Origin of the sequence: Stenotrophomonas sp. VV52 (genome assembly GCF_002893095.1) — a bacterium.
In the GTDB taxonomy this organism is placed as follows: Bacteria; Pseudomonadota; Gammaproteobacteria; order Xanthomonadales; family Xanthomonadaceae; genus Stenotrophomonas; species Stenotrophomonas aracearum.
Genome location: NZ_PKQQ01000018.1, coordinates 1 through 53,668 on the forward strand (window position 1 = coordinate 1; position 53,668 = coordinate 53,668).

Genomic DNA, 53,668 nt, shown 5'->3' on the forward strand with positions numbered 1-53,668 from the left:
GCTGCCGGCGGTGCGCGGCGACGGCGGCGGCAATGCGCCGACCAGCCGGTCCATGTCGCTGGCCCGCTTTGCCGGCGCTGCGGGCGCCGGCACCGGCGCAGCGGCCGCGGCGGCAATCGCGCGGCGCTCGCGGCGCGAAGGCTTGTCGGCCAGCAGGTTGTCGTCGCCCGGCTGCAGCGCGCGCACCTCCACGTTGCCGGTGCCGCGCTGGGTGATGCCCAGCCGCACCGCGGCGGCATAACTGAGGTCGACCACCCGGCCGTCATGGAACGGCCCACGGTCGTTGACCCGCACGATCACCGACTCGCCGTTGTCCAGGTTGGTGACCCGCGCGAAACTCGGCAGCGGCAGGGTCTTGTGCGCGGCGGTGAAGGCGTACATGTCGTACACCTCGCGGTTGGAGGTGAGGCGGCCGTGGAACTTGGCGCCGTAATACGACGCGGTGCCCTTCTCCGCGTAGCCGCGGGTGCTGTCCATGACCTGGTACTGCTTGCCCAGTACCGCATACGGCGTCTTGTTGCCGACCGGCGAGCGCGGCAGGTCCACCACCTCCGGCTCGGGAATGCAGGCGACATTGGGAATGTAGCTGGGCGTGCTGTCGTTCACGCCGGGCTTGTACAGCCCGCCGGCGCGGTAGTTGCCGCGCGTGCTGGGGTCCTCGGTGGCCGCCTTGTAGGGCGAACCTTCCGGGCAATGCGCCGGACGGCTGCCCTTGCCTGCGCCCTGCACCAGCGTGCCGCTGGATTTGCCACCGCCGACGCTGGCGGCCGGCGGCTTCTTCGGTGCACTGCTGCAGGCGGCCAGGGCCAGGATCAGCAGGCTGGGGACCCCCCATCTGCAGCGTGCGAATGCGTTCATGCCGGCGGCAGCTCCTGTCCTGCGATGGCCTGGGACAACTGGTACACGGCCATCGCGTACATTTTGGAAAGGTTGTAGCGGGTGATCGCGTAGTAGTTCTGGAAGCCCAGCCAGTACTGCCTGCCGGTGCTGCCCTCCAACGTGATCGGCGTGGCGGTCAGCCCGGTGGCGACCGGCACGCTGGGCTGGTAGCCGCGCTGGCCCAGTTCGGACAGGGTCCAGCTCGGGGTCCAGTCGGTGGGGTCGAACGGTTCGCGGCCGGCGGCCAGCGTGGCCGGCACCGCGACCGGACCGCCGCGTACCCAGCCGCCCTTCTTGACGAAGTAGTTGGCGATCGAGGAGAACACGTCATCAAAGCTGTTGAACAGGTCGCGGCGGCCATCGCCGTTGCCGTCCACGGCGAAATCCAGGTAGCTGGAGGGCATGAACTGGCCCATGCCCATGGCGCCGGCATAACTGCCCTTGATCGCCAGGATGTCCAGCTTCTCATCGCGGGTGAGCGCGAACAGGCGCGCCAGTTCGTCGCGGAAATACAGTTCGCGGCGCACCTCGCGTTCCAGCTTGGCCGGGTCGCCGCTGCGCGGGTAATTGAAGGCCAGCGTGTACAGCGCATCGAGCACGCGGTAGCTGCCGGTGTTGCCGCCGTAGCTGGTTTCCACGCCGATGATCGCCACGATCACCTCGGCCGGCACGCCGGTGCGCTGCTGCACGCGCATCAGTTCGTCGCGGTGCTGGGCCAGGAATTTCTTCCCGCCGTCGATCCGCGCCTGGCTGATGAACATCGGCCGGTACTCGTTCCACGGCTTGACCCGCTCGGCCGGGCGCGACATCGCCGCGATGATCGGGTCGCGCACCTGCGCCTGGGCCAGGGTGGCTTCGATCTGGGCGGCGGGAATGCCGTAACGCGCAGCGGTGTCGCGCACGAAGTTGGCGCGGGCGGTTTCAAACGGAACCGGCGTCAGATCGACCGGCGGCGCGGTGGGCGCGGCACCTTCCGGCGCCGCTTCGGCAGGCCCCTTGTGGGCCACGCCGGGTTTGTTGGGCGCACCCGACGCCTGCGGCGGCGGTGACGGGGACTGCGGCTGGGTCGCGCAGGCGACCAGACCGAGCGTGAGCATGCAAGCCAAAGTGCGTCGAATCATCGCCGCAGGTTAGCAGGTCAAAGATGAAATAAAACCCCTAACACCATGAATCCCAACGATTTGCGTAGACAAGCGCGCATTCGTTAAGACGGCGTGTAAATGCAGCGATAAGGTCAAGCCGGTCGCGCCCCCATCCCCATGAGCGCGACCGGCCTTACCGACCTGGTCGATACCAGCGCGACGCGCTACTCCCCAGCGCAACGTCGCACCCCCTGTACCCGTTAGGTCAACTACGTCCCGCAGCGCCTGGCGCGTCGCTTGGCACGACGCGCAGCTGCTTGCGGGCCGCCATTGTGCAGGGCGTTTACGACATGTCCATTGATCGTGATCAAGCGCATTCATAACTGTGCGCGCCATCGCACTTTGCCGTCGGCTTGTTGACGCCTTCTACATCCCGGCTGCCGGATTCAGCATATTCGCAACGATCCAATGGCCGGATTGCGCAAAACCTTGCACTTAAGTGGCCACTGTTTTGACTAGACATAACGGCGCGACGGAAAGCCGCCGCCGCTCAGCTGTAGCCGCCGTGCACCGGGTTGTGGGCGCGCGCGGCCATCACCAGCCCGAATCCGGCCAGCAGCGAGACCGCCGAGGTACCGCCGTAGCTGATCAGCGGCATCGGCACGCCCACCACCGGCAGCAGGCCGGAGATCATGCCGCCGTTGACCAGCACGTAGACGAAGAACGCCAGGCCGGTGGCGCCGGCCAGCAGGCGCGAATAGGAGTCGCGCGACTGCGAGGCGATCCACAGGCAGCGCCCGATCACCACCAGGTACAGCGCCAGCACGGTGGCCACGCCGATCCAGCCGAACTCCTCGCTCAGCACGGAGAAGGCGAAGTCGGTGGTCTGCTCCGGAATGAAGTTCAGGTGCGACTGCGAGCCCTGCCCCCAGCCCTTGCCATCCAGCCCCCCGGAGCCGATCGCGATCTTGGACTGGATGATGTTCCAGCCGGCCCCGAGCGCGTCGCTCTCCGGGTCCAGGAACATCATGATGCGGTCCTTCTGGTACGGCCGCAGCAGCCAGATCCAGGCCACCGGCGCCGCCGCGGCCACGCCACCGACCGCCACGCCGACCCACCACCACGGCAGGCCGGCCAGCAGCAGCACGAAGGCGCCGCTGGCCGCGATCAGCACGCCGGTTCCGAAGTCCGGCTGCAGCATCACCAGGCCGGTCGGCACGCCGATGATCGCCGCGCTCACCAGCACGGTATTGAAGCGCGGCGGCAGCGGCATGCGGTGCAGGTACCAGGCCACCATCATCGGCAGGCTGACCTTGAGCAGCTCGGCCGGCTGCAGGTAGAACAGTTTCAGGTCCAGCCACTGGCGGCCGTATTTGCCGGTGCCGAGCACGAACACCGCCAGCAGCGGAATCATCGAGATCGCATAGATCAGCGGCGTGGCCGAACGGATGCGCAGGATCGGCACCCGCGAAATCATCCACAGCGCGGCCAGGCCCACCGCGAAACGCGCCGCCTGGGCGAACACCAGGCCGTCGCCGCCGGCACTCTTGAGCACCGACAGGCCGATCAGCATCAGCGCGCCCAGCGCCAGGCACAGCACCCAGTCCAGGGTGCTGCAGAAGCGGACGGCCATGTCGGTCGCCCAGCGCAGGAAGACCTTCATCGGGTGCGCTCCGGTGGCGTCGGGGGGGCGGCTGCGGGGGCCAGGGGCACGCCGGGGACCGGCGTTGGCGCGGGCACCGGCTCGGGCACGCCGACCACGACCGGCAGCAGTTCCAGCGCGGCAGCGGCGGCATCGCCGGCTTCGCGCGCGGCACTGTCGCCTTCGAAGCCGGTGACGCCGATGGCGGTAGTGCCACGGGCGCTGTCCAGCGGCTCCATGCCCTCGGGCATCTTGCCCAGCAGCCATGCGTCGAACAGCTTGCGTGCGATCGGTGCCGCCGCCGAGCCGCCGTAACCGCCGCCTTCGACCGCGATGGCCAGCGCGATCACCGGATTCTCGGCCGGGGCAAAGCCCACGAACAGCGAACGGTGGCGCAGGTGCATCGGCAGGCTCTTGGGATTCACCGCCGCCGTGCCGCGGCGGCTGATCACCTGCGCGGTGCCGGTCTTGCCGGCAATGGTGTACGGCGCGCCGGCCGCGGCGCGCGCACCGCTGCCGCCGGGGCGCATGGTGCCCATCATGCCTTCGCGCACCGCCTGCAGGTTGCCCGGGCTGGGGCTGACCGGCTTGCTGTCGCCGGGCGGGGTGGCCACCCAGTCGGCGTCGAATCCTTCGCGCTGCTGCATCACCAGGTGCGGGGTGCGCAGCTGGCCATCGGCGATGCCCCCCACGCCATGCACCAGCTGCAGCGGGGTGACCTTCCAGTCGCCCTGGCCGATGCTGACGTTGACGGTGTCGCCGGGATACCAGCGTTCCTTGCGCGACTTGGCCTTGTTCTGCGGCGACGGCAGGATGCCGCCGATTTCGCCGGTGAGATCGATCCCGGTGGGCTGGCCGAAGCCGTAGTAGCCCATGTAGTGGTCGAACTTCTCGATCCCCATGTCCAGGGCGAGCTTGTAGTAATAGGTGTTGACCGACTGGGTGATCGACTTGCGCAGGTCGGTCCAGCCGTGGCCGCCACGGTTGGCGTCGCCCCAGCCGCGCGAGGTGCCCGGCAGGTAGAACATGCCGGTGGACAGGATCTTGTCTTCGGGGCGGCGGGTGCCGCTGTCCAGGCCGGCCAGGCCGATCAGCGGCTTGATCGTCGAACCGGGGGCCACGCCACCGAGCACCAGGCGGTTGAACTGCGGCCGCGACGGGTTGTCGTTGAGCGCCTTGAAGTCGGCATGGGAAATGCCGTTGACGAACAGGTTGGGGTCGTACGACGGCAGGCTGACCATGGCCAGGATCTCGCCGGTGCGCGGGTCCATCGCCACGGCCGAGCCTTCGAACTCGCCGAAGGCAGCCACCATGGCGCGCTGCAGGTCGGCGTCGATGGACAGGCGCAGGTCGCTGCCGGACTGCGCGGCGACCCGGCCGATGGTGCGGATGGCGCGACCCTGCACGTTGGTTTCGACCTGCTCGTAGCCGACCTTGCCGCGCAGTTCCTGCTCGTAATAGCGCTCCAGCCCGGACTTGCCGATATGGGTCAGCGCGGCATTGCCCTCGCCCAGCATCTCCAGGTCCTTGTCGTCGACCCGGCCGACGTAGCCGATGATGTGCGCGAACAGGTCGCCGTACGGGTAGCGGCGGGTCAGATAAGGTTCCAGCTCCACGCCCGGGTAACGCCAGCGGTCGACCGCGAAGCGCGCCATTTCCTCGTCGGTGACGCGCAGCTTGAGGGTCACCGGCAGGAAGCTGCGGCGTGCCTTGCGCGACTTGTTGAAGGTCTCGATGTCTTCCGGGGTGAGGGTCAGGATCTTCGCCAGCCCGGCCAGGGTGGCGTCCATGTCCTTGACCTTGTCCGGGGTGATGTCCAACCGGAACGCGGGCACGTTTTCGGCCAGCAGGCGCCCGTTGCGGTCGTAGATCATGCCGCGCCCGGGCACGACCGGTCGCGGTTTGATCCGGTTGGCTTCCGAGCGCGTGGCGTAGATGTCGTGGTCCAGCACCTGCAGCTTGAAGTACCAGCCGCCCAGGCCGAGCAGGCAGACCAGCACGCCGAGGAAGCCCAGCGCGGCGCGGCGCCGGAACTGTTCGGCTTCGGCGTGGGGGTTCTTGGCCTGGCGGCGGACGTACATGTCAGCGCCCGCGACGTCCGAAGCGCACCGCGTCGAGCAGCACGAACACCAGCGGCCACAGGCCCATGCCGAGCAGCGGCGCCCACCAGTACGACCACGGCAGGGTCGGTTCGCCCACCGCGATGTGGACCACGGCGCTGACGATGCGGTCGTTGAACAGCAGGCCGCCGATCGCCAGCACCTGCTGCGACATCGGGAAGAAGCGGATCCGCGCGCGGAAGCGCTGCAGGATGAAGGTGAGCATCACCAGCCGCAGCGCCTGTTCGCCGAGCACGCCGCCGTACAGCAGGTCGGCGATCACGCCGCAGCTGAAGGCCACGCCGAGGCCGACCCGGTCGGGCGCTTCGATCACCCAGTAGGCCAGCACCAGCGCCAGCCAGTAGGGGCGCAGGGGTTGCAGCAGTTCGGGCAGCGGCAGCAGGCCGAGCAGCAGTGCGAGCACGATGCTGACCGGAAGCACCCAGGGTTTGTCGCGCAGGCGGCTCATGGGGTGGGCCCCGTTGCGGCGGGTTGGGGTGCGGGTTGGGCTGGCTGCGGTGCGGTTTCCGTGGGCCGGGCAGAGCCCGGCGCTACCGTCGGTGCCGCTGCTGCGGGGGGACCACCTGAGGCTTCGGAAAGTTGAAGGTTGGGTGGCACTCGGATTGCGGCGCCTGGCCTCAGCAAGAGCACGTCGCGGCCGCGGTCGAGCTGGGCTGCGGGCTTGAGTTCGCCTACCAGGAAGGCGTGGGTGTCGTCGGGGCGCAGGGCGGTGATCTTGCCGACCGGGAAGCCGGCCGGGAAGCGGCCGCCGAGGCCGGAGGTGACGATCTCGTCGCCGACTTCCACCCCGGCGCTGAGCGGGATGTCGCGCAGTTCGAGGGTGTCGCCGCGCCCGTACACGATCAGGCGCACGCCGTTGCGCGCCACGGTGACCGGTACCGCATGGTCCGGGTCGGTCAGCAGCAGCACGGTGGCGGAGCTGCCGGTGGTGGCGATCACCTGCCCCATCAGGCCGCCGGCGTCGATCACTGCCTGGCCCAGGTGCACGCCATCGCGGCTGCCGGCCGCCAGCACCAGGCGCTGTTTGACCGGGTCCAGGTCGATGTCCAGGATCGGCGCCAGCTGCACGTCCAGCCCGCTGCGTTCGGCCACGTTGAGCAGTTCGCGCAGCTGGGCGTTGTCCAGCGCGGCGGTCTGCAGGCGGGTCAGGCGCGCGTTGGCGATCAGCAGCTGGTTGCGCAGCTGCCGGTTTTCGTCGACCAGCTGGCCATGGCTGGCGGCGTTGTCCTTGACCTGGGTGCCGAGCCGGCCCGGCAGGCCGGCCAGCGCCCACACCGGCTGCACCAGCACGTTGGCCTGGGCGCGCGCACGCGCCAGCCAGCCGGCCTGGTCGTCGAGCACGATCAGGGTGATGGCCAGGGCCAGGTAGGCGAGCAGCCGCAGTGGGCTGCTGGCATCTCCCTGGCGGGAGGCTACGGGAGGACCGGCGTAGGGCGGCACGAGCGGTTTCGACTGATCAGGGTGGAAAGGGAGCGGATGCGACAACGCCCCGGCGCTGCGATGCCCGGCGTGCCAGGCACGCAGTGGGCATCACGCCGCAGGGGCGCGTCCACGACACAGGACCGGAACGGATTACTCCGGCGCAAAGAACTCGTTGCCGTGCATGTCCACCAGCTCCAGCGCACGACCGCCACCGCGGGCCACGCAGGTCAGCGGGTCGTCGGCCACCTGCACGTGCAGGCCGGTTTCCTCGGAGATCAGGCGGTCCAGGTCGCGCAGCAGCGCGCCACCACCGGTGAGCACGATGCCGCGCTCGGCGACGTCGGCGCACAGTTCCGGCGGGGTCTGCTCCAGCGCCAGCTTGACCGCGCTGACGATGCCCGACAGCGGCTCGTGCAGCGCTTCCAGCACTTCGTTGGAGTTGATCTTGATCATCTTCGGCACGCCCTCGGCGAGGTTGCGGCCGGAGATTTCCATCTCGATGACCTCGGCCTGCGGGTAGGCGCAGCCCAGCTCGACCTTGATCCGCTCGGCGGTGGCTTCACCGATCAGCATGCCGTGGTTGCGGCGCACGTAGTTGGTGATCGACTCGTCGAAACGGTCGCCACCGATGCGCACCGAGGCCGAATAGACGATGCCGTTCAGCGAGATCACCGCCACTTCGGTGGTGCCGCCGCCGATGTCGATGACCATCGAGCCACGGGCTTCGGTGACCGGCATGCCGGCGCCGATCGCGGCGGCCATCGGTTCTTCGATCAGGAACACGTCACGGGCACCGGCCTCCTCGGCCGATTCCTTGATCGCGCGGCGCTCGACCTGGGTCGAACCGGCCGGCACGCAGACCAGCACGCGCGGGCTCGGGCGCAGCACGCGCGACTTGTGCACCTTCTTGATGAAGTGCTTGAGCATCGCCTCGGTGTAGGTGAAATCGGCGATGACGCCGTCCTTCATCGGGCGGATGGTGGTGATGTGGCCCGGGGTACGGCCCAGCATCTGCTTGGCTTCGGCGCCGACCGCGGCGACCGAACGGGTACCACCGATGGCACGGTCCTGGCGCACGGCCACGACCGACGGTTCGTTCAGCACGATCCCCTGCCCGCGCACGTAGATGAGGGTGTTGGCCGTGCCCAGGTCGATGGACAGGTCATTGGAGAACATGCCACGCAGTTTCTTGAACATCTGGGAGTTGATCCTGAGGGGTGCCGCGCCCAATGCGGAATGGCGAAAAATTGGGCAGAATTCGAGGCCGACAAGCCTAGCAATCCCCCTGTGCGCGAGCAAGGAGAAATCTGCCCCAAAGCCAGCCTCGGCGGCCATTCAGGCGGATCCGGACAGCCGGGGTTCTGGCCCTGCGGCGCCGCACCCGTTAACCTTTGCGGCATTGGGCGCCTCTGGGCGCCGTTTCGTTGCCCGCCTGCCGGGCCTCAAACCCCATTCGCATAGGCCTTAATCGATGTCCGCTCTGATCTGTGGTTCTCTTGCCTTCGACACCATCATGGTGTTCCCGGACCAGTTCAAGAATCACATCCTGCCGGACAAGGTGCACATCCTGAACGTCTCGTTCCTGGTGCCGCGCATGCGCCGCGAGTTCGGCGGCTGCGCCGGCAACATCGCCTACAACCTGCACCTGCTGGGCGGCGAGCCGATCCCGATGGGCACGGTGGGGTCGGATTTCGGCCCGTACCGCGAGTATTTCCAGGGCCTGGGCATCGACCTGAGCCGGATCAAGGTGATCGACGAGCTGTTCACCCCGCAGGCGTTCATCACCACCGACCACGACAACAACCAGATCACCGCCTTCCACCCGGGCGCGATGATGCGGTCGTACGAGAACCACGTGAAGGACGTGCCGGGCGTGACCCTGGGCCTGGTCGGCCCGGACGGCCGTGAAGGCATGATCCAGAACTCGCAGGAGTTCTTCGACGCCGGCGTGCCGTTCATCTTCGACCCGGGCCAGGCGATGCCGCTGTTCAACGGCCCGGAGCTGCGCACCTTCATCGACCAGGCCGACTACGTGGTGGTCAACGACTACGAGTCGAACCTGCTGCAGGAGCGCACCGGCTGGGACGAAAAGGAGATCGTGAGCCGGGTCAAGGCCTACATCACCACCCGTGGCCCGAAGGGCGCGGTCATCCATACCCCGGAAAAGACCTATGACATTCCGCCGGCGCACGAGCGCCGCGTGGTCGACCCGACCGGTTGCGGCGACGCGTTCCGCGCCGGCCTGATCTACGGCATCGAGAAGGGCTACGACTGGCTGACCATCGGCCGCATGGGCAACCTGATGGGCGCGCTGAAGGTGGAGCACCCGGGCACGCAGAACCAGCGCTTTACCTTTGAAGAGTTCAACGAGCAATTCAAACAGCAGTTCGGTTACGCCCTTACGGCGTAACCGAGCCTGCTGTTTCAATTGCTCGCCCAACATTCGCCATGCGAAAGTTGGGCCCCGAGGCATGTCTCCTATCCCCGCGCCTGTCGGCGCGCCCCCTTAACAGAAGGGGGCTGTTTCACCAGAGGGGTGGTCGGGACCTTCGATCAATTCCACCAATTGGGCATCTTGCCCGCGTCCACGCCGCCGGTTTCGAAGACGGCGGTGCGGGTGCCGCCGGCCTTGACCGGGAATTCGATGCTGATGGATTTCGCCTTGCGGGCGAGCTTCCAGAGCGCTTTCTGGTCGGTGATGAACATGGCGATGGCCTCGTCGGTCTTCGGGCGCCAGGCGGCCATGCTGATCGGTTTGCCGTCATCCACCGTGACCTTGACCGTGCACTGCGGGCAGCGGAAATCGCCGGCCTGCAGCACCAGGTAGGCGTGGCGCTTCCACTCCGGGTGGTCGCGGAAGATCAGCTGCACCGGCTTGGGACCGCTGCCGTCCACGTCCACGCGCTCCTTGCTGTAGATCGACGCCGATACCTGGTTGCCCTTGTTGCCCACCGGCATCTGGTTGTACTGCCACAGGCCCTGCATGCGGCGTAGTTCGCGCGCGGTTTCGGCCTTGGCCTTCACTTCGGCGTAGCCCGGCTCGATCCGCGCGGCCACGTCGGTGTCCTTGTACTGGTCCAGCAACGAACCGCCGTGGATGCGCGCCTTTTCCCAGTCCTGCGCGGCCACGGCCATGTCGTACTGCTTGGCCACCCCTTCGGCCTTCTGCTCCTTCTGCGCCCGGGCGGCGGCATCGGCCGCTTCCTGCGCCCTGCGCTCTTCCTCGGGGTTGCTGCACGCGGCCAGGGCGAACGCGCAGGCGGCGGCGAGGATCAATCGTTTCATCGGCAGGTCCGGTTGCAGGGAGTGTTCCGAGTTTACAAAGAAAAACGGCGGGGTTTCCCCCGCCGTTCTCGTTCAACGCAGTGCCCGGCGGTTACTTGCCGGCGCTTGCCTTGTCCAGCATGTCCTGCACCGATGCGGTGGTGATCGGGTGGTAGCTGGGCTTGGCCTTTTCGAACGCCGCCTTGGCGAAGGCCAGGCCTTCCGGGGTCTTCACCAGTTCGGCGTAGATCGGCAGGATCAGCTTGCGACGGCCCACGCGCTCGATGAACGCACCGGCCGCCTCATTGGCTTCGGCATAGCCGCTGCGGATCGCCAGCGGGTACCAGCGCATGGCGATCTCGCCGTTGGCGGTGCCGGTGAAGTGGTAGGCACGGTCCAGCGCGGCCAGCTTCTCCACCGGCAGGGTCTTGCCCAGGCCGTCGATGAAGTGGACCCATTCCTGGGTACCCCATTCGCTGGTGATCTGCGCATTCGGCAGCTTGTCGCTGCCCTGCCAGGCGATGCGTGCGGTGTCGACGATGGAGAAGTTGCGCGAACGTGCCTTGGTGGCGAACGCCGGAATGCCCGGCTCGTCCAGCCACGCCTTCAGCTCGGCATCGGTGACCGCGCCGGGCTCCTTGGACAGCAGGTTCTTCTTCAGGTACTCGACGAACTGGTCGGTGTTGGCGCTCTGGAAGGCATGGTCATCGAACCAGCCCCGCAGGAACGGGTCGAACACTTCGCGGCCGAAACGCTGCTCCAGGAACTGCAGGAACCACGAGCCCTTGACGTAGGCCACGTTGCTCAGCGCTTCGTCCGGGTCGCGCTCGGTCAGCGGCGGCAGGGCCAGCGCCTGGTCGGCCGGGCTCATGTCCTTCACTTCGGCCAGCAGGTCGTTCTGGTCGATCTCGCGCTCCATCTCGGCCATTTCCTGGCCATACAGCGCTTCGGTGATGCGACCCTGGACGTAGGTGGTGAAGCCTTCGTTGAGCCAGATGTCCTTCCAGCTCGAGTTGGTCACCAGGTTGCCCGACCAGCTGTGCGCCAGCTCATGGGCCACCAGCGAGACCAGCGACTTGTCGCCCACGATCACGGTCGGGGTGGCGAAGGTCAGGCGCGGGTTTTCCATGCCGCCGAACGGGAACGACGGCGGCAGCACCAGCATGTCGTAGCGGCCCCAGCGGTATTCGCCGTACAGCTTCTCGGCCGCACCGATCATCTTCTCGGTGTCTTCAAATTCCTTGGCTGCCTTGCCGACCATGGTCGGTTCGGCCCAGACGCCCGAGCGACCGGAGATCGGCTCGAATACCAGGTCGCCGGCGGCGATCGCCAGCAGGTAGGACGGGATCGGCTGCGGCATCTTGAAGGTGTAATCACCGTCACGCGCGGCCTTGGGATCGTTGTCGGCGCTCATCAGCACCATCACGTCCGGGCGCGAGGTCACGTGCGCGCTGTAGGTGAAGCGCACGCTCGGCGTGTCCTGCAGCGGCACCCACGAACGCGCGTGGATGGCCTGGGACTGGCTGAACATGAAGGGCAGCTGCTTGCCCTCGGTCATCGACGGCTCCAGCCACTGCAGGCCCGAGGCGGTCGGCGCGGTGTGGTAGGTCACCAGCACCTTGCCCGGCTGTTCCGGGGCTTCGATGGTCAGCTTGCTGCCGAACACCTTGTCGGCCGGTGCCAGCACGAACTGCAGCGGCGCGGTCTTGCCATCGGCGCCGACGGCTTCGACCTTCTCGATGGTCAGCTCGCGAGTGTCCAGCACCAGCTGTTTGGCGGCCTTGTCCTTCCAGTCCAGCGTGTAGGTGGCGGTGCCACCAATCTGCCTGGCGTCGAAGTCCAGCTTCAGGTCCAGCGCCAGGTCCTGGATGACGACCTTGTCCGGCTCGGCGTAGGAACTTTCATCGTGGCTGCGGTTGGCGGCTTTCACGGCGTTGGCGGCGCTCGGCTGGGCGGCGGGGGCCGCGGTCGGGGCGGAGGGCTCTTTGGAGCAGCCGGCGGCAAGCGCGACGGCCAGGGGAATCAGCAGGAACGGAGATCGCATTGAATCAGGACCGATCAGGGGTTAAACCGCCAGTTTACCCCCTCCCGGATCCTGAATACGGACGCGCCGGGCAGAGCCCGGCGCTACGTTCAATCAGATCTTGTACCCGGAATGGATCGACACGATCCCGCCGGTCAGGTTCTTGTAATGGCAGCGCGCGAACCCGGCCTCGCCCATCATGGTCTTCAGCGCTTCCTGCGGCGGGTGCTTGCGGATGCTTTCGGCCAGGTACTGGTAGCTGTCGGCGTCGCGGGCGAACAGCTTGCCCAGCTTCGGCAGGATCTTGAACGAGTGGAAGTCGTAGATCGGCTTGAACCAGTCCGCGGTGACCTCGGAGAACTCCAGCACGCGCGCCTGCCCGCCCACCTTGAGCACGCGGTACATCTCGCGCAGCGCCGCGTCCTTGTCGGTGACGTTGCGCAGGCCGAAGGCAATGGTGACCAGGTCGAAGCTGGCGTCCGGGAACGGCAGCGCCTCGGCGTTGCACTGCACGAAATCCAGCCCGGCGACCAGCCCACGGTTGGTCAGGCGGTCGCGGCCCACGGTGAGCATGCCGGCATTGATGTCGCCGACCACCACCTCGCCCTCGTCGCCCACGCGCTCCTTGAGCAGCACCGCGATGTCGCCGGTACCGCCGGCCAGGTCGAGCACGCTGTCGCCCGGCTTCACCTGCGCGGTGGCCACGTAGTAGCGCTTCCACGCCCGGTGGATGCCCAGGCTCATCAGGTCGTTCATCAGGTCGTAGTTGCGCGCGACCGAGGTGAACACTTCGCCCACCAGCTTCTGCTTGTCCGAGGCGGCTACGTCACGGAAGCCGAAATGGGTGGTGCCAGTCTTGTAGGGGGATTCGCTCATGTCGCCGATTATCGCACCGCCGGCCGGCCTGCGGCACCTTATGATGCCCCCTTCACTTCAACGGACTGCCCATGATCAGCACCCCCGACTACGCCGCCCTGCTCGAAACCGCCATTGCCGAAGCCCGCCAGGGCCTGGCCGAGGGCGGCATCCCGATCGGCGCGGCGCTGTACCACAACGACGGGCGCCTGCTCGGCTGCGGCCACAACCGCCGCGTGCAGGAAGGCGACCCGTCCGTGCATGGCGAAACCGACGCCTTCCGCAAGGCCGGCCGCCAGCGCCGCTACCAGGACACCATCATGGTCACCACCCTGGCGCCGTGCTGGTACTGCAGCGGGCTGGTGCGCCAGTTCAACATCGGCACCGTGGTGGTGGGCGAGTCGGTCACCTTCCAGGGCGGCATCGACTGGCTGCGCGAGGCCGGCGTGCAGGTGATCGACATGCAGAACCAGGAATGCATCGACCTGCTCGGCGGATTCATCTCGGCCCACCCCGAGGTCTGGAACGAAGACATCGGCGAGTAACCGGCACCGCGCATCGTGCGCCGCGGCGCACGATGCAGGTCATTGGCGACACCCTTGGCGATGGTAGGCGTGCCGCGGTCATGAATACTTCAGCTGCGCAGGGGCGATCCGCACGCCCGCTGCACATCGCCGTGACACCCCATGCACTGCGCGTTACGCATCATCAGGGTGCCTTCTCTCCCTGTGAATCGCGCAACCATGTCCTCCGTGCCGCTGTCCATTCCAGACGTGATCAACGTCGAGGCCGAAATCGCCTATTGGCGCAAGCAACATGCGGACGGCAACATGAAATTGCCCTCGTTCGGGCATTACGTTCCGTGGATCAAGTTCGCCTGCGACTCGCTGATCTCGCACCCGCGCGCCGGCGACCGGGAACGCGACGAAGCCTTCCAGGCGCACTTTGCCTACCAGATCATGCCGCGGCTGACCGAGGCCGAAGCGCGCGAGTTCGTCGAACAGGTCTGGGAAAACGTGTACCTGCGCAGCCAGCACGACCAGAACGCCCGTCCGCGCCTCAGCGCCGGCGCCTGAGCGGGTACTGCACGGCGCCTACACGCCGCGCCGCTCCATCATGGCGCAACGCAGCTTCGATCCGGTGCCCATGAAACTTCGCAGCGTATTCAACCTGGTCGCCAAGAAGGCGTCCTATGCGGCGGGTACGCCGTGGACCTTCCTGGGTGCGGTGACCATCGTGGTGATCTGGGCCCTGAGCGGGCCCGTATTCAAGTTCAACGACACCTGGCAGCTGGTGATCAACACCGGCACCACCATCATCACCTTCCTGATGGTGTTCCTGATCCAGCACAGCCAGAACGCGGACACCGCCGCGATCCAGATCAAGCTGGATGAGCTGATCCGGGTGACGGCCGAGGCCAACAACGAGCTGCTGGACCTGGAAGAAATGGACGAGGAGCGGCTGGAGGAAATCCGCCGCACCTATGAAGAGATGGCGCGAAAGGCCAACCAGACCTTGCAGAGGCGGCGCGAGGGCGGTTGAAGTCAGCGCGCGGCTACATCCCCGCGCTCGTACCAACCGCCCCCCAGCACCTTGTACAACGCGACCTGGTTGGACAGCTGGTTCAACTGCGTACTGACCAGCGACTGCCGTGCACTGTAGGCGGTACGCCGCGCATCCAGCAGGGTCAGGAAGCTGTCCAGCCCCGCGTCATAGCGCGCCTGCGACAACTGCCGTGCCTGCTCGGCGGCTGCCACCAGCGCCTGCTGTGAGCTCAGCTGCGCGTCCAGGCTGTCATTCAGCGCCAGCGCATCGGCCGCTTCGCGGAAGCCGGACTGGATCGCCTTCTCATACTGGGCCAGGGCGATGTCGCGGTTGGCGTTGGCCACGCCCAGCCCGGCGCGCAGCTTGCCGCCCTGGAAGATCGGCAGGTTGAGCGTCGGCATGAAGCTCCAGACCCGGGTGCCCGAATCGAACAGGCCCGACAGTTCCGACGATGCCGAACCGACACTGCCGGTCAGGCTGATCGAGGGGAAGAACGCTGCGCGCGCCGCACCGATGTTGGCGTTGGCCGCCAGCAGGGTGTGCTCGGCGGCCATCACGTCCGGCCGGCGCAGCAACACCTCGCCCGGCACGCCGCCCGGAATCGCGCGCACGGCGGCGACCTCGGTGGACTCGCCGTCCGGCAGCAGCGCGCTGTCCACCGGACCACCGGCCAACAGCACCAGCGCGTTGCGGTCCTGGGCGACCTGGCCCTGGTAGCGGGCCACGTCGGTGCGCGCGGTTTCCACCAGGGTGCGGGTCTGGCTGAGTTCCAGCGCCGACACGCTGCCCAACTGGTGGCGCGCCTCGCTCAGGCGCAGGGAATCCTCATAGGTCGCCAGTGTCGCCTCGGCGATCTTCAGCTGTTCGCTGTCCGCGCCCAGGGTCAGCCAGGCGTTGGCCACTTCGGCCACGAGCGCGAGCTGCGCGTTGCGGCGGTTGGCCGCTTCAGCGAAGTACTGCTGAAGCGCTGCCTGGCTCAGGTTGCGCACGCGCCCGAACAGGTCCAGTTCGAATTCAACCACACCCAGATTGGCACTGAACTGCTCGGTGACCGGCGCATCGCCGCCGCTGCGGGTCATCTGCCCCTGCACGCCCACGGCAAGCACGCGGTCGGCGCGCTGGATGCGGTACTGCGCACGCGCCTTGTCCACGTTGAGCACGGCCACGCGCAGGTCGCGGTTGTTGTCCAGCGACTGCGCGATCAGCGACTGCAGGCGCGGGTCGACGAAGAAGTCGCGCCAACCGATGTCGGCCACCTCGCCCACCGACGCGGTTGAGGTGGACGCCGGCCACTGCGACGGGATCGCCGGCGCGACCTCGGTGCTCCGCGGTTCAAGGGTGGCACAGCCGGAGAGCGACAGGACGACGGCGATGGACAGGATCAAAGATGTAGTTTTCATGATGCTTTCCGGGAATCGGTGCGCCGGTTGAAGAGCTTCTGCACCACTACGAAGAACAACGGAATGAAGAACAGACCAAGCACCGTGCCGACGATCATGCCGCCGAGCACGCCGGTGCCGATCGCACGCTGCGCGCCGGAACCGGCACCGGAGGCGATCGCCAGCGGCAGCACGCCCAGGCCAAATGCCAGCGAGGTCATGATGATCGGACGCAGGCGGTCGCGGACCGCATGCATCGTGGCTTCCAGCACACCCGCGCCCTTCTCGAGGTTCTCCTTGGCGAACTCCACGATCAGGATCGCGTTCTTGCTGGTCAGGCCCACCGTGGTCAGCATCGCCACCTGGAAGTAGATGTCGCGTTCCATGCCACGCATGCTGTTGGCCAGCACCGCACCGAGGATGCCCAGCGGCGCCACCAGCAGCACCGAGGTCGGCACGCTCCAGCTTTCATACAGGGCCGCCAGGCACAGGAACACGATCAGCAGCGACAGCGTGTACAGCAGCGGCGTCTGCGAGCCGGCCTGGCGTTCCTGGTAGGACAGCGCGGTCCATTCGATCTCGAAGCCCGGCGGCAGGTCCTTGGCGATCCGTTCGATCTCGGCCATGGCATCGCCCGAGGCGACACCGGGGGCCGGTTCGCCCTGGATCTCCATCGCCGACACGCCGTTGTAGCGTTCCAGGCGCGGCGAACCGTAGTCCCAGCGCTTGGTTGCGAAGGCACTGAACGGCACCATTTCACCGGCCGTGTTCTTCACCGACCACAGGTTGAAGTCGTCCGGGTTCATGCGGAACTCTGCGTCGGACTGCACATATACGCGCTTGACGCGGCCACGGTCGATGAAGTCATCGATGTAGCTGCTGCCCCACGCCGCGGCCAGCGTGCTGTTGACCGAACTGATCGACAGGCCCAGTGCGTTGGCCTTCTCCACGTCCACGTCGATGCGCAGCTGCGGCGTGTCTTCCTGGCCATTCGGTCGCACGTTGGCCAGCAGCTTGCTCTGCCCTGCCCCGCCCAGCAGCTGGTTGCGCGCGTTGAGCAACGCTTCATGGCCCTGGCCGCTGTTGTCCTTCAGGAAGAAGGTGTAGCCCGAGCCGATGCCCAGTTCCGGCATCGCCGGCGGCGGGAAGGCAAAGATGAAGGCGTCCTTGATCCCACCCAGCGCGCCCATTGCACGCCCGGTGATCGGACCCACACCCTGGTCGGCATCACGCTCCTTCCAGTCCTTGAGCTTGATGAAGGACATGCCCGCGTTCTGGCCCATGCCGGCGAAGCTGAAGCCCTGCACCGAGAACACCGATTCGACCGCCTCGGTTTCGTTCTTCAGGAAGTGGTCTTCCAGCTTGTACATCGCCTCCAGGGTACGTTCCTGGGTAGCGCCAACCGGCGTCTGCACCAGCGCCATCAGGATGCCCTGGTCTTCATTCGGCAGGAACGAACTGGGCAGGCGCGCGAACAGCAGGCCCATCACCACCACCAGGGCGGCGAACACGGCCATGAAGCGCCACGGCCGCGCCAGGATGCCCTTGACCCCGCGCTGGTAGCTTTCGCTGGAGCGGTCGAAACTGCGGTTGAAGGCGTTGAAGAAGCGACCGGACCAGCCCTTGTGTGCGACGTGGTGCTCGCCCTTCTTCAGCGGCTTGAGCATGGTGGCGCACAGCGCCGGGGTCAGCACGATGGCGACCAGCACCGACAACGCCATTGCAGACACAATGGTGGCCGAGAACTGCCGGTAGATCACGCCGGTGGAGCCGCTCATGAAGGCCATCGGCACGAACACCGCCGACAGCACCAGGCCGATACCCACCAGCGCGCCGGTGATCTGGCCCATCGACTTGCGGGTCGCTTCCAGCGGCGACAGGCCCTCTTCGGACATGATGCGTTCGACGTTCTCCACCACCACGATGGCGTCGTCGACCAGCAGGCCGATGGCGAGCACCATCGCGAACATGGTCAGCATGTTGATCGAGAAGCCCAGCGCGGCCAGGATGCCGAAGGTGCCCAGCAGCACCACCGGCACCGCGATGGTGGGAATCAGGGTGGCGCGGAAGTTCTGCAGGAACAGGTACATCACCACGAACACCAGGATGATCGCTTCGATCAGGGTCTTGATCACGCCCTTGATCGAGACCTGCACGAACGGGGTGGTGTCGTACGGCACCACCGATTCCAGCCCGGCCGGGAAGTTGGCCTTCAGGTCGTCCAGCGCGGCGCGCACGCCGTTGGCGGTATCCAGCGCGTTGGCGCCGGTGGCCAGGGTGATGGCGATACCGGTGGACGGCTTGCCGTTGTAGCGGGTGACGAAGTCGTAGCTCTCCGCACCCAGCTCGACCCGAGCGACATCGCCCAGGCGCAGCTCGCTGCCGTCGGTGCCGCCGCGGACCAGGATGTTGCGGAACTGTTCCGGGGTCTGCAGGCGGTCCTGCGCGTTGATGGTGGCGTTGAGCTGCTGGCCCTTGATCGACGGCGCACCGCCGAGCTGGCCGATGGCGACCTGCGCGTTCTGCGCGGTGATCGCGGCGGTCACTTCATCCACCGACAGCTTGTAGGTGTGCAGCTTGTTGGGATCCAGCCAGATGCGCATGGCGTACTTGCCACCGAACACCTGGATGTTGCCCACGCCCGGCACGCGGCTGAGCGGGTCGACGACATTGGAACCGACGTAGTCGGAGATGTCGTTGGCGTCCATGCTGCCGTCGTTGGAGACGAAGCCGATCACCTGCAGGAAGCCGCTGCTGGACTTGGCGACGTTGATGCCCTGGCGCTGCACTTCCTGCGGCAGCAGCGGCATGGCCAGCTGCAGCTTGTTCTGCACCTGCACCTGGGCGATGTCCGGGTCGGTGCCGCTTTCGAAGGTCAGGGTGATGGTGGCCTGGCCGTTGGCCGAGCTGTTGGAGGAGAAGTAGATCAGGCCATCGATGCCCTTCATGTTCTGCTCGATGATCTGGGTCACCGAGTCTTCGACCACCTTGGCCGAGGCGCCCGGGTAGGTGGCGCTGATCTCGACGGCGGGCGGCGCCACTTCCGGGTACATGGACACCGGCAGCTTGAGCACCGCCAGCGCACCGGCGAGCATGATGATGATCGCAATCACCCACGCGAAGATGGGGCGATCAATGAAATAACGAGCCATGGACGTGTTCCCTTACTGCTTGGCGGCTGCGGCGGCCGGCGCTGCCGGTGCAGCGGGCGCGGCGCCCATCTCGGTGGCCTGCACGGGCATGCCCGGCTGGATCTTCTGCAGGCCTTCGACGATGACCTTGTCGCCGGCCTTGAGGCCGTCCTCGACCAGCCACGTGCTGCCCAGCGCGCGGCTGACCTTGACCGGGCGCACTTCGACCTTGTTGTCCTTGCCGACCACCATGGCGCTGGTGTCGCCCTTGGCGTCGCGGGCGATGCCCTGCATCGGCACCAGCAGGGCGTTCTCACGCACGCCGCTGCCGACCTGGGCGCGCACGTACATGCCGGGCATCAGCACCTGGTCGGGATTGGCGACCTTGACCCGCAGCGCGTAGCTGCCGGTGGTGGGGTCGACGCTGACTTCGGAGAACTCCAGGCTGCCCTTGTGCTCGAAGGGGGTGCCGTCGTCGAGCAGGATGGTCACCGGCAGGCTCTGGTTGTCCTGCAGGCGGCCGCTGGCCAGTTCGCGGCGCAGCTGCAGCAGTTCGCTGGCGGACTGGGTCAGGTCCACGTAGATGGGGTCGAGCTGCTGCACGGTGGCCAGGGCCTCGGCCTGGCCGGCGCTGACCAGTGCGCCCTGGGTGACCGAGGACTTGCCGATGCGGCCGCTGATCGGGGCGGTGATGCGGGCAAAGCCGAGGGTGACATTGGCGGCGTCGAGCGCGGCCCGGGCGGCACCGACGTCGGCTTCGGCCTGCTTCTGCGCGGCAACGGCGTTTTCGAGGTCCTGCTGGCTGACCGCGTCGACCTTGGCCAGTTCGGTGATGCGCTTGGCGCTCAGGCGTGCGGCATTGGCGGTGGCTTCGGCGCGCGCGAGCTGGGCACGGGCACTGTTGGCCTGCGCGCGGTAGCTGGCGTCGTCGACCTGGTACAGCGGCTGGCCGGCAGTGACCAGGCCGCCTTCGGTGAACAGGCGCTTGGCGACGATGCCGCTGACCTGCGGACGCACTTCGGCGACCAGGAAGGCATTGGTGCGGCCGGGAAGTTCGCGGGTCAGGCCGACCTGTTCGGCCTTGAGGGTGGCAACGGTGACCTGGCCGGGCCCGCCCTGCTGGCCTTCCTGCTCACCGCCGCCACAGGCGGACAGGGTCAGGGCGATCGCCAGGGACAGGGCGAGGAAGCGATACGGGGTTGGAGACATGGTGGGGGGCTCGCGGCAAACAGAAAGAGGGCTGGGAAAACCGCTCTCGTAGCTACGCGCGGTCCTCACCGAGGATCAGTGGGGCGTAAATATACATACATGCATGTTTGTTTGTAAACGGGTACAATTCAGGCCGGTTTCATCCAGCACGTGCACAGAGCGCAATGGCCAGAAAAACCAAAGAAGCGGCCCAGGCGACGCGCGAGGGGATCCTCGACGCGGCCCAGGTCTGTTTCCACGAATTCGGGGTGGCCGGGACCAGCCTGGCGATGATCGGCGAGCGCGCGGGCTATACCCGGGGCGCGGTGTACTGGCACTTCAAGAACAAGTCGGAAGTGTTGACGGCGATGATCGACCGCGAGCGCATCCCGTTCATCGAGCGGCTGCGGCGTACGGCGTCGTCGAAGCGCACGACGCCGGTGCGCGACCTGCGTTCGGCGCTGCTGGTGTCGTTCCAGGAGATTTCCGAGGACGAGCGCCTGCGCAACATGCTGGAGATCATGCTGCGCAATGACCTGTCGGTGGAAAGCCAGGCGATGCAGGAGATGCAGCGCGAGATGTCGCGCGAGGAGCTGGCGATCATCGGCGCGGCAATGCAGCGCGCGCGCGAACTGGGCCAGTTGCGCGAGGGCGTGGACGTGGACACGGTGGCGCGCATCATCAGCACGAGCCTGACCGGGGTGCTGTACAGCGCGATGCTGGAGCCGGAGCTGTTCGAGCTGCAGCGCGACGGCCGGCAGACGCTGGACGCGATCTTCGGTGCGTTCGTGGTGCCCGGGGTGTTCGAGCCGGGCTCGCCGCCCGAGCCGTTGCCGACGGACGACGAGGCGTAGAGCAAAAAGCAGCGCTTTTGTTGATCCTGGCAGGGGCGGCCGTCGGGCAGCCCCGCTCCGAGACACGCCGTGAACCCGTCCTTGGGGGCTGCTAGAAAACATCCATGTTTTCTAGCGTCTCTCCGGGGGCTACCCGCCGGCCACCCCGATAGATTGTCGTGGGGCGGATGGAGCAGGCACGCGCCGGTTACAGGATGTAACGGCTCAGGTCCGGGTCCTTGACCAGTTCGCCCAGGTGTTTGTCCACGTAGGCCTTGTCGATGGCGATGGTTTCGCCGTCGCGGTCCGGGGCTTCGTAGCTCAGCGAGTCGAGCAGGCGTTCCAGCACGGTGTGCAGGCGACGGGCGCCGATGTTTTCCTGGCGTTCGTTGACCTGGAAGGCGATCTCGGCCAGGCGGTCGACGGCGTCTGCGGTGAAGGTGACGGCCACGCCTTCGGTCTGCAGCAGGGCTTCGTACTGTTTGGTCAGCGCAGCCTTGGGCTCGGTCAGGATGCGCACGAAGTCGTCCTTGCTCAGCGCGCCCAGTTCCACGCGGATCGGGAAACGGCCCTGCAGTTCGGGAATCAGGTCGCTGGGCTTGGCGAGGTGGAAGGCGCCGGACGCAATGAACAGGATGTGGTCGGTCTTGATCGTGCCGTACTTGGTCGAGACGTTGGAACCTTCCACCAGCGGCAGCAGGTCGCGCTGCACGCCTTCGCGCGAGACGTCGCCACCGCCGACGTTGTCGCCGCGCTTGGCGACCTTGTCGATCTCGTCGATGAAGACGATGCCGTGCTGTTCGCAGGCTTCGATGGCGGCGGTGCGGATGTCGTCTTCGTTGACCAGCTTGCCGGCTTCTTCCTCCACCAGCAGCGGGCGCGCGGCCTTGATGGTCAGGGTGCGCTTCTGGGCCTTGGCGCCGCCGCCGAGGTTGGCGAACATCGACTTCAGCTGCTGGCCCATTTCTTCCATGCCCGGCGGGGTCATGATGTCCAGGCTGACGTTGGCCGAGATGTCGAGTTCGATCTCGCGCTCGTCCAGCTCGCCGTTGCGCAGCATGCGGCGGAACTTGATGCGGGTTTCATTGTCCTGCGCGGAAGGTTCGTTGCGCGCGGCTTCGGGATCGAAACCGATGCCGCCGGCACGGCGCGGCAGCAGCGCGTCCAGGATGCGGTCTTCGGCGCGTTCTTCGGCCTGGGTGCGCACGCGCACCTTGGCCTGTTCGCGGTAGAGCTTGACGGCGGTGTCGGCCAGGTCGCGGATGATCTGTTCGACGTCCTTGCCGACGTAACCCACTTCGGTGAAACGGGTGGCTTCGACCTTGACGAACGGGGCATTGGCCAGGGTGGCCAGGCGACGCGCGATCTCGGTCTTGCCGACGCCGGTCGGACCGATCATCAGGATGTTCTTGGGCATGACTTCATTGCGCAGCTCCGGCACCAGCTGCATGCGGCGCCAGCGGTTGCGCAGCGCGATGGCCACCGCGCGCTTGGCATCGTGCTGGCCGACGATATGCCGGTCCAGCTCCTGCACGATCTCGCGCGGGGTCATGGTGGCGGAGGACACTTCGATCTTGTGGGGCATGTTCAGAGCTCCTCGACCACGACGTTGCGGTTGGTGTAGATGCAGATGTCGCCGGCGATGTTGATCGCTTCGCTGGCAATGGTGCGTGCGTCCAGTTCGGTGTGCGCCATCAAGGCGCGTGCGGCAGACAGCGCATACGAGCCGCCGGAACCGATCGCGATGATGCCGTCTTCCGGCTCGATCACGTCGCCAGTGCCGCTGATGATCAGCGAGGTTTCCTTGTCGGCCACGGCCAGCAGCGCTTCGAGCTTGCCGAGGCGGCGCTCGGTGCGCCAATCCTTGGCCAGCTCCACGGCAGCGCGGGTCAGCTGCCCGTGCTTTTCGAGCTTGGCTTCGAACAGTTCGAACAGGGTGAAGGCGTCAGCCGCTGCGCCGGCGAAACCGGCCAGCACCTGGCCGTCACGTCCCAGTCGGCGCACCTTGCGCGCGTTGCCCTTCATCACGGTGTGGCCCAGCGTGACCTGGCCGTCGCCGGCGATCGCCACGTGCTCGCCGCGACGCACGCAGACGATGGTGGTGGCATGAAATACGGTGGGGTTCTGACTGGGATCCATGGTGCCTCCGGTAGCTGTTCGAGGGACATGGGGCCGCCCGCCGCCGCCATCAAGCCTGCGCGTGAAGCTGCCGTTCAGCCGCCCTCGCCCGGGTCCTTGCGCCGCTTGGCACGCGGATGCGCGGCGTCATACACCTTGGCCAGGTGCTGGAAGTCCAGGTGGGTGTAGATCTGGGTGGTGGCGATGTCGGCGTGGCCGAGCAGTTCCTGCACGCCGCGCAGGTCGCCGGAGGATTCCAGGATATGGCTGGCGAAACTGTGCCGCAGCATGTGCGGGTGCACGTGCTTGAACAGCCCCTGGCGCTGGGCCAGCTGGCGGATCCGGATCTGCACCGCGCGCTGGGTGATCGGCCCGCCCTTGCGCCCGGGAAACACCGGTTGCGCCTCGCTGCCACCGCTCTCGTCGCGCCAGCCCAGCAGCGCGTCGCGCGCGTGCGAACCGAACGGCACGCGGCGCTGGCGGTTGCCCTTGCCGAGCACGTTGACCAGGCCGGTGGCGAAATCAAGGTCACGCCAGATCAACGCGCACAGCTCGCTCAGGCGCAGGCCGGAAGAATAGAACAGCTCCAGCAGCGCGCGGTCGCGCAGGCCCAGCGGTGCATCGGTGGGCAGTTCGACCAGGCGTACCGCTTCGTCCGCATCGAGCACCTGCGGCAATCTGCGTGGCGCCTTCGGCGCCTTCAGGCCGGCGGCCGGGCTGGCCGCGATGCGTTGATGCTTGAGCAGCCACGCATAGAAGCTGCGGCAGGCCGACAACCGTCGCTGCAGCGACTTCGGCGCCAGCCCGCGGCGGTGTTCGTCGGCGATGAACCGACGCAGCTGCGGACCGTCGAGGGCTTCGGCGCTCGCATCCTGCTGGGTCGCCCAGCTGCCGAGCGCGTCCAGGTCGCGCCGGTAGGCATCCAGCGTGTGCGCCGACGCACGGCGCTCCACCTGCAGGTAGCCGAGGAAGTCCTGGACAGCGTTCATGCAGTCGCTCGCCGGCTGTGGCTCAGGCCGGGTCGAACCGCTTGAGCGCCACGGCCAGTGCTTCGCCCATCATGCGCAGGAACAGCGTGCCCATGCCCGGGTAGAAGCGGTTGCCGTCGTGGCTGCCGACCGCGATCAGGCCCACGCCGGGCAGCGGCAGCAAGGCGCTGGACTGCACTTCGTCGACCCGCCCGCCGTACAGCACGGTGTTCTTTTCCGGCTGCAGGCGGCCACAGATCGGCTCGCCGTCCTTCAGGCAGTCGCGGAACGAGGCCAGCAGCGGGCTGCCTTCCTCGATCACCTGCAGCCACGGCGCCTGTTCCAGCCCCGGCACCGGTTGCAGTACCACCAGGCGGACCAGGTCGCCGGCGAAATCCTCTTCCAGCGACGCGGCCATCGCGCGCAGGGTGTCGGCCGCGCTGCCCTGTTTCATCAGCGCCAGGGTGAGCTGGTGGGTGCGCACGGCCAGGCGTTCGTTGACCTGCGCGTTGGCGGCCAGGTCGGCCAGCCGCCGCGACAGTTCGCGGTTCTTGTCGCGCAGCACTTCCAGCTGGTAGCTGGCCAGCGACGCGGTGGGGCCGTCATCGCGCGGCACCACCAGGGTCAGCGCCAGGTCCGGGAACTGTTTCAGGAACGCCGGATGGCGGCGCAACCAGGCGGCGACTTCATGCGCCCCGATCTTCTCGACGGTCTCGCTCATGCGTTCCACTCCCCTTCGAAGACGAATGCAGCCGGGCCGGACATCACCACTTCGGCGTCGTCGCTGGGCCAGCGCAGGCGCAGGTCGCCGCCCGGCAGCGACACCGTGGCGTCGCGCTGCAGGCGGCCGCGCTGCATCATCACCACGGCGGCGGCGCAGGCACCGCTGCCGCAGGCCAGGGTTTCGCCGACGCCGCGCTCGAACACGCGCAGGCGTGCCTGCTGCGGGTCGATGACCTGCACGAAACCGACATTGACCGACTGCGGAAAGCTCGCGTGCTGCTGCAGAAGCGGGCCCAGCCGCTCCACCGGTGCCGCGTCGACCAGGCCGACTTCGATCACCGCATGCGGATTGCCCATGGACACCGCGCCAAAGCGGACGGCGTCGCCCTGCAACGGCAGCACGTACTCCGGGCGCGCGCGGGCAAAGCCCAGCAGCGGTACCTGCTCCGGTTCGAAGCGCGGCACGCCCATCGCCACGGCGTACTGGTCGCTGCCGATGCGCTCGATGGCGTGCGTGGCCAGCGGGCTGTCGATGTTGAAACGTTCGCCCTGCGCGGCGCCGTCGCGGACCAGCCAGGCGGCCACGCAGCGCGCGCCATTGCCGCACTGCTCGGACTGCGAACCGTCCGAGTTCCAGATCCGGTAGGCTGCGACCGAGCCGTCGGCGCGCGGCGGTTCGATGGTCAGGATCTGGTCGCAGCCGACGCCGGTGTGGCGGTCGGCCAGCCGGGCGGCCAGCGCCGGGGTCGGTGCGGGGGTGCCGTCACGCAGGTCGAGCACGACAAAATCATTGCCGGCGCCGTGCATCTTGCTGAAGCGCAGCGCGGGAGCAGCGGCCTTACTCATTCCCGTCGTCGTCGGTGTCGGTGTCGAGCTGCGGGTCGACCGGATCGGGCACCACCTGCGGGTCGTTGGTGGCGTCGGTGGCCTCGGTGGCGTCGGCATCAGCGGCCGGTTCGACCACCTGCTCTTCCACCGGCACCGGCTTCTGCGGCATCACCAGCGGGCCCTTGTTGCCACAGGCCGAAAGGGACAGCAGCGCCAGCGCTGCCAACGGAATCAGGATGCGATTAGTGCTCATCGTTCGAGTATAGGGGCTAGTGGCGTTACGGGGTGGTGTCCACGCCCAGCTGCTCGAGCACGAACGCGTACGACTCGGCCAGTTCGCGATAGCGCTGGAAGCGCCCCGACTTGCCGCCGTGGCCGGCTTCCATGTTCGTGCGGAACACGATCGGCGCCGTGCCGGTGTTGTCATCGCGCAGGCGCGCGACCCACTTGGCCGGCTCCCAGTACTGCACCTGCGAGTCCCACAGGCCGGTACCGACGAACAGCGAGGGGTAGGCCTGGCGGGTGACGTTGTCGTACGGCGAGTAGCGCAGCATGTAGTCGTAGTACTCGCGCTGCTCCGGGTTGCCCCACTCGTCGTACTCGTTGGTGGTCAACGGGATGGTCGGGTCGAGCATGGTGGTGACCACGTCGACGAACGGCACCTGCGCCACCATCACCCGGTAGTCCTGCGGGGCCTGGTTGGCCACCGCCCCCATCAGCAGGCCGCCGGCGCTGCCGCCGGACGCGGCCACGCGGTCCTTGGCCGCATAGCCCTGGCGGACCAGCTCGCGGGTGACATCGACGAAGTCGTTGAAGGTGTTCTGCTTGTTCAGCAGCTTGCCGTCGTCATACCAGGCGCGGCCCATTTCCTCGCCGCCCCGGATGTGCGCGATGGCATAGACCACGCCACGGTCGAGCAGGCTGACCACGGTCTGGTTGAAGCCCGGGTCCATCGACATGCCGTAGCTGCCATAGGCGTACTGGTACAGCGCGGCGCTGCCGTCCTTCCTGAATCCATTGCGGTAGACCAGCGACACCGGCACCTTCGCGCCGTCGCGCGCGGTCACCCAGACGCGCTCGGTGGTGTACTGCGACGGGTCATAGCCGATCACCGGCTGCTGCTTGAGCTGGCGACGCTCGCCGGTGACGGTGTTGAGCTCGAAGGTGGTGGCCGGCGTGGTCAGCGAGGTATAGGCATAACGCAGCCACGGCGTGTCCGCTTCCGGGTTGGCGGCCAGGCCCATCGAGTAGGCCGGTTCGTCGGCCTTGACGTAGTCCTGGCGGCCATCGGCGAACAGCAGGCGCACGCGTTCCAGCGCGTTCGACCGTTCGGCAATCGCAGTGAATCCATCGAACAATTCGAAGCCTTCGACCAGCACGCTGTCGTCGTGCGCGACCCAGTCCTTCCACTGGCTGCGCGCGGTGGCATCGGTGGACGCGGTGACGATCTTGAAGTTCTTCGCGCCGGCGTCGTTGGTGCGGATCACCCAGCGCCCGTCGAAGTGGTCGGCGTCGTACTCGACGTCACGCGCGCGCGGGGCCAGCACGGTGAACGCCTGCGGGTTGGCGGCCGGTGCGTAGCGGCTTTCCGAACTCACCGTGCTGTGCAGGTCGATGGTGATGAAGCGGTCGTCGCGGGTGCGTCCCACGCCCATGTAGAAGCTGTCGTCCTCTTCTTCGTAGACCAGCACGTCGCTGCTGACGGGGGTCCCCAGCACGTGCTTCTTCACGCGTACGGTGAGCAGCGTTTCCGGGTCGTTTTCCACGTAGAACAGGGTACGGTTGTCGTCGGCCCAGACCACGTTCGCCGAGACGTTCTCGATGCGGTCGGGCAGCACTTCGCCGGTGCGCAGGTCCTTGAAGCGGATCACGTACTGGCGGCGGCCCACGTCGTCCTCGGCCCAGGCCAGCAGCTGGTTGTCCTGGCTGACCTCGGCATCGTCGACACTGAAGTAGCCCTTGCCGGCGGCCATCTGGTTGATGTCGAGCAGGATCTCTTCCGGCGCCTCCATGCTGCCCTTGCGGCGCGCCTGGATCGGGTAATCCTTGCCGGTCTCGAAGCGGGTGTAATACCAGTAGCCGCGCTCACGCGCTGGCACGCTGGCGTCGTCCTGCTTGATGCGGCCGACGATCTCCTTGTACAGCGTGTCCTGCAGCGGCTTCAGCGGCGCCATCACCTGGTCGGTATAGGCGTTTTCCGCATTCAGGTAGGCCAGCATGGCCGGCGCTTCGCGCTTGTCGTCGCGCAGCCAGTAATAGTCGTCGTTGCGGGTGGCGCCAAACGGCGTGGTCACCGTGTGCGGATGCTTCTCGGCGTCGGGTGGGGTCAGCGCGGGGGCGGCATGCACGGAAGCGGTCATCAGGCTGGCAACCAGGAAAGAGACGGTGGGATTCACGAAATAAGGCTCCTTGCCCGCGAATGCAATGGTGGTGGCGCAGTCTAGCCCGTGGGCGCTCCCCTATCATGGGGCGCATGAGCACCCCCACCCCCACGGCCGGCTACAGCCGCCGCAGCCAGGACATCGCCCCCTTCCACGTGATGTCCCTGCTGGCCCGCGCACAGGCGCTGGAGCAGCAGGGCTTCGACGTGATCCACCTGGAGATCGGCGAACCGGACTTCACCACCGCCGACCCGATCGTGCGCGCCGGCCAGGCCGCGCTGGCCGCCGGGCACACCCGCTACACCGCGGCGCGTGGCCTGCCGGCGCTGCGCGCGGCCATCGCCGGGTACTACGGCACGCGCTACAACCTGGACCTGGACCCCGAGCGGATCCTGGTCACCCCGGGCGGCTCGGGCGCGCTGCTGCTGGCCAGCAGCCTGCTGGTCGACCCGGACCGCCACTGGCTGCTGGCCGACCCCGGCTACCCGTGCAACCGGCATTTCCTGCGGCTGGTGGAAGGCGCCGCGCAGCTGGTCCCGGTCGGTCCGCAGACCGCCTACCAGCTGACCCCGTCGCTGGTGGACGCGCACTGGAATGCGGCCAGCGTGGGCGCGCTGGTGGCCTCGCCGGCCAATCCGACCGGCACGGTCCTGCCCGCGGATGCGCTGTCGGCGTTGTCGCAGTCACTGAAGGTACGTGGCGGGCACCTGGTGGTGGACGAGATCTACCACGGCCTGACCTACGGGATGGACGCGCCCAGCGTGCTGCAGGTGGACGACGACGCCTTCGTGTTGAACAGCTTCTCCAAGTACTTCGGCATGACCGGCTGGCGCCTGGGCTGGCTGGTGGCGCCGCCGCAGGCGGTGCCCGAGCTGGAGAAGCTGGCGCAGAACCTGTACATCAGCGCCTCCAGCATTGCCCAGCACGCGGCGCTGGCCTGCTTCGAGCCGGACACCCTGGCCATCTTCGAGCAGCGCCGGCATGCCTTCCAGGCCCGCCGCGACTACCTGCTGCCGGCCCTGCGCGAACTGGGCTTCCGGATCGAGGTCGAGCCCGAAGGGGCGTTCTACCTGTACTGCGACGTCAGCGGCTTTACCGACGACGCGCAGGCGTTCTGCGCGCACTTCCTGGAAACCGAGCACGTGGCGTTTACCCCCGGGCTGGATTTCGGCCACTACCGCGCCAACCAGCACGTGCGCCTGGCCTACACGCAGGAGATTCCGCGGCTGCAGGAAGCGGTGGCGCGGATCCGGCGCGGGCTGGAAACCTGGCGCTGAAAAAAAACGCCGCGCAGTGCTGCGCGGCGTTGAAAAAGGGTGGAGCCAACCAGACGCCCCACCACCCGGAAATGTCCACCGACCAGCGGTCGGTGGCTACCCAAGGGTAGGTGCCGACCGCTGGTCGGCACATCTTCTTATTTCAAGCGTTCCCACAGGAACGCATAGGCCAGCGCCGACATGTGCGCCGCCTGCGCATTGTTGGCCGCGCCGCCGTGCCCGCCTTCGATGTTCTCGTAGTAGGTCACGTCCTTGTCCGCCGCGATCATCTTCGCCGCCATCTTGCGCGCGTGGCCCGGGTGGACGCGGTCGTCGCGGGTCGAGGTGGTGAACAGCACCGGCGGGTAGGTCTTGGCCGGGTCGAACAGATGGTACGGCGAGAAGGTCTGAATGTACTCCCAGTCGGCGGTGTCCGGGTTGCCGTATTCGGCCATCCAGGAAGCGCCGGCCAGCAGGTGGCTGTAGCGCTTCATGTCCAACAGCGGCACCTGCACCACCACGGCCCCGAACAGCTCCGGGTACTGGGTGAGCATGTTGCCGGTGAGCAGGCCACCGTTGCTGCCGCCCTGCACGCCCAGGTGCTTCGGCGAGGTGATCTTGCGGCTGACCAGGTCGCGCGCGACCGCGGCCATGTCTTCATAGGCCTTGTGGCGGTTCTGCTTCAGCGCCGCCTGGTGCCAGCGCGGACCATACTCGCCACCGCCACGGATGTTGGCGACCACGTACACGCCGCCCTTCTCCAGCCAGGCGCGGCCCATGCCGCCAGAATAGGACGGAGTCAGCGAGATCTCGAAGCCGCCATAGCCATACAGCAGGGTCGGGTTGGAGCCGTCCAGCTTCATGTCCTTGGCGTGCACCACGAAGTACGGCACGCGGGTGCCGTCCTTGCTGGTGGCGAAGTGCTGCTCGATCACCTTGCCTTCGGCATCGAAGAACGCTGGCATGGTCTTGAGCACTTCCGGCTGCTTGCCGATCTCGGCCAAGGCCAGCGTGGTCGGGGTCAGGTAGTCGGTCACGGTCATCCACACCGCGTCGCTGTCGTCAGCGTCGACTGCGCCGACCGCGACGGTACCGAACGACGGTGCGCCCACGAAATCGCTCTTCTCCCAGCCCTTCGCGGTCGGGGTCAGCACCTGCAGGCGGCTCTTGACGTCGTCGAGCACGTTCAGGACCAGGTGGTTCTTCGTCCAGCTCGAACCCGCCAGCGAGGTGGTTTCGGTCGGCGCGAACAGCACCTCGAAATCGCGCTTGCCGCCCAGGTAATCATCCAGCTTGGTGACCAGCAGCGAACCGGCGGCGTAGGTCTTGCCACCCACCGTCCACGGATCGCGCAGTTCCAGGGTCAACCATTGCTTGCGCAGGCCCTTTTCCGCCGAGTTCGGCGCGTCGATCTTGGTCAGCGTGCCGTCATCGGCGCGCAGGTAGAGCTCGTTGTTGTAGAAGGCCAGCGTGCGGCTGACCAGGTTGCGCTCGTAGCCGGGGGTGTCGTCGTGCATGGCCGCGATGTACATGTCATCGGGCTTGCCTTCGTAGACCACGCTGGCGGCCGACAGCGGCGTGCCGCGCTTCCACAGCTTGGCCACGCGCGGGTAGCCGGAGGTGGTCATGCTGTCCTTGCCGAAATCGGTGTAGACGAACACGGTGTCGCGGTCGATCCAGCCCAGGCCGCCCTTGGATTCGGGGCGGAAGAAGCCGTCCTTGATCCAGGTCTTGTTGGCAAGGTCGAACTCGCGGGTGACGTCCGCGTCGGCACCGCCGCGCGACAGCGCGATCAGGCAGCGCGAATAATCCGGACGCAGGCAGTCGGCGCCGTGCCAGACCCAGTTCTCGCCTTCGGCCTTGTTCAGCGCGTCCAGGTCGAGCACGGTTTCCCACGTCGGCGAGGCCTTGCGGTACTCGTCCAGCGTGGTGCGGCGCCACACGCCGCGCTCGTGCTGCTTGTCCTTCCAGAAGTTGTAGTAGTAGTCGCCGATCTTCTGCACGCCGGGAATCTTGGCGTCCGAATCGAGCACCTCGCGGATGCTGGCTTCCATCTGCTTGAAGGCCGGGGTCTGGGCCAGGCGACCTTCGGACTTGGCATTCTGCTGCTTGACCCAGTCCAGGGACTTGTCACCGGTGACATCTTCAAGCCACGCGTAGGGATCGGCGGGGGTCTCAGCAGCCATGGCGGTTCCGGCCATTCCAGCGGAGAACAAGCCTGCCATCAGGCAGGCGGAAGCGAGTCGGGACATTGCGGCTCCAGGCGGTCATATCCCCCCGACGCTATCACACGGCCTGCCCGGCTCCCCCCTGTCGAAGGTCAGGGCGCGCCCGGCGCGGCTGCACGCGGACCCGGCGGCGCGCCTGCGGCCCGCGCCGACGCTGGGCCTGCCGGTTCCGCACGGCAGCCGGCAGGCGGAAACGGTACAGGCTCCACCAAGCCAGCAGCGGCATGCCGACCAGCCACATCGGCAGCCAGCCCAGCCATTCGCTGTGGCCGCGCGCGGCAGGCCAGACCAGCACCAGCGCGACGCCGGCAAGGGCCACCTGGCGGACCCAGCGAAGGACATCAGGATGTGGCGCTTCCGACAGGGCCGCGCGGGACTGTGAAGGCCGGGAACGACGCGAAGACGACAGGGGCATGACACGACTCCGTGCGAAAGTGATGCGCTACCTTGCCCTGCCCCCATCTCACAGGCTGCGACCTTCATCGGTTGCACCATTGACGTTCTTCGTCGTCCCACCCACCATGCCCCTGCAGCCACTGGAGCCTTCCATCGCATGTCCCTGAACCGCCCGCTTCGCGTTGTCCTGCTGCTGTCGACGCTGTCGCTGTTGTCCGCCTGTGCATTCGGCGACAGCAAGTCCACGCCTGCGCCGTCGGTCAGCACCGGGGCCAGCGCCCCGATCGACCTGCAGCGGTTCATGGGCACCTGGTATGTGATCGGCCGCGTGCCGAACCCGGTGGAGCGCGGCCACGTGGCCAGCGTCAACCAGTACAGCCTGCGCGGCGACCAGAAGGTCTCCATCACCTATTCCTTCCGCGACGGCTTCTCCGAGCCGCTGCAGCAGATCACGGTGCGCGCCTCGGTGGACGAGGACAGCGGCAACCACAACTGGCGCACCTGGTTCTACAAAGTGGTGCCCACCCACACCCGCGTACTGGAAGTCGCCCCGGACTATTCGTGGGCGATGCTGGGCTACCCGGGCCGCGAGATGGCCTGGATCTTCGCGCGCAAGCCGGACATGGACAAGGACCTGTACAAGGAGCTGGCCACCCGCCTGCGCGACGAGTACGGCGTCAACACCGACAAGCTCAAGCGCGTGCCGCAGCACCGCGAGCAGGTGGATCGGCTGGGGTATGAGGTTCCTAACGTACGGTGATGCTGAGGAGCAGCCACGCAGGGCGTGGCTCTACCCCGGAGATTGGCCGACCTTTCGCGTCGGCCTCCCACATCACTTCCGCGAATACCGCCCCACCAGCCAGTCGCCGAGCATCTGCAGCAGCTGCACGAGTACGAGCAGCAGCACCACGGTGACCAGGGCCACGTCGGTGTGGGAGCGCTGGTAGCCGTCGCGGAAGGCCAGGTCGCCCAGGCCGCCGGAGCCGATCGCGCCACCCATGGCGGTGAAGCCGATCAGGGCGATCACGGTTACCGTGGCGCCGGCGATCAGGCCGGGCCGCGCTTCGGGCAGCAGCACCCGGCTGACCAGCTGCCAGGTGGTGGCGCCCATCGCCTGGCTGGCTTCGATCACGCCGCGGTCCACTTCACGCAGCGCGGTTTCCACCAGGCGCGCGTAGAACGGGGCCGCGCCGATCACCAGCGGCACGATCGCGCCACGCACGCCCAGCGACGTGCCCATCATCCACAGCGTGATCGGAATCAGCACGATCATCAGGATGATGAAGGGCACCGAGCGCAGCAGGTTGACCAGCAGCGCCAACCCGCCATACAGCACCGGCTTGCGGTGCAGCTGTGGCGAACCGGTCAGGAACAGCAGCACGCCCAGTGGCAGGCCGATGGCCAGGGTCAACGGCAGCGATCCGGCCAGCATCAACAGGGTGTCGATGGTGGCCTGGCCGATGTCGGCCCACTTGGCAGCGTCGAGATGGCGGAAGAAACCGCCTGCGGTAGCCAGGATCATCGGCGCAGCTCCTCCAGGTGGACGCCGGCGGCGACAAAGCCGGCCTGCGCGGCCTGCACGTCGCCGCCCACCAGCGACACGGTCAGCTGGCCATACGGGGTGTCCTTGATGCGGTCGATGCGTCCGGACAGGATGTTGTAGTCCACGCCGGTCTCGCGGGCGATGCGCCCCAGCACCGGCTCATAGGTGTCGGTACCGAGGAAGGTCAGCCGCACGATGCGTCCGGCCACGGCCTCGAAGTCCTTGTGCAGCTCGCCTTCGTCGACCTGTTCAGACTCGTTGACGAACCTGCGCGTGGTCGGGTGCTGGGGGTGCAGGAAGACCTCGGTGACCGGGCCGGTTTCCACCAGGTGGCCGGCGTCGAGCACGGCCACGCGGTCGCAGACGCGACGGATCACGTCCATTTCGTGGGTGATCAGCACGATGGTCAGGCCCAGTTCGCGGTTGATCCGGCCCAACAGCTTCAGCACCGACGCGGTGGTCTGCGGGTCCAGCGCGCTGGTGGCCTCGTCGCAGAGCAGGATCTGCGGGCGCGTGGCCAGCGCGCGGGCAATGCCCACGCGCTGCTTCTGGCCGCCTGACAGCTGCGCCGGGTATTTGTTGGCATGCGCCTCCAGGCCCACCGTGTGCAGCAGCTCGGTGACCCGCGCATCGATCTCCGCGCGCGGGGTGCCGGCCAGCTCCAGCGGGAAGGCCACGTTGGCCGCCACCGTGCGCGAGGACAGCAGGTTGAAGTGCTGGAAGATCATGCCGATCTTCCGGCGCAGCGCGCGCAGGCCGTCGCTGTCCAGCGCAGTGACGTCCTCGCCGTTGATCAGCAGGCGCCCGCCGGTCGGTTCCTCAAGCCGGTTGATCAACCGGATCAGGGTCGATTTGCCCGCCCCGGAGTGGCCGATGATGCCGAACACTTCGCCGGCCTCGATGGTCAGGTCCAGCGGCTGCAGCGCGGCGATCGCGCGGCCGCCGACGGCATAGGATTTGTGCAGGCGCTGGAACTCGATCACTTCGCGGTCAACCGGGGCATCGACGGGAGGGGGCGTGCAGCCTACCAGCGCGGGACGGCCCTGGCCCGTGCGGCGGAACCGAATCATATTCCGTTTGTTTATAAGGCGGCGTCATCGCCCGCCCGGCGGGCCTCAGGGGTGGTCCAGCGGCTGCGGCGGGGTCACCTTCCTGACCCGCTCGCGGTGCAGCAGGTACAGGCCCGAGGCGACGATGATCCCGGCGCCCAGCCAGGTCCAGTTGTCGGGCAGCACGCCCCAGAACAGCAGGTCCCAGCCGATCACCCAGACCAGCCCGGTGTATTCCAGGGGCGCGATCAGCGAGGCCTCGCCCAGCTGGAAGGCGCGGGTCAGGGCGACCTGCCCCCCGGCCCCGGCCAGCCCCATGCCGGCGATCAGCCCGGCGTGGCCGAGCTGCAGCGGCTGCCAGTCCGGGATCGCCAGCAACCCGGCGCCCAGCGCCAGGATCACCAGGAACCACACCACCATCGACTGCGGGGTGTCGGTGCGGGTCAGCATGCTGACCGTGATGGCGGCGATGGCGTAGGCGGTGGCGGCCAGCAGCACCATCAGGCCGGGAATGGAAATGAACCCGCCCACCCCGGGGCGCAGCACCACCAGCACCCCGACCAGGCCGATGCCGATCGCGATCCAGCGGCGCGGGCCCACTTTTTCGCCCAGCAGTGGCACCGACAGCGCCGCGATCAGCAGCGGGGCCACGAAATAGATGGTGTAGGCGGTCGACAGCGGCAGGCTGCGCAGCGCAAACACGAAGCAGCCGATCATCGCCATGCCAAGCAGCCCGCGCAGCAGGTGCAGGCCCCAGCGCACCGGAACCAGCGAGCGCGGGCCGGCGGTGGCCAGTACCCAGACCAGCACGAACGGCAGCGAAGCGGCGCCGCGCAGGAAGGTGACCTGCAGGGTCGGGTAACTGGAGGACAGCTGCTTCATGCCCGCATCCATCAGCGAGAAGCAGGCCACGGCCAGCAGCATCCAGGCGACGGCGCGGGTGGGGGAGCGTTCGGTGGTCATGCCCCATTATCGCCGCCCGTGCCGGGACGTGCATGCGCGGTTGGTTAGAATGGGGGCTTCACCTGCAGGAGATTCCCCATGCCCTCTTTTGACGTCGTTTCCGAAGTCGACATCCACGAACTGACCAATGCGGTCGACCAGGCCAACCGCGAGCTGTCCACCCGCTTCGACTTCAAGGGCGTGGACGCGAAGTTCGTGCTGGAAGACAGCGTGATCAAGCAGACGGCCCCGAGCGAATTCCAGCTCGAGCAGATGACGGTGATCCTGCGCCAGCGGCTGACCGCCCGCAAGATCGACGCCAGCTGCCTGGAGTTCGGCGACATCCTCACCAACCTGGGCGGCGCGCGCCAGGACGTCAAGGTGAAGCAGGGCATCGAGCAGAAAGAGGCCAAGAAGATCGCAGCGAAGATCAAGGAAGCCAAGCTCAAGGTCGAAAGCCAGATCAACGGCGACAAGCTGCGCGTGACCGGCAAGAAGCGCGACGACCTGCAGGATGCGATTGCCCTGCTGAAGAAGGAAAAGTTCGACATCCCGCTGCAGTTCGACAACTTCCGCGATTGATCCCGGCATGAACGACACCCCCGCCTTCGACGGCACCGACGCCCCCGACCCGATCGCCGACACCCGCAAGTGGCTGGAGCAGATCGTGATCGGGCTGAACCTGTGCCCGTTCGCCAAGGCGGTGTACGTGAAGGACCAGGTGCGCTTCGTGCTGAGCGACGCGACCACGCCCGAGGCGCTGGTCGAGCAGCTGGCCGAAGAACTGCTGCTGCTGCGCGACACGCCGGCCGAGCAGATCGACACCACGCTGATCATCCATCCGGACGTGCTGACCGATTTCCTGGACTACAACGACTTCCTCGACAACGCCGACGCGGCGATCGAGACGCTGGACCTGCAGGGCATCCTGCAGGTGGCCAGCTTCCACCCGCAGTACCAGTTCGCCGGTGCCGCGCCGGATGATGTGAGCAACTACACCAACCGGTCGCCCTACCCCACCCTGCACCTGCTGCGCGAAGACAGCGTGGAACGCGCGGTGGCCGCGTTCCCGGACCCGGACGTGATCGTCGAGCGCAACATCGAAACCCTGGACAAGCTGGGCATCGAAGGCTGGACCCGCCTGCTCGGCCGCAAGGACACCCCACCATGCCACTGACCCCGCCCATCACCGACTGGCCGGCGCAACCGCTGCGCGACCGCGTGGTGATCGTCACCGGTGGCGCACAGGGCGTAGGCCGCGGCATCGCGCAGGCGGTGCTGGGCGCCGGTGGCAGCGTGATGATCGCCGACCTGGATGCCGACGCCGGCCGTGCCTGCCTGAAGGAGTGGGCGTTGCCCGAGCGCGCCGCGTTCCAGCGCGCGGACGTGGCCAGCGAACGCAGCGTACAGGCGCTGATGAGGGCTACGCAGAAGCGGTTCGGCCGCATCGACGGCCTGGTCAACAACGCCGGCATCGCCAGCGCGCATGGCACGCCGTTGGCGCAGATGACGCTGGCCGAATGGCAGCGCCGCCTGTCCAGCCTGCACGGCGCATTCCTGTGCAGCAAGCACGCGCTGCCTGCGCTGCAGGCGCAGGGCGGTGCGATCATCAATATCGCCTCCACCCGCGCGTGGCAGTCCGAAGCGGACAGCGAGGCCTATGCCGCCGCGAAGGGCGGGCTGGTGGCATTTACCCATGCATTGGCGATCAGCGCCGGCCCGGAGGTGCGGGTCAACAGCATCAGCCCGGGCTGGATCACCACCGACGCCTGGCAGGCCCCGGCGCGTCGGCGCACCCCGAAACTGTCGCGGCGCGACCATGCGCAGCATGCGGTGGGCCGCGTCGGCCAGCCCGAGGACATCGGCGCGCTGGCGGTATTCCTGCTTTCGGACCTGTCCGGCTTCATCACCGGACAGGACCATATCGCGGACGGCGGCATGACGCGGAAGATGATCTACGCCCCGTAACGAAGGCCCCGAGCCCGTAGTGCCGGCCGCCGGCCGGCTCCAGGCGATGCCGGCAGCACGAGGAGCCGGCCAGCGGCCGGCACTACCTCAGCCGTTCATTCCGTTGTGCCGAAGCAGCGCATCCACGCTCGGTGCACGGCCACGGAACGCGGCGAAGTTCTCCGCCGCGCTGCGGCTGCCGCCGCGCGACAGCACCTCGTCGCGGAAACGTTTTCCGGTTTCGGCAACATTACCCGGCGCTTCTTCAAACGCCGCGTACGCATCCGCGCTCAACACCTCCGCCCACTTGTAGCTGTAATACCCCGCCGCGTAGCCACCGGCGAAAATATGGCTGAACTGGTGCGGGAAGCGATTCCACTCCGGCGGCCGGTTGACCGCCACCTCGTCGCGCACGCGCTCCAGCAGTTGCAGCACGCTGTCCTGCGCGGGATCGAAGCTGCTGTGCAGCTGCATGTCGAACAACGCGAACTCCAGCTGGCGCACGGTGAACATGCCGCTCTGGAAATTGCGCGCGGCCAGCATCCGGTCGAACAGCGCACGCGGCAGCGGCTCGCCACTGTCCACGTGCGCGGTCATCTGCTGCACGCGGTCCCACTCCCAGCAGAAGTTCTCCATGAACTGGCTGGGCAGCTCCACCGCGTCCCATTCCACGCCATTGATGCCGGCCACGCCCAGCTCGCCGATACGGGTCAGCAGCTGGTGCAGGCCGTGCCCCATTTCATGGAACAGGGTGGTCACTTCGTCGTGGCTGAAGGTCGACGCCTTGCCGTCCGCGCCTTTGCCGAAGTTGCATACCAGGTACACCAGCGGCGTCTGCACGCCCTGCGCGGTATCGCGGCGGTTGCGGCAATCGTCCATCCACGCCCCACCGCGCTTGCCTTCGCGCGCGTACAGGTCCAGGTAGAACTGACCGACCAGCGCGCCCTGCGCGTCGACCACGCGGAAGAAGCGCACGTCCGGGTGCCACACCGGCGCCTGGTCCGGTTCCACGCGCAGGCCGTACAGGCCATGGATGACGTCGAACAGCCCGGCGAGCACCTTCGGCTCGGTGAAGTACTGCTTCACTTCCTGCTCGGAATAGCTGTAACGCGCCTGCTTCAGCTTCTCGGCAGCGAACGACAGGTCCCAGGCCTCCAGCGCCGGCAGTCCCAGTTCGTCGCGCGCGAACGCTTCCAGTTCTGCACGGTCGCGCTGCGCGTAGGGTTTGGCGCGTGCGGCGAGGTCGCGCAGGAAGCCCAGCACCTGCGGCGCGTCGTCGGCCATCTTGGTGGCGATGGAATACTCGGCATAGCTGCTGAAGCCCAGCAGCGCCGCCAGTTCCGCGCGCAGTGCGAGGATGCGGTCGATATGCGCGCTGTTGTCGAGCGTGGCGTCGCCGAACTCCGAGGCGCGCAGCGCGTTGGCGCGGTATAGCGCCTCGCGAAGCGGACGGTGCTCGGCGTAGGTCTGCACCGGCAGGTAGCAGGGCATCTGCAGGGTCAGCTTCCAGCCGGCCAGGCCATCCTTTTCAGCCGCAACGCGCGCCGCGGCGACCACATCCTCCGGCACCCCGGCCAGCTCGGCACGGTCCTCCACGTGCAGGGACCACGCATCGGTAGCGTCGAGCACGTTCTGCGAGAACGTGGCCGACAGCGCGGACAGCTCCTCACGGATCGCGCTGTAGCGGGCCTTGCCGGCCTCATCCAGCTCGGCGCCGCCAAGGCGGAAATCGCGCAGGGCGTTGTCCAGCACCTTGCGCCGCGCCGGGTCGTACTGCGCCGCTTCCGGGGCTGCCGCCAGCGCGCGGTACTGCTCGAACAGCGCCAGGTTCTGGCCAAGCGCGCTGCCGAACCGGGTCACCTTGGGCAGGTTGCTGTTGTAGGCCTCGCGCAGCGCCGGGGTGTTGACCACCGCCTGCAGGTGGCCGACCTGGCCCCAGGCGCGCCACAGGCGTTCGGTGGCATCGTCCAGCGGGTCCACGAAGGTGGTCCAGGTCACCGGCTGTACCGTTTCTGCCGCCTTCACCGCCGCTTCGGCTTGCGCCAGCAGCGTATCGATGGCCGGACCGACGTGTTCGGGCTGGATCGCATCGAAACGGGGCAGGCCGGAAAAATCGAGCAGGGGGTTGGCGGTGGTCACGGGCATCTCCAGGCAACGGGGCCGCAGGCGCGGCATACCCTCCACGATATGGCACTGCACCGTGCCCGTCACAAGGCCTCCCGGCCGCGGGTTCGATTCAGTACAGGGTTTCCAGCGCTGCGTCCGGCAGCGCCGGCAGGCCCTGCCCGGCCACGGCGGCGGCGATCACCGCATCGGCCTGTTCCACGTCGATGCCCTGGCGCGGGTACCAGTCCGGGTTGTAGTAGCTGTGCGCATAGCGCTCGCCGCTGTCGCACAGGATGGTCACGATCGACCCGCTGCGGCCCGCCGCGCGCATGCGTTCGGCCACGTGCAGCACGCCGATGAAGTTGGTGCCGGTGGAGCCGCCCACGCGGCGCCCCAGCTGCCGGCTGACATGCCGCATCGCGGCCAGGCTCAGCGCGTCGGGCACCTTGACCATGGCATCCACGCAGGTCGGAATGAAGCTCGATTCCACCCGCGGCCGGCCGATGCCTTCCACCCGCGAGCCGCCACTGCAGGTGAGCTCGCGCCACGGCTCGCCGGACAGCGCCGCGCGATACCCGTCGAAGAACACCGACACTTCCGGGTCCGCGCACAGGATGCGGGTGTCGTGGCGGCGGTAGCTCACGTAGCGGCCGAGCGTGGCGGCGGTGCCGCCGGTGCCCGGGCTGCACACGATCCATTCCGGCACCGGGTGCGGCTCCTCGGCCATCTGCTTGAAGATGGACTCGGCGATGTTGTTGTTGGCGCGCCAGTCGGTGGCGCGCTCGGCGTAGGTGAACTGGTCCATGAAGTGGCCGCCGGTTTCCCGCGCCAGCCGCTCCGATTCGCAGTTCAGGTCGCAGGCGCGTTCGACCAGGTGGCAGCGGCCGCCGTGGAATTCGATCGCGGCGATCTTCTCCGGCGAGGTGGTGGCCGGCATCACCGCGATGAACGGCAGCCCCAGCAGGCGCGCGAAGTAGGCTTCGGACACCGCCGTAGATCCGCTGGAGGCCTCGATCACCGGACACCCTTCGCGCAGCCAGCCATTGGTCAGCGCGTACAGGAACAGCGAGCGCGCCAGGCGGTGCTTGAGGCTGCCGGTGGGGTGGCTGGACTCGTCCTTGAAGTACAGCTCGATGCCGGGATGTCCCGGCAGGTCCATCGGAATCAGGTGGGTGTCGGCCGAACGGTTGAAATCGGCTTCGATCTTGCGGATGGCAGCGGCCACCCATTCACGCTGAGACATGTCGACGACGGGCCAGGAAGATGCAGCATTCTACGTCGCCTTGCCGCCGCCCCGCTAAACTGAACGGCCAGCCGCAGTGCGCGGCCCTCCACAGGATCCCCCATGACCCTTGCCTCCCTGCAGTCCCAGCCCGGCGTGGCTGCCCAGCCGCCGGCGGAAACCACCGGTTTCGTGTTCAACCACACCATGCTGCGGGTCAAGGACGCCGCTGCATCGCTGGACTTCTACACCCGCGTGCTCGGCTTCCGCCTGCTCGATCAGCGCGATTTTCCTGAAGCCCAGTTCAGCCTCTACTTCCTGGCACTGCTGCCGGCCGGCACCGCGGTTCCCGAAGGCGACGACGCCCGCCGCACCTGGATGGCCGGCATTCCCGGCGTGCTGGAACTGACGCACAACCACGGCACCGAGACCCAGGATGGCGCGGTGTACCACGACGGCAACAGCGACCCGCGCGGCTTCGGCCACATCTGCGTGTCGGTTCCGGACATCCATGCGGCGTGCAAGCGCTTCGATGAACTGAAGGTGCCGTACCAGAAGCGGCTGGAAGATGGCCGCATGAAGCACCTGGCCTTCATCAAGGACCCGGACGGCTATTGGGTGGAGATCATCTCCAATACACCGCTGGCTTGATCCAGAGGCGATGTGCCCGCCACGGCGGGCACACCCGACCGGTGGTATACGTGCCCTTCCCTCGAACGAAGGATCCGGCATGGAAACCATGGAACTGCACCGCGGCCGCCTGATCGACCACCTGCAATTGATCGTGCGCGACCTGCCCGCCAGCCGCCGCTTCTACCAGGCGGTGTTCGACACCATCGGCATTCCGATTGCGGGTGAAGGCGATACGTACTTCTGGGCCGACGAACTGTTCATCTCCACCGCCGACAGCGACGCGGCCGCCGGCGAGCTGACCGGCCGCCATCACCTGGCCTTCCAGGCGCGCGACCGCGCGACGGTCGACGCTTTCCACAAGGCGGCACTGGCGGCCGGCGGCAAGGACAATGGCGCGCCCGGCGAACGCCCCTACCACCCGGGCTACTACGCCGCGTTCGCGATCGACCCGGACGGCAACAACATCGAAGTGGTGTACCACGGGCCCGCCACCTACAGTGCGGACTCGGTGAAGGTGTCGTTCTGACCGCTCCAGGCTGAAGCCTTCAGCTTGTTTCTGACCAGTCTCACCACGTGAGATTGGTCTTTCCTACCGTTTCCGCATGGAAACCATCCGCAAGCTGGCCGTGCTGGCCGACGCCGCCAAGTACGACGCTTCCTGCGCTTCCAGCGGCGCCGGCAAGCGCGACTCGCGGGCCAGCGGCGGAATCGGCAGTACCGACGGCCCCGGTATCTGCCACAGCTACACCCCGGACGGGCGCTGCGTGTCGCTGTTGAAGATCCTGCTGACCAATTTCTGCATCTATGACTGCGCCTACTGCGTGAACCGGGTTTCCAGCAACGTGCAGCGCGCGCGTTTCAGCGTGGCCGAGGTGGTGGCGCTGACCATGGATTTCTACAAGCGCAACTACATCGAAGGCTTGTTCCTTTCCAGCGGCATCATCCGCAATGCCGACTACACCATGGAGCAGATGGTGGAAGTGGCGCGCCAGCTGCGCGAGGAGCACCGCTTTGGCGGCTACATCCACCTGAAGACCATTCCCGAGGCCTCGCCGGAACTCCTGGCCGCGGCCGGCCGATATGCGGATCGACTGTCGATCAACATCGAACTGCCTACCGAAGACGGGTTGTCCAGCTTCGCGCCGGAGAAGTCGCTGCCGTCGATCCGCGGTGCGATGGGCGAGCTGCGTTGGCGCATCGAGGAGGCCAAGGAAGCCAGGGCCGCTGCTGCGACGACGGCCGTCACGCCGGTCACCCCGGCCCCAGCCAAGCCAGGCAAGCGCCGCGCCCGCGCGCCGAAATTTGCGCCGGCCGGGCAGAGCACGCAGATGATCGTCGGTGCGGATGGCGCCAGCGACCAGCAGATCCTCACCTCTGCCGACAATCTGTACGGCAACTACCGCATGCGCCGGGTGTACTACTCGGCCTTCAGCCCGATTCCCGATGCCAGCAGCATCCTGCCGCTGCAGGCGCCACCGCTTGCGCGCGAGCATCGCCTTTACCAGGCCGACTGGCTGCTGCGCTTCTACGGCTACGGCGTGGACGAGATCACCGATACCACCCAGGGCGGCATGCTCGACCTGGACATCGACCCGAAGATGGCCTGGGCGATCCGGCACCCCGAAAGCTTCCCGGTAGACCTCAACCGGGATTCGAAGGAGATGCTGCTGCGCGTCCCCGGCCTGGGCGTGCGCAACGTGAAGCGGGTGCTGATGGCACGCCGCCACGTGCGCCTGCGCGTAGCCGACGTGGCCCGCCTGCGCGCGCCGATGAGCAAGCTGCTGCCGTTCGTGCAGCTGGCCGACCACCACCCGCGCCGCGCGTTGGACGACCCTGCGGCACTACGTGCCAGGCTGGCCCCGCCGCCGCGCCAGGGCTCCCTGTTCGATGCGGTGGCCGGCTGAGATGTCGCGCTGGAGTGTGCGGGTGGATCCGCCGTGGTCACTCAACGCGTGGCGCGATGCGGCGCGGCTGGCATTGCAGCGGCAGGTGATGCCCGAGCAGCTGGATTGGCTGCATGGCGACGGTGGCGGGCTGTTGGATGCCCCATCGCTGCAGCACGCGCCTGCGGAGGCCACGGCTACGCGGGCCGCAGCAGTGCCGAAAGCCTTCATCGAGCTGGCCGCCACCTGCCTGTGCCACCGCGACCCGCATCGCATGTCGCTGCTGTATCGGATGCTGTGGCGCATGACCCACGGCGAACGCGGGCTGCTCGGCAATCCTACCGACCCAGACGTGCTGCGCGCGATGGCATTGGCCCAGGCAGTGCGCCGCGACACCCACAAGATGAAAGCCTTCGTGCGCTTCCGTGAAGTGCCTGGGCAACAGGATGCATTCATTGCCTGGTTCGAACCGGACCACCACATCGTGGATCGCGTGGCGCCGTTCTTCGAGCGCCGATTCACAGGCATGCGCTGGGCGATCCTTACGCCCTATCGAAGTGTGCGTTGGGATGGCCAGGCGTTGGCGTTCGGCCCGGGTGGCAAACAGGCCGATGCACCCGTGGAAGACGCACGCGAAGAACTGTGGCGCACCTACTACGCCAACATATTCAATCCGGCGCGGTTGAACACGCGGATGATGCAGCAAGAAAAGCCTGCGAAGTACTGGAAACACCTGCCCGAAGCGAGCCTGCTCCCTACGCTGGTGCGCGACGCGGGCGACCGCGTGCAGGAGATGCATGACCGCGAAGCACGGGCACCGCAGCGGCGCATTCCCGAACGCAGCATTCCCATGCGTGGCCCTGCCACGGCCAGTGGGGATTCGCTGGACGGACTGCGCGACGCCGCCGCCAACTGCCGGCGCTGCCCGCTCTGGGAGCCCGCCACGCAGACGGTGTTTGGCGAAGGACCGCGCGACGCGCAGGTCATGCTGGTAGGCGAGCAGCCGGGCGACAGCGAGGACCTGAGCGGTCACCCCTTCGTGGGCCCGGCCGGCCAGCTGTTGAACCAAGCGTTGCAGGAACTGGGCATCGACCGCAGCACGCTGTACCTGACCAACGCGGTGAAGCACTTCCGTTTTGAACGACGCGGCAAGAAGCGCATCCATTCCAAGCCACAGGTCACCCACATCAATGCGTGCCGACCGTGGCTGATTGCGGAAATCCAGCAGGTCAACCCCAAGGTGATCGTGTGCCTGGGCGCCAGCGCCGCACGCGCGGTGTTCGGCAGCGGTTTCAACCTCACCCGCGATCGTGGCCGCTGGCACACGCTGGAGGATGGCACGCGTGGCTTCGCGACCGTGCATCCATCCTGGGTGCTACGGCAGGACCCTGAAAAGCGCGACGCAGGCTACCAGCTGTTCCGCGAAGACCTGCGCCGGTTGAAAGAACCGCCCACCTCGTAGAGCGGGGCTCTGCCCCGCTGCACGGATGGTCGGCAGCGGGGCAGAGCCCCGCTCTACCGCGCATCAATCAATGCGCGGCCATGTAGATGTCCTGCAACACCGCTTTCTCCAGCTCCAGCTCGCTGAGCAGGTTCTTGACGATGTCACCCAGGCTCAGGATGCCCACCAGGCGGCTGCCGTCGGTCACCATCAGATGACGGTGGCGCGAGTAGGTCATCAGCGCCATCGCCTGCTTCAGCGACGCATCCGGCGAAATACCTTCCAGGCCGGCCGAGGGCAACGTGGAAATCACACGACGACCGGCCTGCGGGCCGTCGTCGGCCAGGCTGCGCACGATGTCCTTCTCGGAAATGATCCGGACCGGCACGTCGTCCCGGGTCACCACCAGAGCGGCGATGCGGTGCGCGCTCATCTTGTGGGCGGCGGCGCCGATCGTGTCTTCAACGTCGATGGTGACTACAGCGTCTTTCTTGGAGTGCAGAAGCTCGCGAACGTTCATTCTTATTCCTGTTACAGACTGGTTAAAGCCACACGCCTTGCGTGGTGGGACCGATTGACGCAGCCAAGGGCTACAACCCGAGAATGGCACTACGACTAGAACCGACGCTGAATGTCGCTGTCGCCCCCGACTAAAGTTTTGCCGACGCCAGAAACGGCAAAGCAGGATAGGGGCCGGGCAACGTCGGGCTTCCGGGTTCTTAACAAAACCGGGCGTTCCTCCGACCGAAATCCGACGAACCGCCCCCCAAGCTTGCCGCCGGTTTACTTTCATCGGCATCGGGCATGGCTTCAGCAAACGCAACACAGGCAGCGGTCCAGCAGGACATCTCGGCGCGCGACGCCGGTGCGGGCGTCCGTCTCCGGAGCTACCTGGGCGGCTGGCGACCCGAGGTCAGCCAGGAAACCCTGATCCTGGCCTCCAGCCTGTTCTTCGCTGCGGCCAGCAACGGTCCTTTCTGGAAGGCGGCCTACGCACTGCACCCGGGCAACCTGCTGTTCTCGACGGCGTTGCTGGGCCTGCTGATCGCGGCCAACGGCCTGCTGCTGTCCCTGCTGATCTGGCGCTGGAGCGCCAAGCCGGTCATCACCGTGCTGCTGGTGGTCACCGCCATGGCCGTGCATTACATGACTACTTACGGGGTGTTCATGGACGCGGACATGGTGCGCAACGTGCTCCAGACCGACGTGAAGGAATCGCGGGAGCTGATGACGCCCAGCCTGCTGCTGCCGTTGCTGGTGTTCGCTGCGCTGCCGGCCGTAGCGGTGTGGCGGGTACGCATCACGCCGCGCCCTGCACTGCGCACGCTCTGGATCCGGCCGGTCTTCATGGTCGCGCTGCTGGTGATGGGCGCGGGCAGCGTGATGCTGGCCAACGCCGATGTCGCTTCCATGCTGCGCAATCATCGCGAGATCAAGTACCTGGCGACCCCACTCAACTACATCGTCGGGCTGCAGCAGAACCTGCGTTCCAGTTCGCCGATCAGGAAGGCCCCCAGGACGCCGATCGCCATGGACGCGGTTCGCGTTCCTTCGGCGGCAGGCGCCAAGCCGCGACTGGTGGTCCTTGTCGTCGGTGAAACGGTGCGGGCGCAGAACTGGGGACTCAACGGCTACGCACGCCAGACAACGCCCGAGCTCGCCCGGATCGGCGTGGTCAACTTCCCGGACATGCATTCCTGCGGCACCAGCACCGAGGTGTCGGTTCCCTGCATGTTTTCCCAGCTGGGCCGCCGCAACTACGACGAGAAACAGATCCGCTCGCAGCAGTCGCTGCTGAATGTCCTCAACACCGTGGGTATCAGCACTCTGTGGCGCGACAATCAGTCCGGCTGCAAGGGTGTCTGTGAGGGAACTCCGTTCGAGTCTGTCTCCGACGCCAGCGATCCGGCGCTCTGCGCCAAGGGCCGCTGCATGGACGAGATCCTGGTGAAGGGCCTGGCAGAGAAAATGCGCGCCACCCCGGGTGACAAATTCGTCGTGCTGCACCAGCTCGGCAACCACGGTCCCAGCTACTTCCAACGTTACCGCGACAGCTTCCGCCAGTTCACGCCGCCATGCGAGAACCCGGAGCTGGGGAACTGCCCGAAGGAGCAGATCGTGAACGCGTACGACAACGCGATTCTGTACACCGACCATTTCCTGGCCAAAACCATCCATGAGCTGCAGGCCATGGAGGACTACGACACGGCGATGATCTACGTCTCCGACCACGGCGAGTCGCTGGGCGAGAAGGGCCTCTACCTGCATGGCATTCCGTATGCCATTGCGCCGGCGGAACAGACATCGGTACCCATGGTGATGTGGTTCTCCAGCCGGTTCTCCGCCTCGCGGGGGCTGGACACCCAGTGCCTGGAGCAGCGCGCAATGCAGCGCACCGACCACGACGCGCTGTTCTCGTCGATCCTTGGCCTGATGCAGGTGAAGACCCAGGCCTACGATGCGACCCAGGATGTGTTCGCCTCTTGCCTGAGGTCGGCAGCACAAGGCTGACGGCTGACCCCCGCCCGGGTGTAGGATGCCGGTCTAGCTGGACGCTGTAAGGGAACCTTCCGATTTTCCGCCGATAGAGCCTGCCGCAAGGGAGCCACGGTATGAATGCGGTCGAACAGAAGGCCTGCATCCTGGTCATCGATGACACGCCTGAAAACCTCTCCCTGATGAGCGAGCTGCTCCGGGAGGACTATCAGGTGAAACTGGCGCCCAGCGGGGAGCGCGGCCTGCAGATCGCGGCGGCTGAACCGCCGCCCGACCTGATCCTGCTCGACATCATGATGCCCGGCATGGACGGCTACCAGGTCATGCAGCAGCTTCAGGCCGACAAGGCTACCCGCGATATCCCGGTGATTTTCCTGACCGCACTGGCCGGGGTGGACGACGAACGCCGGGGCCTGGACCTGGGTGCGGTGGACTACATCACCAAGCCGATCAGCCCCTCCATCGCCCTTGCCCGCGTGCGCAACCACCTGCAGCTGAAGATGGTGCGCGACTTCATGCGGTACCGGAACGAGTACCTCAATCGCGAGGTCGCGCGCCGCACCCGCCAGCTCAGCGCCATCCAGGACGTCACCATCCGCGCCATGGCCTCGCTGGCCGAAACCCGCGACAACGAAACCGGCAGCCACATCCGGCGCACCCAGGCCTACGTAAAACTACTGGCCGAGCAGCTGCGCGACCATCCCCGCTTCCGCGACTTCTGCACGCCCGCCAACATCGACGTCCTGTTCAAGTCCGCCCCGCTCCACGACATCGGCAAGGTCGGCATCCCCGACCATGTGCTGCTCAAGCCGGGCAAGCTCACTGCGGACGAGTTCGAGATCATCAAGCAGCATCCGCGCATCGGCCGCGACGCCATCGCGCGGGCATTGGCCGACCTCGGCGACGAGGATGCGCAGTTCCTGCAGGTCGCCCAGGACATCGCGTACGGCCACCATGAGAAGTGGGATGGTTCCGGTTACCCACAGGGTGCGTGGGGCGACGGCATCCCCCTGCCCGCGCGGCTGATGGCGCTGGCCGATGTCTACGACGCGCTGATCAGCCGGCGCGTGTACAAGCCCGCGATGCCGCACCCGGACGCCGTAGCGATGATCGTGAAGGGGCGCGGCACCCACTTCGACCCCGACGTCACCGACGCGTTCCTGGCCATCCAGCAGGCATTCGAGCAGGTTGCACGACAGTTCGCCGACGGCGATGGCGAAACCCTCCGCGAAGCCGTGCGCATGCACGACGCGATCGGAACCGAAGCCGACGAGCTCTGATCACCCGCACGGAGATTCCCGTGGACACTGCACACGCGCATGACCTGCAGGCATTGGAAGCGCACCGGCAGCGGCTGGTGGCCCTGTTCGACGCGCTGCCGGTGGGGGTGATGCTGTTCGACGCCCGCGGGCGGGTCGTGGAAGCCAACCATGTAGCGCTGCGCCTGACCGGCACCAGCATGGAAGCGCTGCGGGCGCGCGACCTGATCGGCTGGCAGGTGCTGCGCGCCGACCTGACCCCGATGAGGCCGAACGAGTACCCGGCCAGCATTACGCTGCGCACGGGCAATGCCGCGCATGGCATCGAAATGGGCATCCGGCAGGCATCCGGTGAACTGACGTGGCTGAGCGCAAGCGCCACCCCGATCGGCGTTCGCGCCAGTGGCGGTGTCGCGGTCGCCTTCGAAGACATCACCGAGCGCAAGCGTACCGAGCAGACCCTGCGGCGGATGAATTTTCTTTCCGACGTGGCATTGGAACTGACCAGCAGCGCGTACTGGCATATCGACTTCAGCGATGCCGACGCGTACTACGCGTCGCCACGCGCCGCGGAGATCTTCGGCGAAGTGGCCCGCGAGGATGGACGCTACAACCTGCAGCGCGAGTGGCTGGACCGGGTGATCGCGGCCGATCCGGGTGCGGCAGCCGGTGTCAGCGAACGTTTCCTGGGCGCGATTGAAGGTCACTACGCGCAGTACGAGGCGACCTACCCCTACCAGCGTCCGAACGATGGCACCACGATCTGGCTGCGATCGGCAGCACGCCTGGAACGCGATGAGGCAACCGGCGCGCCGCGCTACATGTACGGCGTCAACCAGGACATTTCCGGCCACAAGGCTACCGAGCATGCGCTTGAAAAGGCGACCCAGGCCAAGAGCGAGTTCCTGGCCAACATGAGCCATGAGATCCGCACGCCGATGAACGCCATCATTGGCATGTCGCACCTCGCGCTGCAGACCGGGTTGACCCCGCGCCAGCGCGGCTACATCGAAAAGGTCAACCGGGCCGCGGAACATCTGCTGCAGATCATCAACGACATTCTCGACTTCTCGAAGATCGAGGCGGGAAAGCTCGAGCTTGAGAAGACCGAGTTCAGGCTCGAGGACGTATTCGAGCAGCTGGCCAACCTGCTCGGCGTGGGGGCCGAGAACAAGGGGCTGGAACTGCTGTTCGAGATTCCGGAGACCGCGCCCGGCACGCTGGTGGGCGACCCGCTGCGACTGGCCCAGGTGCTGATCAACCTGGGCAACAACGCGCTCAAGTTCACCCCCCACGGCGAGGTCGTGGTGGGGGTGGAAACGCGGGAGCGCGATGACGTCGCCACCACCCTGCACTTCTGGGTACGCGACAGCGGCATCGGCATGGACCCGGCGCAATGCGCGCGCCTGTTCAAGAGCTTCATCCAGGCCGACGCCTCCACCACCCGCAAGTATGGCGGTACCGGCCTGGGCCTGGTCATATGCAGGAGCCTGGTGGACGCGATGGGCGGCCGGATCTGGGTCGAGAGCACGCCGGGAGCAGGTTCGACCTTCCATTTCGAGGCCCGCTTCGGGACCCGCGAGGGCAACTACAGCCGGCGCATGTTCCACGCCGATGAACTGGTCGGCGTCCGGGTGCTGGTGGTGGACGACAACGCCGCCGCGCGCGAGATCCTCTCCAGCATGGCGCGCTCGTTCGGGCTGGAAGTGGACCTGGAAGTGGACGGCGCCACCGCGCTGCAGGCCATCAACAGGGCCTGTGCGGAAGCGGCACCCTACGACCTGGTGCTGATGGACTGGAAGATGCCGGGCATGGACGGTGTCCAGACCATGCAGCAGGTCCAAGCGCAGCATGGCCCGCGTTCGCCGGCCGTCATCATGGTAACCGCCTACGGGCGCGAGGACGCACTCAACGAAGCGCGCGAGCGTGACGTCTCTCTGCGCGCCCTGCTGACCAAACCGGTAACGCCGTCCACCCTGCTTGAAGCCGTCGGCTCGGCACTCGATCTCGGCACTCTGGTGGAGACGCGGGCCAATGAGCGCGCGGTGGCACACGCTGACGCCTTCGCGCAGCTGACCGGGCTGCGGGTGCTGCTGGTAGAGGACAACGAGCTCAACCAGGAACTGGCCATGGAGCTGCTGGGCCAGGCCGGCATGCAGGTGGTGCTCGCGCAGAACGGGCAGGAGGCCGTCGACCTGCTTGCGCGCGATGCCGGCTTTGACGGAGTGCTGATGGACTGCCAGATGCCGGTGATGGACGGTTACACCGCCACCCGTGAAATCCGCCAGACGCTCGGCATGGCCACCCTGCCCATTCTTGCGATGACCGCCAATGCCATGGCCGGCGACCGCGAGAAGGTGCTGGCGGCAGGTATGAACGACCACATCGCCAAGCCACTGCAGATCGGCCCGATGTTCGCGACGATTGCCAGGTGGTGCTGCCCGAACCGCCCCGTTTCTGCGCCGGCACCCCCGGTCGTTGATGATGCGGACGACGCCAGCATGCCCATCGGGCTGGACACACTGCCTGGTATCGACGCCAGGGCCGGCATGGCAGGCACCCTGAACAACGCGGCTCTTTACCGCCGTCTGCTGGCCAGCTTCAGCCGCAGCAACCGCGACTTCGCCAACGCCTTCCGCAGCAGCTGGCCGGACGACGCGCAGCTGGCCGTGCGAATGGCGCACACCCTGAAAGGCACCGCCGGCACCATTGGCGCGAGCGCCGTACAGCGCGCTGCGGCCGAGCTGGAAAGGGCGTGCAGGGACGCCGACGCACGTGCAGAGGTGGGAACGCTACTGGCAGATGTCGAGCGCGAGCTACACACCGTCCTTGACGGCCTGCAGGACTTCGACGATGCGTCGGACGATCCGGTCGACGTTGCGAACCGGGCGACGCTGCAGCCCCGCCTACCCTTGGCCGAGGTAGAGCGCTTGAAGGCGCTTCTTGCGAACAGTGACGCGGACGCACTTCCGTTGATGGCCGATCTCAGCAAGCTCGCCAGGGGCACCCAGTGGCAAGCCACATTCGATGCGGCCAGCCGCGAACTTGATGCGTTTCTTTTTGACGAAGCCCTTGAACGTCTCAGCATCATTCAGCCTCCGGACGAGGCCAGACCTGCAGAATGAAAATTGCCGTTCCCGACATCCAGATCCTGACCACATGGAAGTAATGTGCGCGGCACCGCGCCCTTGTTTTCAAGCGCTTGTTTGCACTTTCGACGCCATGCACAGCACAAGTTTGAGTTGATGCATGGAATTCTCGGATATTGCAGGATTGCTTGAGGTACGCTCCGTGCATGGTCACTCGAAAATCCAGTCCTCAGGTCTCGACCGACGCAGATCCAGACTTGCCTCCTGCAGCCATGTCGCTTGCCGAACTACTCACGGTGAGCGATGAGGAAAGGATCCGCAGGATGTACGACCTTACGCCGGAGCAATCATTGGCCATAATGCGTAAAGCTGGCCTTCTCAATCGCTCCGGCAAGCTCAAACGCTGCTACCGGTGAGCACAAGCAACCTCCAAATCGGTTATCACGGCTGCGACATCTCAGTGAGAGATGGACTGATCTCGGGAGCACTTGCTCCGGAGCAAAGTAATAATCAGTACGATTGGCTGGGCCCGGGTTTCTATCTCTTTGAAGGAGACCAGGACCGAGCACTTGCGTTCGCTCAAGCAGCGGCCAGCCAGCCATTCCGAAGGCTCACCGCAAAGCCAATATTCACCCCGGCGGTCGTCGCCTGCGTTTATAGCGTCCCTCGGTGCCTGGATATGACTACTGGGGCCGGCCGCCTGGAATATGAGAACGCTTACCTGAGTCTTCAAGCTGCTCGACTACGCAGCGGGGAGCGGATACCGCTCAATCTGCAGGTGCATCCTCGTGACGACGAAGTGCTGCTCCGGGGACTGGATAGAGCGGTGCTCGAGTTCATTCACTCCCGATACGAGCTTACCGATGGCTTTGGATACTTTCAGGCCGTACGAGGTGCTTTCAGGCAAGGCCCGGAGCTGGCGCCACGTTCAGGATTCCATAGGGACAGCCATATCCAGATCGCTGTCAGGGATATGAGCTGCATCAAGGGATGGTTCCTGCCGCCCGGCACAAGGCAACTCTCGCACCAGGAACTCATGGCAGCCCAGGCAGCCTTGCGCTCAGCACGCGATGCCAATCCCAAAGCGCGGCTGCGATCAATGACAGAGCAGTAGATTCACACAGTCTGGACGACGGGCAGTGTGCCCGCCATCCAGCCGACCGGATCACTCCACCGTAACGCTCTTCGCAAGATTACGCGGCTTGTCCACGTCCGTACCGCGTGCCAGCGCGGTGTGGTACGCCAGCAGCTGCACCGGGATGGTGTGCACCACCGGGCTGAGCACGCCAGCGTGGCGCGGGGTACGGATCACATGCACACCTTCCGACTCCACAAAGTGGCTGTCCTGGTCGGCGAACACGAACAATTCGCCGCCACGTGCGCGCACTTCCTGCATGTTGGACTTCACCTTCTCCAGCAGGCTGTCGTTGGGCGCGATCACCACCACCGGCATGTCTTCATCCACCAGCGCCAACGGACCGTGCTTCAGTTCGCCGGCCGGGTAGGCTTCGGCATGGATGTAGGTGATTTCCTTGAGCTTGAGCGCACCTTCCAGTGCGATCGGGTAATGCAGGCCACGGCCGAGGAACAGCGCGCTGTTCTTGCGCGCGAAACGCTCGGCCCAGGCCGCGATCTGCGGCTCCATGTTCAGCGCATGCTGCACGCTGCCCGGCAGGAAGCGCAGCTGTTCCAGGTACTCCGCTTCCTGCGCGGCATCGATGCGACCGTGCAGCTTGCCCAGCACCACGGTCAACTGGAACAGTGCCGCGAGCTGGGTGGTGAAGGCCTTGGTCGAGG

At 66.8% G+C, this 53,668-nt stretch carries 47 protein-coding genes; 18 read left to right on the forward strand and 29 right to left on the reverse strand.

Annotation, left to right across the window (positions count from 1 at the left end; translation table 11 throughout):
• From C2U58_RS19030 to C2U58_RS19060, 7 genes are all read right to left on the reverse strand, one after another.
• Positions 1-858 (reverse strand): septal ring lytic transglycosylase RlpA family protein (locus tag C2U58_RS19030; protein WP_146033501.1); only part of this gene is annotated, 858 nt, incomplete at its 3' end.
• Positions 855-2,000: a lytic murein transglycosylase B gene (gene mltB / locus C2U58_RS19035; RefSeq protein WP_102947247.1), complete on the reverse strand. Its 1,146-nt coding sequence runs from the start codon at positions 1,998-2,000 to the stop codon at positions 855-857. The genes mltB and C2U58_RS19030, both read right to left, overlap by 4 nt.
• A gap of 511 nt (positions 2,001-2,511) precedes the next feature.
• Positions 2,512-3,624, reverse strand: a complete 1,113-nt coding sequence (rodA, locus tag C2U58_RS19040; RefSeq protein WP_102947248.1) for a rod shape-determining protein RodA — start codon at positions 3,622-3,624, stop codon at positions 2,512-2,514.
• Positions 3,621-5,684, reverse strand: a complete 2,064-nt coding sequence (gene mrdA, locus C2U58_RS19045; RefSeq protein ID WP_102947249.1) for a penicillin-binding protein 2 — start codon at positions 5,682-5,684, stop codon at positions 3,621-3,623. Before mrdA ends, rodA begins: the two co-directional genes overlap by 4 nt.
• Position 5,685: 1 nt before the next feature.
• A complete protein-coding gene (gene mreD / locus C2U58_RS19050; protein WP_070208914.1) occupies positions 5,686-6,171 on the reverse strand; it encodes a rod shape-determining protein MreD in 486 nt (161 codons plus the stop codon).
• A complete protein-coding gene (gene mreC, locus C2U58_RS19055; protein ID WP_102947250.1) occupies positions 6,168-7,163 on the reverse strand; it encodes a rod shape-determining protein MreC in 996 nt (331 codons plus the stop codon). Before mreC ends, mreD begins: the two co-directional genes overlap by 4 nt.
• 132 nt (positions 7,164-7,295) lie before the next feature.
• Complete coding sequence (locus tag C2U58_RS19060; protein WP_102947251.1) at positions 7,296-8,342, reverse strand: rod shape-determining protein; 1,047 nt, start codon at positions 8,340-8,342, stop codon at positions 7,296-7,298.
• 274 nt (positions 8,343-8,616) lie between these two features.
• Between C2U58_RS19060 and C2U58_RS19065 the strand changes: the two genes are divergently transcribed.
• The gene (locus C2U58_RS19065) at positions 8,617-9,555 is read left to right on the forward strand and encodes a carbohydrate kinase family protein (RefSeq protein ID WP_102947252.1); all 939 of its coding nucleotides are present in this window, start codon (positions 8,617-8,619) and stop codon (positions 9,553-9,555) included.
• Between the two features lie 143 nt (positions 9,556-9,698).
• Here the strand turns inward: C2U58_RS19065 and C2U58_RS19070 are convergent, their stop codons facing one another.
• The 3 genes from C2U58_RS19070 to ubiE all read right to left on the reverse strand — a co-directional run bounded on the left by C2U58_RS19070 (position 9,699) and on the right by ubiE (position 13,308).
• Positions 9,699-10,430 (reverse strand): hypothetical protein, encoded by a 732-nt coding sequence (locus C2U58_RS19070; RefSeq protein WP_102947253.1) that lies wholly within the window; start codon positions 10,428-10,430, stop codon positions 9,699-9,701.
• A gap of 91 nt (positions 10,431-10,521) precedes the next feature.
• A complete protein-coding gene (locus C2U58_RS19075) occupies positions 10,522-12,453 on the reverse strand; it encodes a M1 family metallopeptidase (protein WP_102947254.1) in 1,932 nt (643 codons plus the stop codon).
• A 93-nt stretch (positions 12,454-12,546) separates the two neighbouring features.
• Entirely contained in the window at positions 12,547-13,308 is a 762-nt protein-coding gene (ubiE, locus tag C2U58_RS19080; RefSeq protein ID WP_102947255.1) for a bifunctional demethylmenaquinone methyltransferase/2-methoxy-6-polyprenyl-1,4-benzoquinol methylase UbiE, read from the reverse strand.
• A gap of 71 nt (positions 13,309-13,379) precedes the next feature.
• Here ubiE and C2U58_RS19085 point away from each other — a divergent pair, with 71 nt between their 5' ends.
• The 3 genes from C2U58_RS19085 to C2U58_RS19095 all read left to right on the forward strand — a co-directional run bounded on the left by C2U58_RS19085 (position 13,380) and on the right by C2U58_RS19095 (position 14,829).
• Positions 13,380-13,832: a nucleoside deaminase gene (locus C2U58_RS19085; RefSeq protein WP_070209147.1), complete on the forward strand. Its 453-nt coding sequence runs from the start codon at positions 13,380-13,382 to the stop codon at positions 13,830-13,832.
• A gap of 198 nt (positions 13,833-14,030) precedes the next feature.
• Positions 14,031-14,363, forward strand: coding sequence for a hypothetical protein (locus C2U58_RS19090; protein ID WP_102947256.1), 333 nt, complete (start codon positions 14,031-14,033; stop codon positions 14,361-14,363).
• 70 nt (positions 14,364-14,433) lie between these two features.
• A complete protein-coding gene (locus tag C2U58_RS19095; RefSeq protein WP_102947257.1) occupies positions 14,434-14,829 on the forward strand; it encodes a low affinity iron permease family protein in 396 nt (131 codons plus the stop codon).
• Positions 14,830-14,831: 2 nt separating this feature from the next.
• Here C2U58_RS19095 and C2U58_RS19100 read toward each other — a convergent pair whose 3' ends face one another.
• The 3 genes from C2U58_RS19100 to smeD are packed head-to-tail and all read right to left on the reverse strand — an operon-like array spanning position 14,832 to position 20,551.
• The gene (locus tag C2U58_RS19100; RefSeq protein WP_102947258.1) at positions 14,832-16,232 is read right to left on the reverse strand and encodes an efflux transporter outer membrane subunit; all 1,401 of its coding nucleotides are present in this window, start codon (positions 16,230-16,232) and stop codon (positions 14,832-14,834) included.
• Positions 16,229-19,363 (reverse strand): multidrug efflux RND transporter permease subunit SmeE, encoded by a 3,135-nt coding sequence (gene smeE / locus C2U58_RS19105; RefSeq protein ID WP_102947259.1) that lies wholly within the window; start codon positions 19,361-19,363, stop codon positions 16,229-16,231. The genes C2U58_RS19100 and smeE overlap by 4 nt, the downstream gene beginning before the upstream one ends.
• A 12-nt stretch (positions 19,364-19,375) precedes the next feature.
• Positions 19,376-20,551, reverse strand: coding sequence for a multidrug efflux RND transporter periplasmic adaptor subunit SmeD (gene smeD / locus C2U58_RS19110; RefSeq protein ID WP_102947260.1), 1,176 nt, complete (start codon positions 20,549-20,551; stop codon positions 19,376-19,378).
• A 164-nt stretch (positions 20,552-20,715) separates the two neighbouring features.
• On the opposite strand from smeD, the gene C2U58_RS19115 reads away from it, so the two are divergent.
• Positions 20,716-21,384, forward strand: a complete 669-nt coding sequence (locus C2U58_RS19115; RefSeq protein WP_102947261.1) for a TetR family transcriptional regulator — start codon at positions 20,716-20,718, stop codon at positions 21,382-21,384.
• Between the two features lie 187 nt (positions 21,385-21,571).
• On the opposite strand, the gene hslU is transcribed toward C2U58_RS19115, so the two are convergent.
• From hslU to C2U58_RS19150, 7 genes are all read right to left on the reverse strand, one after another.
• Positions 21,572-22,948 carry an ATP-dependent protease ATPase subunit HslU gene (gene hslU, locus C2U58_RS19120; RefSeq protein ID WP_070209154.1) on the reverse strand — a complete coding sequence of 459 codons (1,377 nt, stop codon included), beginning with the start codon at positions 22,946-22,948 and terminating at the stop codon, positions 21,572-21,574.
• Between the two features lie 2 nt (positions 22,949-22,950).
• Positions 22,951-23,502, reverse strand: coding sequence for an ATP-dependent protease subunit HslV (gene hslV, locus C2U58_RS19125; protein ID WP_070209155.1), 552 nt, complete (start codon positions 23,500-23,502; stop codon positions 22,951-22,953).
• Between the two features lie 74 nt (positions 23,503-23,576).
• Positions 23,577-24,470: a tyrosine recombinase XerC gene (xerC, locus tag C2U58_RS19130; RefSeq protein WP_102947262.1), complete on the reverse strand. Its 894-nt coding sequence runs from the start codon at positions 24,468-24,470 to the stop codon at positions 23,577-23,579.
• A 22-nt stretch (positions 24,471-24,492) separates the two neighbouring features.
• Positions 24,493-25,170, reverse strand: coding sequence for a DUF484 family protein (locus C2U58_RS19135; protein ID WP_102947263.1), 678 nt, complete (start codon positions 25,168-25,170; stop codon positions 24,493-24,495).
• Positions 25,167-26,018 carry a diaminopimelate epimerase gene (dapF, locus tag C2U58_RS19140; protein ID WP_102947264.1) on the reverse strand — a complete coding sequence of 284 codons (852 nt, stop codon included), beginning with the start codon at positions 26,016-26,018 and terminating at the stop codon, positions 25,167-25,169. The genes C2U58_RS19135 and dapF overlap by 4 nt, the downstream gene beginning before the upstream one ends.
• Entirely contained in the window at positions 26,011-26,253 is a 243-nt protein-coding gene (locus tag C2U58_RS20440; RefSeq protein ID WP_102947265.1) for a lipoprotein, read from the reverse strand. Before C2U58_RS20440 ends, dapF begins: the two co-directional genes overlap by 8 nt.
• 25 nt (positions 26,254-26,278) lie before the next feature.
• Positions 26,279-28,396, reverse strand: a complete 2,118-nt coding sequence (locus tag C2U58_RS19150; RefSeq protein ID WP_102947266.1) for a S9 family peptidase — start codon at positions 28,394-28,396, stop codon at positions 26,279-26,281.
• A gap of 77 nt (positions 28,397-28,473) precedes the next feature.
• On the opposite strand from C2U58_RS19150, the gene C2U58_RS19155 reads away from it, so the two are divergent.
• The gene (locus C2U58_RS19155) at positions 28,474-29,658 is read left to right on the forward strand and encodes a pyridoxal phosphate-dependent aminotransferase (RefSeq protein ID WP_172448196.1); all 1,185 of its coding nucleotides are present in this window, start codon (positions 28,474-28,476) and stop codon (positions 29,656-29,658) included.
• A gap of 137 nt (positions 29,659-29,795) precedes the next feature.
• Here C2U58_RS19155 and C2U58_RS19160 read toward each other — a convergent pair whose 3' ends face one another.
• Together C2U58_RS19160 and C2U58_RS19165 are read right to left on the reverse strand one after the other, a co-directional pair.
• Entirely contained in the window at positions 29,796-31,889 is a 2,094-nt protein-coding gene (locus tag C2U58_RS19160; RefSeq protein WP_102947268.1) for a prolyl oligopeptidase family serine peptidase, read from the reverse strand.
• 34 nt (positions 31,890-31,923) lie between these two features.
• Positions 31,924-32,280, reverse strand: a complete 357-nt coding sequence (locus C2U58_RS19165; protein WP_102947269.1) for a hypothetical protein — start codon at positions 32,278-32,280, stop codon at positions 31,924-31,926.
• Positions 32,281-32,418: 138 nt separating this feature from the next.
• Here C2U58_RS19165 and C2U58_RS19170 point away from each other — a divergent pair, with 138 nt between their 5' ends.
• The gene (locus tag C2U58_RS19170) at positions 32,419-33,021 is read left to right on the forward strand and encodes a lipocalin family protein (protein ID WP_102947270.1); all 603 of its coding nucleotides are present in this window, start codon (positions 32,419-32,421) and stop codon (positions 33,019-33,021) included.
• 72 nt (positions 33,022-33,093) lie between these two features.
• Here C2U58_RS19170 and C2U58_RS19175 read toward each other — a convergent pair whose 3' ends face one another.
• The 3 genes from C2U58_RS19175 to C2U58_RS19185 form a co-directional block, all read right to left on the reverse strand.
• The gene (locus C2U58_RS19175; protein WP_102947271.1) at positions 33,094-33,783 is read right to left on the reverse strand and encodes a methionine ABC transporter permease; all 690 of its coding nucleotides are present in this window, start codon (positions 33,781-33,783) and stop codon (positions 33,094-33,096) included.
• Positions 33,780-34,787, reverse strand: a complete 1,008-nt coding sequence (locus C2U58_RS19180; protein WP_070208029.1) for a methionine ABC transporter ATP-binding protein — start codon at positions 34,785-34,787, stop codon at positions 33,780-33,782. The genes C2U58_RS19175 and C2U58_RS19180 overlap by 4 nt, the downstream gene beginning before the upstream one ends.
• 132 nt (positions 34,788-34,919) lie before the next feature.
• A complete protein-coding gene (locus tag C2U58_RS19185; protein WP_102947272.1) occupies positions 34,920-35,816 on the reverse strand; it encodes a DMT family transporter in 897 nt (298 codons plus the stop codon).
• A gap of 78 nt (positions 35,817-35,894) precedes the next feature.
• Between C2U58_RS19185 and C2U58_RS19190 the strand changes: the two genes are divergently transcribed.
• From C2U58_RS19190 to C2U58_RS19200, 3 genes are read left to right on the forward strand one after another with little or no spacing between them, the layout of a single operon-like run.
• On the forward strand, positions 35,895-36,377 hold the full coding sequence (locus C2U58_RS19190) for a YajQ family cyclic di-GMP-binding protein (RefSeq protein WP_070208012.1): 483 nt from the start codon (positions 35,895-35,897) through the stop codon (positions 36,375-36,377).
• Positions 36,378-36,384: 7 nt separating this feature from the next.
• Positions 36,385-36,972 carry a DUF1415 domain-containing protein gene (locus C2U58_RS19195; protein WP_070208013.1) on the forward strand — a complete coding sequence of 196 codons (588 nt, stop codon included), beginning with the start codon at positions 36,385-36,387 and terminating at the stop codon, positions 36,970-36,972.
• Positions 36,963-37,763 carry an SDR family oxidoreductase gene (locus tag C2U58_RS19200; protein ID WP_102947273.1) on the forward strand — a complete coding sequence of 267 codons (801 nt, stop codon included), beginning with the start codon at positions 36,963-36,965 and terminating at the stop codon, positions 37,761-37,763. Before C2U58_RS19195 ends, C2U58_RS19200 begins: the two co-directional genes overlap by 10 nt.
• An 87-nt stretch (positions 37,764-37,850) precedes the next feature.
• Here the strand turns inward: C2U58_RS19200 and C2U58_RS19205 are convergent, their stop codons facing one another.
• Both C2U58_RS19205 and C2U58_RS19210 read right to left on the reverse strand, forming a co-directional pair.
• Complete coding sequence (locus C2U58_RS19205; RefSeq protein WP_102947274.1) at positions 37,851-39,887, reverse strand: M3 family metallopeptidase; 2,037 nt, start codon at positions 39,885-39,887, stop codon at positions 37,851-37,853.
• Between the two features lie 91 nt (positions 39,888-39,978).
• Complete coding sequence (locus tag C2U58_RS19210; RefSeq protein WP_102947275.1) at positions 39,979-41,091, reverse strand: PLP-dependent cysteine synthase family protein; 1,113 nt, start codon at positions 41,089-41,091, stop codon at positions 39,979-39,981.
• A gap of 102 nt (positions 41,092-41,193) precedes the next feature.
• On the opposite strand from C2U58_RS19210, the gene gloA reads away from it, so the two are divergent.
• The 4 genes from gloA to C2U58_RS19230 all read left to right on the forward strand — a co-directional run bounded on the left by gloA (position 41,194) and on the right by C2U58_RS19230 (position 45,048).
• Positions 41,194-41,721 (forward strand): lactoylglutathione lyase, encoded by a 528-nt coding sequence (gloA, locus tag C2U58_RS19215; protein ID WP_102947276.1) that lies wholly within the window; start codon positions 41,194-41,196, stop codon positions 41,719-41,721.
• Between the two features lie 79 nt (positions 41,722-41,800).
• Positions 41,801-42,229 (forward strand): VOC family protein, encoded by a 429-nt coding sequence (locus tag C2U58_RS19220; protein WP_102947277.1) that lies wholly within the window; start codon positions 41,801-41,803, stop codon positions 42,227-42,229.
• 76 nt (positions 42,230-42,305) lie between these two features.
• On the forward strand, positions 42,306-43,607 hold the full coding sequence (locus tag C2U58_RS19225) for a putative DNA modification/repair radical SAM protein (RefSeq protein ID WP_102947278.1): 1,302 nt from the start codon (positions 42,306-42,308) through the stop codon (positions 43,605-43,607).
• Position 43,608: 1 nt separating this feature from the next.
• The gene (locus C2U58_RS19230; protein ID WP_102947279.1) at positions 43,609-45,048 is read left to right on the forward strand and encodes a UdgX family uracil-DNA binding protein; all 1,440 of its coding nucleotides are present in this window, start codon (positions 43,609-43,611) and stop codon (positions 45,046-45,048) included.
• Positions 45,049-45,115: 67 nt separating this feature from the next.
• On the opposite strand, the gene C2U58_RS19235 is transcribed toward C2U58_RS19230, so the two are convergent.
• The gene (locus C2U58_RS19235) at positions 45,116-45,547 is read right to left on the reverse strand and encodes a CBS domain-containing protein (protein WP_102947280.1); all 432 of its coding nucleotides are present in this window, start codon (positions 45,545-45,547) and stop codon (positions 45,116-45,118) included.
• 284 nt (positions 45,548-45,831) lie between these two features.
• On the opposite strand from C2U58_RS19235, the gene C2U58_RS19240 reads away from it, so the two are divergent.
• The 4 genes from C2U58_RS19240 (at position 45,832) to C2U58_RS19255 (ending at position 52,985) form a co-directional block, all read left to right on the forward strand.
• Positions 45,832-47,538, forward strand: coding sequence for a phosphoethanolamine--lipid A transferase (locus C2U58_RS19240; RefSeq protein ID WP_102947281.1), 1,707 nt, complete (start codon positions 45,832-45,834; stop codon positions 47,536-47,538).
• A gap of 101 nt (positions 47,539-47,639) precedes the next feature.
• Positions 47,640-48,803 (forward strand): two-component system response regulator, encoded by a 1,164-nt coding sequence (locus tag C2U58_RS19245; protein ID WP_102947284.1) that lies wholly within the window; start codon positions 47,640-47,642, stop codon positions 48,801-48,803.
• A 20-nt stretch (positions 48,804-48,823) separates the two neighbouring features.
• Positions 48,824-51,907, forward strand: coding sequence for a response regulator (locus tag C2U58_RS19250; RefSeq protein ID WP_172448197.1), 3,084 nt, complete (start codon positions 48,824-48,826; stop codon positions 51,905-51,907).
• Positions 51,908-52,283: 376 nt separating this feature from the next.
• Positions 52,284-52,985 carry a hypothetical protein gene (locus C2U58_RS19255; protein WP_102947283.1) on the forward strand — a complete coding sequence of 234 codons (702 nt, stop codon included), beginning with the start codon at positions 52,284-52,286 and terminating at the stop codon, positions 52,983-52,985.
• Positions 52,986-53,036: 51 nt separating this feature from the next.
• Here the strand turns inward: C2U58_RS19255 and C2U58_RS19260 are convergent.
• Positions 53,037-53,668, reverse strand: a 632-nt coding sequence (locus C2U58_RS19260) for an SIS domain-containing protein (RefSeq protein ID WP_146033502.1), incomplete at its 5' end; no start/stop codon positions are given.

Coding starts and splice junctions, on each gene's coding strand:
- mltB (WP_102947247.1), bottom strand. CDS start 2,000: ATGATTCGACGCACTTTGGCTTGCATGCTCACGCTCGGTCTGGTCGCC.
- rodA (WP_102947248.1), bottom strand. CDS start 3,624: ATGAAGGTCTTCCTGCGCTGGGCGACCGACATGGCCGTCCGCTTCTGC.
- mrdA (WP_102947249.1), bottom strand. CDS start 5,684: ATGTACGTCCGCCGCCAGGCCAAGAACCCCCACGCCGAAGCCGAACAG.
- mreD (WP_070208914.1), bottom strand. CDS start 6,171: ATGAGCCGCCTGCGCGACAAACCCTGGGTGCTTCCGGTCAGCATCGTG.
- C2U58_RS19060 (WP_102947251.1), bottom strand. CDS start 8,342: ATGTTCAAGAAACTGCGTGGCATGTTCTCCAATGACCTGTCCATCGAC.
- C2U58_RS19065 (WP_102947252.1), top strand. CDS start 8,617: ATGTCCGCTCTGATCTGTGGTTCTCTTGCCTTCGACACCATCATGGTG.
- C2U58_RS19070 (WP_102947253.1), bottom strand. CDS start 10,430: ATGAAACGATTGATCCTCGCCGCCGCCTGCGCGTTCGCCCTGGCCGCG.
- C2U58_RS19075 (WP_102947254.1), bottom strand. CDS start 12,453: ATGCGATCTCCGTTCCTGCTGATTCCCCTGGCCGTCGCGCTTGCCGCC.
- ubiE (WP_102947255.1), bottom strand. CDS start 13,308: ATGAGCGAATCCCCCTACAAGACTGGCACCACCCATTTCGGCTTCCGT.
- C2U58_RS19085 (WP_070209147.1), top strand. CDS start 13,380: ATGATCAGCACCCCCGACTACGCCGCCCTGCTCGAAACCGCCATTGCC.
- C2U58_RS19090 (WP_102947256.1), top strand. CDS start 14,031: ATGTCCTCCGTGCCGCTGTCCATTCCAGACGTGATCAACGTCGAGGCC.
- C2U58_RS19095 (WP_102947257.1), top strand. CDS start 14,434: ATGAAACTTCGCAGCGTATTCAACCTGGTCGCCAAGAAGGCGTCCTAT.
- C2U58_RS19100 (WP_102947258.1), bottom strand. CDS start 16,232: ATGAAAACTACATCTTTGATCCTGTCCATCGCCGTCGTCCTGTCGCTC.
- smeE (WP_102947259.1), bottom strand. CDS start 19,363: ATGGCTCGTTATTTCATTGATCGCCCCATCTTCGCGTGGGTGATTGCG.
- smeD (WP_102947260.1), bottom strand. CDS start 20,551: ATGTCTCCAACCCCGTATCGCTTCCTCGCCCTGTCCCTGGCGATCGCC.
- C2U58_RS19115 (WP_102947261.1), top strand. CDS start 20,716: ATGGCCAGAAAAACCAAAGAAGCGGCCCAGGCGACGCGCGAGGGGATC.
- hslU (WP_070209154.1), bottom strand. CDS start 22,948: ATGCCCCACAAGATCGAAGTGTCCTCCGCCACCATGACCCCGCGCGAG.
- hslV (WP_070209155.1), bottom strand. CDS start 23,502: ATGGATCCCAGTCAGAACCCCACCGTATTTCATGCCACCACCATCGTC.
- xerC (WP_102947262.1), bottom strand. CDS start 24,470: ATGAACGCTGTCCAGGACTTCCTCGGCTACCTGCAGGTGGAGCGCCGT.
- C2U58_RS19135 (WP_102947263.1), bottom strand. CDS start 25,170: ATGAGCGAGACCGTCGAGAAGATCGGGGCGCATGAAGTCGCCGCCTGG.
- dapF (WP_102947264.1), bottom strand. CDS start 26,018: ATGAGTAAGGCCGCTGCTCCCGCGCTGCGCTTCAGCAAGATGCACGGC.
- C2U58_RS20440 (WP_102947265.1), bottom strand. CDS start 26,253: ATGAGCACTAATCGCATCCTGATTCCGTTGGCAGCGCTGGCGCTGCTG.
- C2U58_RS19155 (WP_172448196.1), top strand. CDS start 28,474: ATGAGCACCCCCACCCCCACGGCCGGCTACAGCCGCCGCAGCCAGGAC.
- C2U58_RS19160 (WP_102947268.1), bottom strand. CDS start 31,889: ATGTCCCGACTCGCTTCCGCCTGCCTGATGGCAGGCTTGTTCTCCGCT.
- C2U58_RS19165 (WP_102947269.1), bottom strand. CDS start 32,280: ATGCCCCTGTCGTCTTCGCGTCGTTCCCGGCCTTCACAGTCCCGCGCG.
- C2U58_RS19170 (WP_102947270.1), top strand. CDS start 32,419: ATGTCCCTGAACCGCCCGCTTCGCGTTGTCCTGCTGCTGTCGACGCTG.
- C2U58_RS19175 (WP_102947271.1), bottom strand. CDS start 33,783: ATGATCCTGGCTACCGCAGGCGGTTTCTTCCGCCATCTCGACGCTGCC.
- C2U58_RS19185 (WP_102947272.1), bottom strand. CDS start 35,816: ATGACCACCGAACGCTCCCCCACCCGCGCCGTCGCCTGGATGCTGCTG.
- C2U58_RS19190 (WP_070208012.1), top strand. CDS start 35,895: ATGCCCTCTTTTGACGTCGTTTCCGAAGTCGACATCCACGAACTGACC.
- C2U58_RS19195 (WP_070208013.1), top strand. CDS start 36,385: ATGAACGACACCCCCGCCTTCGACGGCACCGACGCCCCCGACCCGATC.
- C2U58_RS19200 (WP_102947273.1), top strand. CDS start 36,963: ATGCCACTGACCCCGCCCATCACCGACTGGCCGGCGCAACCGCTGCGC.
- C2U58_RS19205 (WP_102947274.1), bottom strand. CDS start 39,887: ATGCCCGTGACCACCGCCAACCCCCTGCTCGATTTTTCCGGCCTGCCC.
- C2U58_RS19210 (WP_102947275.1), bottom strand. CDS start 41,091: ATGTCTCAGCGTGAATGGGTGGCCGCTGCCATCCGCAAGATCGAAGCC.
- gloA (WP_102947276.1), top strand. CDS start 41,194: ATGACCCTTGCCTCCCTGCAGTCCCAGCCCGGCGTGGCTGCCCAGCCG.
- C2U58_RS19220 (WP_102947277.1), top strand. CDS start 41,801: ATGGAAACCATGGAACTGCACCGCGGCCGCCTGATCGACCACCTGCAA.
- C2U58_RS19225 (WP_102947278.1), top strand. CDS start 42,306: ATGGAAACCATCCGCAAGCTGGCCGTGCTGGCCGACGCCGCCAAGTAC.
- C2U58_RS19230 (WP_102947279.1), top strand. CDS start 43,609: ATGTCGCGCTGGAGTGTGCGGGTGGATCCGCCGTGGTCACTCAACGCG.
- C2U58_RS19235 (WP_102947280.1), bottom strand. CDS start 45,547: ATGAACGTTCGCGAGCTTCTGCACTCCAAGAAAGACGCTGTAGTCACC.
- C2U58_RS19240 (WP_102947281.1), top strand. CDS start 45,832: ATGGCTTCAGCAAACGCAACACAGGCAGCGGTCCAGCAGGACATCTCG.
- C2U58_RS19245 (WP_102947284.1), top strand. CDS start 47,640: ATGAATGCGGTCGAACAGAAGGCCTGCATCCTGGTCATCGATGACACG.